At 56.7% G+C, this 50,632-nt stretch carries 54 protein-coding genes; 41 read left to right on the top strand and 13 right to left on the bottom strand.

The window, feature by feature from the left end:
- Positions 1 to 82 precede the first annotated feature (82 nt).
- From B059_RS21705 to B059_RS0116655, 20 genes are all read left to right on the top strand, one after another.
- The gene (locus B059_RS21705) at positions 83 to 262 is read left to right on the top strand and encodes a hypothetical protein (RefSeq protein WP_473242997.1); all 180 of its coding nucleotides are present in this window, start codon (positions 83 to 85) and stop codon (positions 260 to 262) included.
- Between the two features lie 85 nt (positions 263 to 347).
- The gene (gene traL / locus B059_RS0116740) at positions 348 to 650 is read left to right on the top strand and encodes a type IV conjugative transfer system protein TraL (protein WP_018079407.1); all 303 of its coding nucleotides are present in this window, start codon (positions 348 to 350) and stop codon (positions 648 to 650) included.
- 6 nt (positions 651 to 656) lie between these two features.
- Positions 657 to 1,244 carry a type IV conjugative transfer system protein TraE gene (gene traE / locus B059_RS0116735; protein WP_018079406.1) on the top strand — a complete coding sequence of 196 codons (588 nt, stop codon included), beginning with the start codon at positions 657 to 659 and terminating at the stop codon, positions 1,242 to 1,244.
- Between the two features lie 8 nt (positions 1,245 to 1,252).
- Complete coding sequence (locus B059_RS0116730; RefSeq protein ID WP_018079405.1) at positions 1,253 to 1,978, top strand: type-F conjugative transfer system secretin TraK; 726 nt, start codon at positions 1,253 to 1,255, stop codon at positions 1,976 to 1,978.
- On the top strand, positions 1,968 to 3,416 hold the full coding sequence (locus B059_RS20075; protein ID WP_018079404.1) for a TraB/VirB10 family protein: 1,449 nt from the start codon (positions 1,968 to 1,970) through the stop codon (positions 3,414 to 3,416). Before B059_RS0116730 ends, B059_RS20075 begins: the two co-directional genes overlap by 11 nt.
- Positions 3,416 to 4,189, top strand: coding sequence for a DsbC family protein (locus B059_RS19560; protein ID WP_018079403.1), 774 nt, complete (start codon positions 3,416 to 3,418; stop codon positions 4,187 to 4,189). The genes B059_RS20075 and B059_RS19560 overlap by 1 nt, the downstream gene beginning before the upstream one ends.
- A 10-nt stretch (positions 4,190 to 4,199) precedes the next feature.
- Positions 4,200 to 4,796 (top strand): type IV conjugative transfer system lipoprotein TraV, encoded by a 597-nt coding sequence (gene traV / locus B059_RS19555; RefSeq protein WP_018079402.1) that lies wholly within the window; start codon positions 4,200 to 4,202, stop codon positions 4,794 to 4,796.
- Between the two features lies 1 nt (position 4,797).
- Complete coding sequence (gene traC / locus B059_RS0116710; protein WP_018079401.1) at positions 4,798 to 7,377, top strand: type IV secretion system protein TraC; 2,580 nt, start codon at positions 4,798 to 4,800, stop codon at positions 7,375 to 7,377.
- 49 nt (positions 7,378 to 7,426) lie between these two features.
- Positions 7,427 to 7,825 carry a hypothetical protein gene (locus B059_RS0116705; RefSeq protein ID WP_157273797.1) on the top strand — a complete coding sequence of 133 codons (399 nt, stop codon included), beginning with the start codon at positions 7,427 to 7,429 and terminating at the stop codon, positions 7,823 to 7,825.
- Positions 7,822 to 8,346, top strand: a complete 525-nt coding sequence (lepB, locus tag B059_RS0116700) for a signal peptidase I (protein ID WP_018079399.1) — start codon at positions 7,822 to 7,824, stop codon at positions 8,344 to 8,346. The genes B059_RS0116705 and lepB overlap by 4 nt, the downstream gene beginning before the upstream one ends.
- Complete coding sequence (gene traW, locus B059_RS0116695) at positions 8,300 to 8,953, top strand: type-F conjugative transfer system protein TraW (protein WP_157273796.1); 654 nt, start codon at positions 8,300 to 8,302, stop codon at positions 8,951 to 8,953. The genes lepB and traW overlap by 47 nt, the downstream gene beginning before the upstream one ends.
- Positions 8,937 to 9,956, top strand: a complete 1,020-nt coding sequence (traU, locus tag B059_RS0116690; protein WP_018079397.1) for a conjugal transfer pilus assembly protein TraU — start codon at positions 8,937 to 8,939, stop codon at positions 9,954 to 9,956. The genes traW and traU overlap by 17 nt, the downstream gene beginning before the upstream one ends.
- Entirely contained in the window at positions 9,953 to 10,675 is a 723-nt protein-coding gene (gene trbC / locus B059_RS19550) for a type-F conjugative transfer system pilin assembly protein TrbC (RefSeq protein WP_038059168.1), read from the top strand. Before traU ends, trbC begins: the two co-directional genes overlap by 4 nt.
- A 47-nt stretch (positions 10,676 to 10,722) precedes the next feature.
- Entirely contained in the window at positions 10,723 to 11,817 is a 1,095-nt protein-coding gene (locus B059_RS0116680; protein ID WP_157273795.1) for a hypothetical protein, read from the top strand.
- Positions 11,814 to 13,616, top strand: coding sequence for a conjugal transfer protein TraN (traN, locus tag B059_RS0116675; RefSeq protein ID WP_018079394.1), 1,803 nt, complete (start codon positions 11,814 to 11,816; stop codon positions 13,614 to 13,616). The genes B059_RS0116680 and traN overlap by 4 nt, the downstream gene beginning before the upstream one ends.
- Positions 13,613 to 14,095, top strand: a complete 483-nt coding sequence (locus B059_RS20950) for a hypothetical protein (protein ID WP_157273794.1) — start codon at positions 13,613 to 13,615, stop codon at positions 14,093 to 14,095. Before traN ends, B059_RS20950 begins: the two co-directional genes overlap by 4 nt.
- Before the next feature lie 22 nt (positions 14,096 to 14,117).
- On the top strand, positions 14,118 to 14,492 hold the full coding sequence (locus B059_RS0116670) for a hypothetical protein (protein WP_018079393.1): 375 nt from the start codon (positions 14,118 to 14,120) through the stop codon (positions 14,490 to 14,492).
- Between the two features lie 76 nt (positions 14,493 to 14,568).
- A complete protein-coding gene (gene traF, locus B059_RS0116665; RefSeq protein ID WP_018079392.1) occupies positions 14,569 to 15,360 on the top strand; it encodes a type-F conjugative transfer system pilin assembly protein TraF in 792 nt (263 codons plus the stop codon).
- Positions 15,360 to 16,832 (top strand): conjugal transfer protein TraH, encoded by a 1,473-nt coding sequence (locus tag B059_RS20070; RefSeq protein ID WP_018079391.1) that lies wholly within the window; start codon positions 15,360 to 15,362, stop codon positions 16,830 to 16,832. Before traF ends, B059_RS20070 begins: the two co-directional genes overlap by 1 nt.
- Positions 16,833 to 16,849: 17 nt before the next feature.
- The gene (locus tag B059_RS0116655) at positions 16,850 to 20,311 is read left to right on the top strand and encodes a conjugal transfer protein TraG N-terminal domain-containing protein (protein ID WP_018079390.1); all 3,462 of its coding nucleotides are present in this window, start codon (positions 16,850 to 16,852) and stop codon (positions 20,309 to 20,311) included.
- An 85-nt stretch (positions 20,312 to 20,396) separates the two neighbouring features.
- On the opposite strand, the gene B059_RS0116650 is transcribed toward B059_RS0116655, so the two are convergent.
- Positions 20,397 to 20,807 (bottom strand): hypothetical protein, encoded by a 411-nt coding sequence (locus B059_RS0116650; protein ID WP_157273793.1) that lies wholly within the window; start codon positions 20,805 to 20,807, stop codon positions 20,397 to 20,399.
- Between the two features lie 345 nt (positions 20,808 to 21,152).
- Between B059_RS0116650 and B059_RS0116645 the strand changes: the two genes are divergently transcribed.
- The 18 genes from B059_RS0116645 (at position 21,153) to B059_RS0116560 (ending at position 37,460) form a co-directional block, all read left to right on the top strand.
- Positions 21,153 to 21,404 carry a hypothetical protein gene (locus B059_RS0116645; RefSeq protein WP_018079388.1) on the top strand — a complete coding sequence of 84 codons (252 nt, stop codon included), beginning with the start codon at positions 21,153 to 21,155 and terminating at the stop codon, positions 21,402 to 21,404.
- A 110-nt stretch (positions 21,405 to 21,514) separates the two neighbouring features.
- The gene (locus tag B059_RS0116640; RefSeq protein ID WP_018079387.1) at positions 21,515 to 22,933 is read left to right on the top strand and encodes an MBOAT family O-acyltransferase; all 1,419 of its coding nucleotides are present in this window, start codon (positions 21,515 to 21,517) and stop codon (positions 22,931 to 22,933) included.
- Positions 22,934 to 23,037: 104 nt separating this feature from the next.
- Positions 23,038 to 23,766, top strand: coding sequence for a hypothetical protein (locus tag B059_RS0116635; RefSeq protein WP_157273792.1), 729 nt, complete (start codon positions 23,038 to 23,040; stop codon positions 23,764 to 23,766).
- Entirely contained in the window at positions 23,766 to 24,803 is a 1,038-nt protein-coding gene (locus B059_RS0116630; RefSeq protein ID WP_157273791.1) for a hypothetical protein, read from the top strand. Before B059_RS0116635 ends, B059_RS0116630 begins: the two co-directional genes overlap by 1 nt.
- An 8-nt stretch (positions 24,804 to 24,811) precedes the next feature.
- On the top strand, positions 24,812 to 25,852 hold the full coding sequence (locus tag B059_RS0116625) for a hypothetical protein (RefSeq protein WP_018079384.1): 1,041 nt from the start codon (positions 24,812 to 24,814) through the stop codon (positions 25,850 to 25,852).
- Positions 25,853 to 25,977: 125 nt separating this feature from the next.
- Positions 25,978 to 27,072 carry a radical SAM protein gene (locus tag B059_RS19540; RefSeq protein WP_018079383.1) on the top strand — a complete coding sequence of 365 codons (1,095 nt, stop codon included), beginning with the start codon at positions 25,978 to 25,980 and terminating at the stop codon, positions 27,070 to 27,072.
- Positions 27,073 to 27,167: 95 nt separating this feature from the next.
- The gene (locus B059_RS0116615) at positions 27,168 to 28,217 is read left to right on the top strand and encodes an SPASM domain-containing protein (protein ID WP_026177609.1); all 1,050 of its coding nucleotides are present in this window, start codon (positions 27,168 to 27,170) and stop codon (positions 28,215 to 28,217) included.
- Positions 28,214 to 28,735, top strand: a complete 522-nt coding sequence (locus B059_RS0116610; protein WP_018079381.1) for an HAD domain-containing protein — start codon at positions 28,214 to 28,216, stop codon at positions 28,733 to 28,735. Before B059_RS0116615 ends, B059_RS0116610 begins: the two co-directional genes overlap by 4 nt.
- Positions 28,732 to 29,859, top strand: a complete 1,128-nt coding sequence (locus tag B059_RS0116605) for a radical SAM protein (protein ID WP_018079380.1) — start codon at positions 28,732 to 28,734, stop codon at positions 29,857 to 29,859. The genes B059_RS0116610 and B059_RS0116605 overlap by 4 nt, the downstream gene beginning before the upstream one ends.
- 52 nt (positions 29,860 to 29,911) lie before the next feature.
- Positions 29,912 to 31,165 (top strand): hypothetical protein, encoded by a 1,254-nt coding sequence (locus B059_RS0116600; protein ID WP_157273789.1) that lies wholly within the window; start codon positions 29,912 to 29,914, stop codon positions 31,163 to 31,165.
- The gene (locus tag B059_RS0116595) at positions 31,149 to 32,222 is read left to right on the top strand and encodes a hypothetical protein (protein WP_157273788.1); all 1,074 of its coding nucleotides are present in this window, start codon (positions 31,149 to 31,151) and stop codon (positions 32,220 to 32,222) included. Before B059_RS0116600 ends, B059_RS0116595 begins: the two co-directional genes overlap by 17 nt.
- A complete protein-coding gene (locus B059_RS0116590) occupies positions 32,215 to 32,835 on the top strand; it encodes a hypothetical protein (RefSeq protein WP_018079377.1) in 621 nt (206 codons plus the stop codon). Before B059_RS0116595 ends, B059_RS0116590 begins: the two co-directional genes overlap by 8 nt.
- On the top strand, positions 32,822 to 33,646 hold the full coding sequence (locus tag B059_RS0116585; RefSeq protein WP_018079376.1) for a hypothetical protein: 825 nt from the start codon (positions 32,822 to 32,824) through the stop codon (positions 33,644 to 33,646). Before B059_RS0116590 ends, B059_RS0116585 begins: the two co-directional genes overlap by 14 nt.
- Entirely contained in the window at positions 33,636 to 34,709 is a 1,074-nt protein-coding gene (locus B059_RS0116580; protein WP_018079375.1) for a hypothetical protein, read from the top strand. Before B059_RS0116585 ends, B059_RS0116580 begins: the two co-directional genes overlap by 11 nt.
- A 97-nt stretch (positions 34,710 to 34,806) precedes the next feature.
- Entirely contained in the window at positions 34,807 to 35,649 is an 843-nt protein-coding gene (locus B059_RS19535; protein ID WP_018079374.1) for a DUF2167 domain-containing protein, read from the top strand.
- Positions 35,646 to 36,368, top strand: a complete 723-nt coding sequence (locus B059_RS0116570; protein ID WP_018079373.1) for a hypothetical protein — start codon at positions 35,646 to 35,648, stop codon at positions 36,366 to 36,368. The genes B059_RS19535 and B059_RS0116570 overlap by 4 nt, the downstream gene beginning before the upstream one ends.
- Positions 36,365 to 36,742 (top strand): J domain-containing protein, encoded by a 378-nt coding sequence (locus B059_RS19530; protein WP_018079372.1) that lies wholly within the window; start codon positions 36,365 to 36,367, stop codon positions 36,740 to 36,742. The genes B059_RS0116570 and B059_RS19530 overlap by 4 nt, the downstream gene beginning before the upstream one ends.
- 1 nt (position 36,743) lies before the next feature.
- Entirely contained in the window at positions 36,744 to 37,460 is a 717-nt protein-coding gene (locus B059_RS0116560) for a site-2 protease family protein (protein WP_018079371.1), read from the top strand.
- Position 37,461: 1 nt separating this feature from the next.
- Here B059_RS0116560 and B059_RS0116555 read toward each other — a convergent pair whose 3' ends face one another.
- The 9 genes from B059_RS0116555 to B059_RS19520 all read right to left on the bottom strand — a co-directional run bounded on the left by B059_RS0116555 (position 37,462) and on the right by B059_RS19520 (position 45,376).
- Positions 37,462 to 38,793, bottom strand: coding sequence for an NAD(P)/FAD-dependent oxidoreductase (locus B059_RS0116555; protein WP_018079370.1), 1,332 nt, complete (start codon positions 38,791 to 38,793; stop codon positions 37,462 to 37,464).
- 23 nt (positions 38,794 to 38,816) lie between these two features.
- A complete protein-coding gene (locus B059_RS0116550; protein WP_157273787.1) occupies positions 38,817 to 39,968 on the bottom strand; it encodes a hypothetical protein in 1,152 nt (383 codons plus the stop codon).
- Positions 39,969 to 40,700, bottom strand: a complete 732-nt coding sequence (locus B059_RS0116545; RefSeq protein ID WP_157273786.1) for a hypothetical protein — start codon at positions 40,698 to 40,700, stop codon at positions 39,969 to 39,971. It abuts the gene before it with no gap.
- A gap of 107 nt (positions 40,701 to 40,807) precedes the next feature.
- Entirely contained in the window at positions 40,808 to 41,482 is a 675-nt protein-coding gene (locus B059_RS0116540) for a hypothetical protein (protein WP_018079367.1), read from the bottom strand.
- Between the two features lie 2 nt (positions 41,483 to 41,484).
- Positions 41,485 to 41,856 (bottom strand): hypothetical protein, encoded by a 372-nt coding sequence (locus tag B059_RS0116535; RefSeq protein ID WP_018079366.1) that lies wholly within the window; start codon positions 41,854 to 41,856, stop codon positions 41,485 to 41,487.
- Between the two features lie 3 nt (positions 41,857 to 41,859).
- Positions 41,860 to 42,921, bottom strand: coding sequence for a radical SAM protein (locus B059_RS0116530; protein ID WP_018079365.1), 1,062 nt, complete (start codon positions 42,919 to 42,921; stop codon positions 41,860 to 41,862).
- Positions 42,918 to 44,024, bottom strand: a complete 1,107-nt coding sequence (locus B059_RS19525; protein ID WP_018079364.1) for a radical SAM protein — start codon at positions 44,022 to 44,024, stop codon at positions 42,918 to 42,920. The genes B059_RS0116530 and B059_RS19525 overlap by 4 nt, the downstream gene beginning before the upstream one ends.
- Positions 44,021 to 45,139, bottom strand: coding sequence for a radical SAM protein (locus B059_RS0116520; RefSeq protein WP_211206935.1), 1,119 nt, complete (start codon positions 45,137 to 45,139; stop codon positions 44,021 to 44,023). The genes B059_RS19525 and B059_RS0116520 overlap by 4 nt, the downstream gene beginning before the upstream one ends.
- 3 nt (positions 45,140 to 45,142) lie before the next feature.
- Positions 45,143 to 45,376 (bottom strand): hypothetical protein, encoded by a 234-nt coding sequence (locus B059_RS19520; protein WP_018079362.1) that lies wholly within the window; start codon positions 45,374 to 45,376, stop codon positions 45,143 to 45,145.
- A 235-nt stretch (positions 45,377 to 45,611) separates the two neighbouring features.
- Between B059_RS19520 and B059_RS0116510 the strand changes: the two genes are divergently transcribed.
- The 3 genes from B059_RS0116510 (at position 45,612) to B059_RS19515 (ending at position 47,939) form a co-directional block, all read left to right on the top strand.
- Positions 45,612 to 46,121: a hypothetical protein gene (locus B059_RS0116510; RefSeq protein ID WP_018079361.1), complete on the top strand. Its 510-nt coding sequence runs from the start codon at positions 45,612 to 45,614 to the stop codon at positions 46,119 to 46,121.
- A gap of 265 nt (positions 46,122 to 46,386) precedes the next feature.
- Positions 46,387 to 46,815 (top strand): single-stranded DNA-binding protein, encoded by a 429-nt coding sequence (locus B059_RS0116500; protein ID WP_018079359.1) that lies wholly within the window; start codon positions 46,387 to 46,389, stop codon positions 46,813 to 46,815.
- 68 nt (positions 46,816 to 46,883) lie between these two features.
- Positions 46,884 to 47,939 (top strand): DUF7146 domain-containing protein, encoded by a 1,056-nt coding sequence (locus B059_RS19515; protein WP_018079358.1) that lies wholly within the window; start codon positions 46,884 to 46,886, stop codon positions 47,937 to 47,939.
- On the opposite strand, the gene B059_RS0116490 is transcribed toward B059_RS19515, so the two are convergent.
- From B059_RS0116490 to B059_RS0116480, 3 genes are all read right to left on the bottom strand, one after another.
- A complete protein-coding gene (locus B059_RS0116490; protein ID WP_018079357.1) occupies positions 47,903 to 48,931 on the bottom strand; it encodes a radical SAM protein in 1,029 nt (342 codons plus the stop codon). The two genes, B059_RS19515 and B059_RS0116490, sit on opposite strands and share 37 nt — an antisense overlap.
- The gene (locus tag B059_RS0116485) at positions 48,921 to 50,051 is read right to left on the bottom strand and encodes a radical SAM protein (RefSeq protein WP_272867472.1); all 1,131 of its coding nucleotides are present in this window, start codon (positions 50,049 to 50,051) and stop codon (positions 48,921 to 48,923) included. The genes B059_RS0116490 and B059_RS0116485 overlap by 11 nt, the downstream gene beginning before the upstream one ends.
- A 119-nt stretch (positions 50,052 to 50,170) precedes the next feature.
- On the bottom strand, positions 50,171 to 50,443 hold the full coding sequence (locus tag B059_RS0116480; protein WP_018079355.1) for a hypothetical protein: 273 nt from the start codon (positions 50,441 to 50,443) through the stop codon (positions 50,171 to 50,173).
- Positions 50,444 to 50,632 lie beyond the last annotated feature (189 nt).

Raw genomic sequence — 50,632 nt, 5'->3', positions numbered from 1 at the left:
TGTTGTTGCTGTTCCCGCCCTGCTGGTTGCCGGTTCTGCCTTCGCCGGCGCTGACACCACCTTCACCCCGATCGTCACCGTGATGACCGACTGGCTGGCCGGTTCTCTGGGTACGTTGATGGCCGTCNTGTCCCTCGCCATCGGCCTGGGCATGGGCATCGCGCGTGCCACGGCGACTCCCGCTGTGATCGGCATCGTGGTCGCTCTGTTCGCCAACTTCGGCCCCGGCGTTCTGACCGGCATCGCTACCGGCACCATCTAAGCCTTCTTTGTTTACGGAAAGGGGGGCAACCCCCTTTCTAGTGCCAACGCTAAGGCCACTCAACTTAATTTGATCGGAGGAAACGATGAATACGGGGGACAAGGATTTCTACTTCATTCCGTCGCACCTCGATGATCAGGCCAAGATTCTTATTTGGGACATGGACGAGGCCATGGGAATCCTGGGCGGTCTCAGCGTTGGCATTATCACCAAGCAGTTAATCATTTTCATTCTGCTTGGCTTTTTCCTGGCCTATGTGATCGCGAAAACCAAAGCAGCACGCGGCCGGGGATTCCTCCCTGCAATCTGCTACTGGTACCTGCCGCACAACACGCTCTTCCGCTTCAAGCGGTTTCCGCCCTCGTACATCCGCGACATTGTGGGGTAATCAAAAATGCTTTTTGCCAAATACAAAGGCGCTCTGGACCAGAGCCAATCGGACAAGCGTACCTGGCAGCAGGTAGGCGTTCTCGCAAGCCTGACCTCATGCGTTCTCGCCGCAACCCTGATGGTGATCGGCAAGGGCACGGAAAAAACGATCATCGCGCCACCTGTGGTCAGCAAGACCTTCTGGGTGGACGGTGACCAAATTTCTCCCGAATACGTCGAACAGATGGCCGACTACTTCGCCGGCCTCGCGCTGTCAGCCAACCCGAACAACGTGAAGTACCGCCAGCAACTTCTGTTGCAGTACGTCGCGCCGGGTGCCTATGGAGCATTGAAGTCGGAACTGGAATATGCCTCCGACAAGCTGATCCGTGACGGCGCGTCCCAGGCATTTTTCCCGGCCAACATTCACGTCAACAAGACCGAAGCCAATTTGAAAGGCCGGCTGATCACGACCATCGGTGACAAGGTCACGTCGGAAAAAGCTGTGAATTACAGCATCAAGTTCAAGTACGACTCTGGAAAGCTCTACGTGGACAAATTCCAGCTGCTCGACCGCATCGGCGACAACGTGACCGACCAAGCTGCCCAATGAGGTTATCCATGAAAAGTAAACTCTTACCCATCCTTCTCTCGGCCGTTCTTGTCGCGTTCGTGGCGCAAGGCGCGTTCGCCCAGCAGGTGCTTCGGATGAAGGACGGCGACACGCAGGGTGCGAGAATCGCCAAGCACGAGGTTTCGCGCATCGCGGTAGACGGCGCGCGCATCCGCTCCGTGGTTGGCTCGCGTGGCGACTTCGAAATTCAGGTTGACCGTGATATCGGCCAGATTTTTGTGCGGCCCTTGGGTGACATGCCCATTGTAGCGCCCATCAACATCTTCCTCACCGACGACCAGGGCCATACCTACTCGCTGATCCTGACGGCGGAGGATGTGCCCGGTGAATCGATTCTGCTGGTCAGCAAGCAGCCGAGCAAAACGGCGCTGGAAAAAGAAAAGAACGACCCGTATCAGTCCGAGATCAAGGACCTGATGGTGTCGATGGCAACAAACAACCCCGATAGCCAAGGCTATGAGGTCGAGGAAGTTGCCAGCCGTGTGCCAATCTGGCGCGAGGCAGATCTGAGGCTTGAGCGCGTATGGCGCGGCGACTACTTGGTGGGCGAGCGCTACACCCTGGTCAACGTCACAGACAGCGAACTACGCCTGGATGAGCAAGAATTCATGCGCCGGGGTGTGTTGGCCATTGCCATCGACAACCATGCGCTGCTTCCCCACCAGGCCACTGGCGTTTACGTGATTCGTGAGGTAAACAGCGATGGCCAATAACAATATCCCGCGCGCTTCCATTCCCGATCCATCAGCCCAGAAGCGCAAGCAAAAGCTTCTTTTGATGGTCGGCGGGCTCGGCCTGCTCGGCGTAATCAGCGCGATGATCATGATGAACAGCAACAAGCCCACGGCATACACCGAGCGAGCCAAGCAGGAGGTCAAGAAAGACTTCATGGTGGCTGGTAAGCAGCTGTCGGACAAAGAGGTCTGGACAGCCAAGTCCGAGGCCGAGCTGAAAGAACTGCGGACTGACAAGGACAACATGAAGCGTGAGCTGGAGCTGTTGCGGCGCGACCTTGATTCGGGTCGTCTGGGCCGGAACGCAGACTCGGCCTCCTTGCCACCTCCGCCTCCACTGCCGCCAGTATCTGGCGCACCTGACCGCAATGGCGCAATGGTGCCACCAAGCAACCTTCCGCCTCCGCCTCCGACGCGCGACGCGAAGGCTGCCGTGCGCAACCTGTTTCAGGTGGCGCCACCTAATGCGCGAGGTGGTCCGTCTTCTGCACCTCCTCCCGGTGGTTTCCTCGCCTCCCGCGAGGCATCGAGCCAACTTCCGGACGGAAGCTATGCCCCGGTCGGCGCAAACGGTGCACCAGCTCGCGACATGCAGGCACCCGCCGTGGTTCAAGCCGGAAACATGATGGGCCAAGGACAGGGCCCTGTTCCGGAATCGCGAGTGTTCCGCATCGAGATCGATGCCGGTCCTCAAGCTACCGCGCCTGGTGGTGCGCCGGGTCATCCTGACAGCGCCAGCGCCAGCGCCAAAGATGACAAGAAAAAGGTTGCTGATGCAGAGACCTACATTCCCGCAGGTTCATTCGTTCATGGCGTTCTGCTGGGAGGTGTCGATGCACCAGCCGCCACCACTTCCCAGAACAACCCACATCCAGTGCTGATTCGTTTGAAGGAACTGGCGATTCTGCCAAACAAGTTCCGGAGCAATGTGAAGGAGTGCCTTGTTGTCGGCGCGGCCTACGGGGATATGTCCTCCGAGCGTGCCTACATCAGAACGGAGACCCTTAGCTGTGTCCAGAATGATGGACAGGTGGTCGAGGCAAAGGTGAAGGGCTACATCGTTGGTGAGGACGGAAAAACCGGAATGCGCGGCCGGCTTGTGGAGAAGCAAGGCCAGATGATCGCCCGCGCAATGCTGGCAGGCACCTTGTCCGGCTTGGGTAAGGGGTTGTCAGCGTCCTACCAAACAACCGTGACGAGCGGCATCGGCATCTCCAACGTACCCGATCCAAGCAAGACACTTCAGACCGGACTGGCACAAGGTCTTTCAACGGGCATGGAAAAAATTGCGGACTACTACCTGAAATTGGCTGATCAGACCGCGCCGGTCATCGAAATCGACGCCATGAGGCAAGTGGACTTGGTGTTCACGTCTGGAGTCACCCTGGAAGGCGTACTTGGAAAGAGGAAATCCTGATGAAAAAAGGCATCGTAGCAACCGCTTTGATGGTTGCATTCTCCTGCTCGGCCGTGGCCGCTGACATGGTTCCGGCGGAAACCGCAGCCAAAATTCGTGCGGCCTTCCCGAAGACGAAGATCGAAGAGGTTCGCCTTTCTGAGTTTCCCGGCCTCTATGAACTCGCCATGGGCCGGAATGTGGCCTACGTGATGGAAGGCCTGCCGTATCTCCTGGTTGGTCATGTGTTTGACACGCGCACCGGTACCGACTTGACAGCTGGGCGTGCCGAGAAAGCCGCGCCGAAGGTTAGTTTCAACGACTTGCCACTACAGGACGCGATCAAACGCGGGAACGGTTCGAAAAAGTTGGCAGTGTTCTCCGACCCGGATTGCCCGTTCTGCAAGCGCCTAGAAGGCGAACTGGCCAAGCTGAACGACGTCACGATCTACCTGTTCATGAACCCCATTGCGGGTTTGCATCCGAAGGCGTTGGAGAAATCCAAGGCAGTGTGGTGTGCCGAAGATCGTGAAAAGGCGTGGGATTCCGCGATCGCCAACAAAGGCTTCAAGACACGGGATTGCGACAGCAGCGTGGTGGAACGCAACATTGCATTAGCCCAAAAGCTTGGCCTTCAAGGTACTCCTGCCCTCATTCGCGAGGATGGCGAACTGGTGCCAGGTATGCGACCGGCCAAGCAACTTGCTCAGTGGCTCGGCACGACCTACGTGGAAGTCGCACCGGTGGCGAGCGCACCAGACGTGAAGCCCGCTGTGATCGCCAAGACGAAGTAAGGGGAAGTCCATGCTCAAAAAAACTCTCATCCTTCTGTCGCTTGGAAGCGTTGGCGCGCTGTCGGGCTGCGGCACCATCCACGGCAACTATGCCTGCGGACTCCCGAATGGAGTGACCTGCCAGAGCCTCAAGGAAACGTATAACGACACCAACGGGAAACTTCCTCCTCCAGCGAAAGTGCCTTCCAAGGATGACAAGAAGACTGACAGCAAGGACGCCAATCAGCCCCCTGACTATAGGTCCACGCTCCTGACCGGCCAGCCCGTCGACTTGCCGAAGATAGAGCCAGGTGCCCCTTTGCGCGTCGAGCCTCGACTGCTGCGCATCTGGTACGCGCCTTGGGAGGATCAAGACCGTGTATTCCACGACCAGTCCTTTGCCTATGTGGTCGTGGACGATGGCCGCTGGCTTCTGAGCCAGAACCGGAACCAACTGGAAATGACCTCGCGGATCCGCATGGTCATCCCGCCGGTGAACAAAGCACCCGTGAGCGAGGAAAACGAAGGGAAAGATAGGAAACCGGTGATGGCACCTTCTGCGTCTGCCGCGCCCAACAGGGCGATAAAGGGCACGTTTGACGGCGCAACCCAGTCGATGGAGAAATGAAATGGGCGCCGCGGAAATCCTGAATAAGATCCGTGAGTTCGTAAGCCCTTCTTCGGCTGCCGACACGCCCGATCCGTCCGTGATGGCGGGCTACATGCCGCCTTCCTTGAGCCAGCAGGCTGCATTCCTTCAGCACTATACGCTCGCCGACCTGCTTCCCTACGAAAGCTACGACCCTGATTCGAACGCGTTTGTGAATGTGTCCTCGATTCAAGACAAAAAGACTGGCGAGCGTCCCAAGGACAGCTTTGGCTTCATCATCGAGTGCGTGCCTCTGTCCGGCGCGAACGAGGAAGTGAGCCGCATCCTCTCCTCAATTATGGAGCTTGGCCTCCCCGACAACGCATGCATACAGGTTCTGATGTATGGGTCGCCACATGTCAGGCCGTGGATGCAGAAGTGGGCCAATGCGCGTGTCAGTGGCCACGAAGATGAACACAGTATCTTCACGGAACGCCGTGAGGACAATGTTTATCGGACCCTGTCGCGCCGCCGGGTCGAATATCTCATGCAGGGAACAGGGAAGAGCCTCTTTCCGGAGATCCCCTACGTGATCCGCGACTTGCAATTGTTCATTTCGGTGATGTTCCCGGGCGAGATGACGGAACACGGCGTCAACCTGATGAACTCCGCGCGCGACTCCATTTCGTCGACGCTTTCGACGGCCGGCATCCCGAACCGCAACATGGGAGTCAACGATTTTCTGAACCTCATGGACGAGATCCTTTCCGGCGGCAAAGCGGACGGGAGGGTTGAGTGGGACCCGCTGCGGTTGCTTCGTACCCAGGTCCCCTCTGCCGAGGACCATGTCCTTATCGACCGTGACGGGATGGTGATTGGCGAGAAGGCCGTTCGTTCTCTGCGTATACGAAGCTACCCGCGCGAATTCTGGCTGGGCGGGATGTCAGACATGATCGGGGACATGTTTCAGGGTGTACTGCAGATTCCTTGCCCATTCCTGTTCACGCTGAACATACAGGTGCCTGACCAGGAAATATTCAAGAGAACCCTTGATTTCAAGGCGGCGCGCGCCGTTCAGAACGCCGAGGGGCAGTTGTCCAAGTATGTGCCAATCTTCAAGGACCAGGCAGAGGAATGGCGTCACGTTCAAAAGGCGATTGCCAGCGGGCAGAGCGTCATCCGCATGACCCATGCGCTGACGGTCTTCACCGAACTCGGCCAAGGTGACCGGATCGAGCAGATGGCCAAGTCACTGTTCCGTTCCAAGGGATGGCTGCTCGAACGCGCTAGCATGATGCAGTTTCCGACCATGATGTCTTGCCTGCCCCTATCGTTTACGCCGTCCATGGCGGACGACCTCAAGACGGACATGAGCTTGCGTACGCAGTTGCAGTCGAATGCCGTCAACACCATGCCGGTGATCGGTGAGTGGAAAGGAACACCGAGCCCGTCGCTGATGATGTTCGGGCGTCGCGGTCAGATCAATTTCGTCGATTTCTTCGACAACGACCAAGGCAATTACAACGTAGCAGTGTCCGCGAAGTCTGGCGCCGGCAAGAGTTTCTTCTTGAACGAAGTTGTCACCTCGACAGTGGGCACCGGAGGCCGTGCGTGGATTATTGACGTCGGCCGCAGCTATATGAACACGACAAAGGTCCTGGGAGGACAGTTCATCGAGTTCAGCGCGGACAAGGACATCTGTATCAATCCCTTTCCGCTTGTTAATGACATTGATGAGGAACTACCCCTACTCAAAAGCGTGATCTGCCAGATGGCCTCGCCATCGCGTCCCACGGATGACCTGGAAAACTCCTACGTCGAGCAGGCTATCCGCAAAGTGTGGCAGGAGTACGAAAAGGATGGCGAAGTCACGGCCGTTGCGGAATTGCTGCTTGGGCACAAGGATGAGCGTGCCAACGACCTTGGCCACATGCTTTTCCCCTACACGCGCAAGGGTGTGTACAGCCGATTCTTCGAGGGGCGCACCTGCATCCAGTTCGAAAAGCCGCTGATTACGCTTGAACTCGAAGAACTGAAATCGAAGCGCGATTTGCAGAGCGTCGTCTTGCTGATCGTGATGATGCAGATTCAGCAGACGATGTATCTCGGTGACCGCAGCCAGAGGAAGGTGTGCGTACTCGACGAAGCCTGGGACCTGTTTTCGAACGCGGGTAATGCCGCTTCCTTCATCGAAACTGGATATAGAAGGGTCAGGAAGTACGGCGGATCCTTCATCACGGCGACGCAGAACATCGAGGATTATTACCGTTCTCCGGCCGCCAAGGCCGCGCTGGATAACTCAGACTGGATTTGTCTGCTCGCTCAGTCTGCAGAGTCCATCGAAAAACTCGCCAGCGACGGCAAGCTGTATTTGGACGAGCACAAGAAGCGTCTGCTTCGGTCGGTCCACACCGTCCACGGCAAGTATTCAGAAGTGGCCATCAAGGGCCCGCACGGTATCGCGATCAATCGTCTGATCGTGGACCCCTTCTCCGCCACGCTCTATTCCACGAAGGCCGAGGACTTCGCGCGCATCCAGCAACTCACCCGTGCCGGCATGACGACGACCAAGGCCATCGAAAAACTCACAGAGGAAAAACTCTATGCAAGAAACCACTAGCCTGCCCCCGGACGAACTCCAGCAGGCGGAAACGCAGAAAGGCGAGGAGGTGGCACCCAGCACGCCGGCGCGGTTTCGGTTCGCGGTCTCTGACGTTTTTTCGGGACTCGCTGTCAACATCGTTTTCTCGATGCTGGCAGCCTTGATCACAGTGGTTGGTTACCAGTATTTCCTCGCGCCCAAAACTCCCCAGCTCGCCACCGTTGACATCATGAAGATCATGGAATCGGCGGATGCGCCTGCGCTCAGGGCAATCCGGGACGGCGATCTGGAAGCAGCCAAGAAGGCGGCCGCTGACCGTGCGCAGATTGCGGTAAAGCTGGAGACCGTGTTGGACGGCCTTAGCAAGAAGCAAAACATGGTGTTTATCCAGAAGCAGGCCTTGATCGGCAGCGGCGTGCCGGATTTCACCGAAGAAGTCATGAAAATCATGGGGGCGGTGCAATGAATTACGTCGCTCAAGGCGTCGTCGAATCGCCAATATTCCGCCGCGCGGTGCGCTGGGTCACCATCACGATGGTGATATTCCTCGGCATGTGGGTGCTGACGTGGTTGGCCTCACCGTACTACACCATCGCCATAAACGAAACCAACAGCCTGCCTCAAAAGGTTTTCCTCATCAAGCGTGGGGTACTGCCGAAGAAAGGTGAAATGGTTACTTTCCACGTACCCATGACCGGCGTGAAGTATTACCCGCCCGGCTACCAGTTCACCAAGATCGTCAAGGGTGTGGCCGGTGACCGCGTCGAATATCGTGGCCGCGAGGTATACCTCAATGGCCAGAAGATCGGTATCGCGAAGGAACACTCGCAGATGGGCGAACGCCTGGACCTTGGGTTTAGCGGCGTGATCCCACCTGGCCACTATTTTGCCTGGACGCCGAGCAAGGATTCCTATGACTCGCGCTACAAGGATATCGGGCTTGTCTCTCAAGAACAGGTGGTCGGAAGTGCGGTACCCCTGTTCTAAACTCCTCGTTCTCCTTCTGCTCGCGCCTGCGTGCGCGTTTGCGACCTACCTGGGGCAGATCTCCACCATCTATCCGATTCAGGAAGAGGATGCCATCGAGGTCATGCAGGCGCACTTGCGTAAGATGGAAAAAACGGGCGAACTCGCGCGCATTCAAAAGGAACAGCAGAAGCGCGCGGTCGAAACATTCAACAATCCGCATCCAGTTGAAGGAATTACGCGAACCAGCGAGCCCGCTAGCCACTGGTACGACCCAACTGTCACTGTGGTTGAGGACATCATTGATCCCACTTCAGGACGCGTTGTCGTACCGAAGGGTACGGTGAGCAACCCGTTCGATTACATCACACTGACCAGCCACTACTTTTTCTTCGATGGGCGCGACAAGGACCAGGTGAACTTCGCGGCGAAGGTCATCAAGAAGTATGGGGATGGCGTGAAGTTAATTCTGGTTGGCGGCTCTCCTACCAAGCTTGGCGCGAAATGGAAGCGGCCAGTCTACGCGTCGCAAGATCGTCACATGATCGACAAGTTCCAGATTGAGCACGTGCCTGCCATCGCCTACCAGGAAGGCAAGAGGATTCGCATCGATGAACTGGTTCCATAAAACAGCCGCCGTCATCTTGGCGGCATTGTCGGTGGCGGGGGCGGCAAACGCCAACGAGTGCAAGGGGAAGTTCCCAAACCCCATCACTGACTATTGCTGGTCGTGCATGTTCCCCATGTCGATATCCGGACAAAAGGTATATGTCGGCAGCCAGGAGGACACGGACAACCCAAGCCATGCTGTTTGCGCTTGCGGCAATCCCCCGAAAGTTGGTCTGCCTGTTGCTTTTTGGGAGCCCGCACGAATGATGGACGTCACCCGCACGCCTGGATGCCTGGTGTCGCTTGGCGGTATCAAGATCGACCTTGGATTCAACGCGCCCGTGCCGGCACAGGGCATGAAGGAACAGGGTGACCAATACTATGGCAAGCGCTCGTTCTACCACGCGAATTGGTACATCAACCCGCTCATGACTTGGTTGGGTGCGGTACTGGATTCCGATTGTCTTGAGCGTAAGGGCTTCGACCTCGCCTACACCACTTCGCTCGATCCCTTGTGGTCTGATGATGAAATGACCGCTGTGCTGGAGTGGGATGCAGCACTCTTTGCCAACCCCTTCGCGCAGAGCTTGTGCGCTGCTGACTGTGCTGCTGCGATGGTTGGGTTCCCGTTGACGTCGATGATGTGGTGCGCCGGGTGCCAAGGCGGACTTTATCCGTTGAACGGCGTCGTTGAACACCACACAGGTGGTGTAGATGCATCCGCACTACTGGTACAGCGGATGATCGCGAAGCTGCACCGGGAAGGCGTGATGTTTGGAACCTGGGGTTCTGACGGCGAATGTCACAACTATCCGCAGCTAATCATGAACAAGCAGGCTTACAAGATGACCATGGTTTACCCGGTTCCGCAGACGAAGAAGATCGACGGTCGTTGCTGCCAGCCGCTCGGTCGTTCAACCGTACTGTGGGGATCTGGTAAGGAGTTTCCCATTGAAGGGGAAGATTTTTCTTATCAAATCTATCGCAAGCGCAATTGCTGTCAGGGAGTGTTCGGCCAATGAGTTCGCGATTCAAATATGCCTTGTCATGCCTGGCTGCTCTGCTGATCGGAGTAGCGACAACGTCATGGTCTGCTGAGAGCGACAAGACCCCGTCCAAATCTGACGTACCAACCAAGTCAGAGGTAAGGGACTTCCTTGACCGCGCAACTGTGGAAGCTAAAAGGCAACAACGGCCAGATTTCGGCGGGCACATGGACAATGCGCGTCAACTCGCCACGCAGAATGGCGGAGTTGATCTGAACATGCTCGTCAACCAATACAACGCTGCAGCGGCTGCGAACGAGATGGTCGGCAGCCGCGATGTTCTGTATGTGTTTGTTTCACTTTCGATGCCAAAAGCATCGCTGATCCAGCTAGCAAAAGACGTGAACAAGGCCGGCGGAATGATCGCATTCCGCGGATTTCACAACAACAAGATGAGCGAGATGCAAAAGGCGTTGAAGTTCCTCGCGGACGAGGGCATCACCGACATGACCATCGACCCGGACGGGTTCAAGCGCTACAACGTGACGGCAGTGCCGACCTATGTGGTTGCACGAGTGAAGGAAAACGCTGAGCGTACCCCTAGCTGCGGAGCAACAGGTCAATGCAATGGCGCAGATTACATCGCGGTAGCCGGCGATGTGACCCTCGATTATGCCCTCGAGTACATGGCCGGCCACGGCGACCGCGCATACATGGATAGCATTCAGTTTTACTTGAAACGGTTGTCAAATTGAAGGCAAGAGCACTTTTACTTCTCGCCTCTCTTGCGGTTGGACATGCGTTGGCCGACCCGACATCTGATGCCTTGAGCTGGGGCGCATCGAAAAACCAAGGCGTTTTTGATGCCGGGACGCAGGACCCCAGCACGATCTTGCCGACTTTCCCAGCCACAGCTGATCAGAGCGGGCTGTTCGGAGACGGCACACAAATCTCACCCGTAGTAAGTGGTTCAGTCGCCAAGGTCACGGACTGCGCCAACAATACTCCTGACCCCGACACGTACAAGCGGCAGGAATGCGAGGCCATCAACTGGTGGCAGAAAAACCCCAGCATCCGTCCCCAAGCAAACGTCTCGCGCGCGACGGACCCGATGGTTGTGAGAGCTGTCACGATTGGCAACGACCCGCAGTCTGTGACAGGGACTATGCCCGGGATCACGGGAACATACACGGACTGCACGACCCAGGTGATCCCGGGCGCGAAGACCTACACGACTAGTTCCTGTAGCGAAAGCCTGACGCTGGATCCCTTCAACTGTCAGACCTACTGGGACGTGCAAGTCGATCAGGATTTTGCGTACAAGTGCGACCAAAGCGACTACACGCTAAATGAGAGCACATGCACCTGGAACGCGATCCCGAATATCACCTATACGCCAACGCCCTATGCCGTCGCCACCACTACCGAAGCTGCCGGAGCACTCAGGGTTACCAACTACTCGTGGGCAGTGAACTTTAACGGTAATCCTTTGAGCATGCTGCTCAATTGGATCCAGGGCGGCGACTATATCCAGTTGTACATCAATGGATTCTCGGTTTATTCCAATGCCCCATACAGCGATGTGCGCAACACTTGGTGGGGTAATACCCCTGGTTCAAATTGTGGCAACACTCTCTACACACGCACTGGTGTACCTCTCGGCGGCATCGGGACCAACAATTGCGCGTTGGTTGAATGCAGCACTGGGATAAACCCCAATAAGGACATCACGGCCTACTTCCATACCGGGTTCAACATTATTGAACTCACCTGCATCAATGTTGGCGGAACAGCGCGCCCGTGCCAATTTGGGATAACTGGCAACATCAATGTACCCAGCCTCGGCTCAGTCGGCAGTGACAGCGGTTGCGCAGTTTTTGAGCAGAGGGCCAAATGATGTTTGAGCGAATCCGTCGGTTTGCCGCTTACGTCTGTTTGGCCGCCTCACTCTTCCATGTCAATTTGGTGATGGCTGCCGAGTGCCAGAAGGTTGGCACGGTTTGCCTTGATACGACCTCTTCAAAAATCGTTGATGGTGTGACGGTTACGCTCGCGGACGTTGGTGGCTGCTGGCAGAGCACGGACACTTACGATTGTGTTGACCATACTCCCGGCGCCATCAACACCTGTTCGCAACTCCAGCAATACGGCTGCTACGACAACGCCCAGTCAACCTGCGCCACCATGGCTTTCAATGGGACTTGCCTTGATTGGAAGGTGGACTATCGGTGCCCTGACCAGCTGACCACGGTTCCCACCGATGTTACTTACGACCGGATCGTCTACACGATGACGAAGAATGACCAGGTCGATGGGTGTGCGGAACATCTTGCCGCCAATAATTGCGTTCTGGATACTCAAACCTGTCTCGAGCCCGCCGAAACCCGCAACATCAACGGCCTGGATGTCTACAAGGACTGCTGGCGTTGGGACAAGACATATCGTTGTGTGGTGCCGGATCCTTCTTCACCATGCCAGACGCTTGAGTCTGATCCTAACTGCACACTCAAGGACACAACTTGCGATCAGGTTAGCTCCCTTCTGCCAGGGGGGTGCGCGTTGACAACGAAGACTTTCGATTGTCTCGTCAGCTCTGATCCGGATCAGACGATCACGAACTGCGGTGGAACAAGTTTCTGCCTTGATGGGACCAGCACGTGCTTTGACACGAACTATGAGCCAGACAAGGACTTTGCGACGGCTGTCACCATGACTGAAATCGCTCGTGAGGCTGGTAACTACCTTGACCGTGGCACGATGACAGTTTTCAACGGAACACAATCATGGTGCCGGGACAAGGTTCTGTACGGTCTTGGGGATTGCTGTGACGTCGATGCGCAAGGAGGTCAGCAGAATAACCAGAACGTGCTCGGGCAGATGGCCTATTCGGCCGTGGGTTCCCTGGCATGGGAAGGCGTTGAATACGTTGGGTACTCGGTAGGCAGTCTGTTTGGCTCTTACTACGTCTACGATGCCTTGTTCATGAACGACATGGTCCCGAACTGGATAGTTGACGGTTATGCCTCGGCGACCAACCTTATCGGCGCTGGGGGATCGACATATTCCTTCAACCCAAGCTTCGGGGCCTATGGCTTGTCGGCAACGTATGGCTCAGTATCAGCCACAACTCTTGGCACGACCAACTATGTTTTAACCACCCAGGGCGGGTTTGTAGCGGCCGGTGATACAGCGGCTGTAACTGCAGCAGGTGGGCCAGCCTCAGTCGGTGGTTTTGAGTTTGCCTTCAACCCATACATGTTCGCGATTGCGATCGTGATCATGGTCGTCATGTCCTACTTGGATTGCGATGAGCCGGAAATGGAACTGGCGATGAAGCGTGGTGCGAACCTTTGCCACCGTGTCGGTAGTTGGTGTTCGAACGATACGTGGTTGGGATGCGAAGAGGATAAAACTGGCTGGTGCTGTTATAACTCCAAGCTTTCCAGGATCATCAACGAACAAGGAAGAGCGCAATTCGGCAAGGGCTGGAATACGCCACAGAATCCAGACTGCAGCGGATTTACCTTGGAACAACTGACACAAATGGATTTCAGCACGTTCGATTTCAGCGAGTTTTACGCGGATATTCAGCAGCAAGCCATCAATCAGGCAGGTCTCGAATCGATTGTGAATTCGCACGCACAGTCCATTTCGGATACCTTTAAGACCAAGTACAACAACTATTTCTCGAAATGATGAAAAACCTGCTGAAATTGTTCCCTTTTATCGCCAGTATTACCGGATGCGCCATGGGTACGGTTGACCACGGATATGCGCCCTATAAAAACAAATATGGGGAGGATGTTGTGTATGTTAAAGATATCCAGTTCACGAACAGGGAAAACCCGAACACGGCACCTGTCGGCAATGTTGGACAACTACTGGGTAGTGCAATCGGTATAACTCCAATCGTAGGAGATTTAATTGGTCGTGCTGTTGCTTCCGCGGGGAGTGGCGGCGGCCGTGTCCCCTGGGTCTGGATTAAGGTTGTACGCGGTAGCGATGGCGAGGATAGACGACGATATTTTGCGGCAGTCGGAACTCAGCCCTACCAGGGGGTCCATGAAATCAAGGAGGGATCCTGGGTTAGGTATATCCCTTGGACTAAAGAACAGGGAACGGCCTACGTCTATGCCTGCGCGGTCGAGTCGGATTGCTTGCCAGTAAACCAATGACATCCATTCGGAGTATCAGCTGATGAAAATGCGCCCCGCACCACTACTGGCTGCCGTTATTATCGGAACAGGTGCCCTGCTTGGTGTCGCCTATGCAGGCTTTGGAATATCCATCAAGGCGCTGACCGCCGCGGCCATACGGTCCGAGGCAGGTTTTGCGAAGTCTCCCATTGATGACCGGCCGGCAACCATGATGAGAATGGTGGCCCAGACCAATGCGCAGACTATGGGTGAAGTGAAGGTGCTGGAACGCTACACGGATGACTGCGCCAAGGTCGTCCTCTCCTTGATCCAGCCAGATGCCCTAAAACGAGACGGTAGCCGAGGCGTGCTGCAGGTGAATACCCAGCTCAACGTCTGCACAAACGGTCAGCCCTACAAAGTCAGCAGGAAATAACGGTTTTGCCCATCGTGAATGGGCATTGCTATTCTTTATACTTACAGGACCGTGCGACTGTATAAAGTAGAAGGCTATGCTCAAGTCACTCATTCCTGCCCTTGCACTCCTGGTTACCCTCCCCTGCAATGCTGCCGGCGGGCTCGAATACCTTAAGGAACACGACCGTGGCTGGTTTTGGTATGAGCCTGTGGAGATTCCCCAGGAAAAGGCGCCCGAGCCGGAAAAGAAGCCGGAACCCCAGACTTCCGTAGCGCCAAACCCCTATGTCGACCCCACGGGGGCGATGAAGGCCTATCAGAAGAGCATCGAGGACGCGCGCAACCTGGCGATCCTGGACCCCTCACCGGCCAATGTTAAGCACTACATGGCTGTACAGAAGGAGGCCATGAATCGTTCCGGAATCTTTGCTGACACTTGGCGTCGGGTGCTTTGGGAAACCCCGGAACTGGACGAATCGCTCAAATCGCCCATGGGCAAGGCCGGGATGGATGTTCACAAGAACCAGGTTCGCCTTGGCAAGGAAGAAGCTATCAACCAATTGGCACAGACCGACGGAATCTTTTTCTTCTTCAAGAAGAGTTGCCCCTATTGCCACGCGCAGGCGCCGATTCTCAAAAGCTTTGCGGCCAAGTATGGGGTTAGTGTCATACCGATTTCGCTGGATGGGGGAGGCCTGCCCGAGTACCCGGTTCCCACGCCCGATGTTGGCTGGGCAGAGCGGCTTGGCGTTAACGTCACGCCCGCAATGTTCATGGTCAACCCGAGAACCAGGGAAATCGTTCCGATGGCATACGGCGTGATCTCTGAAGAGGAAATCAAGGACAGGATTTATACGATCGCGATGAAGCGCGTGGGAGATATCTGATGAAGAAATTCGGCCTGAAGAAAACTGTCATAGCAGTCGTCTTGGCAACGGGCGCACTCCTGTCTATCCCCGCAAACAGCTCCGTCAATACGGAGTTGAATGACTTCTACAGCAGCATGGGCGGCCTGGCCGTGGCCACCCCGCCATCCGTGGCCGAAGGCCAATCCGCTTATTACCTTTCGCTGGGTACGGTGAAGGCTCGTACTCCGGTCAGAAACTTCACGTTGGGCTCGATTGCGTTGCCCAAGGCGTCCGGCGGCTGCGGGGGTATTGATGTTTTTGGTGGTGCCTTCAGCATGATCAATGTCGATCAGTTCATTGCGCTACTGAAGAACATTGGCTCCAATGCAATCGGTTTCGCGTTTCAGCTCGCGATTGATGTGATTTCTCCGCAGATCGCAGGTGAGTTGAAAGACCTCCGCTCTTACATCGACAAATTCAACCAGTTCAACATGAATTCTTGTTCAGCCGCCAAGGCGTTGGTTGGCGGAGCACTAGAAGTAAGCGGTTTGCAACAGTCGTATTGCGAGAGCGCTTCGCTGGATTACACGATGGTTCCGGATGGCGCTGCGGCAAAAGACGTGTGTAAGAGCGATGTTTACTTGAAAGACCTTTACGCGACCGCAGAATCAAAGCCTGACAAGGCAAGCAAAGACTGGGTAAGAACCTTTTCCGGCAACCTGATATGGGAAGGCCTGAAAAAGAGGGGCTTTGACCCGGTGAACGTTCCAGCTGACCGGGACATCATGCAGTTGATCATGTCCATCACTGGCACGCTCATTATTCCGTCGCCCAATGATACGGACCCTGTCTCAGGGGATCGGCTACCCTATCAATTCAAGATCGGTTCATTGAAATACAGCGACCTGGTGTATGCCGATCAGGCATCAGCAGTTGGCATGTCCGCCGATCTCCTTCAGTGCGACAACGGCGACTGGGACCGGTGCCTCACTGTAAGTACCTATCCTGGCGGTGTCGACCTCAAAACCTTCCGGACGAAGATAAAAGGTCTGGTGGATGACATTGCGATCAAGGTAGGTCCGGGTGGCGGAGCGTTGACGCAAGAAGAACTCAACCTCATCGGAATGATGGATGTTCCGATTTTCGGCCTGATGCAGGCGGCAGCGGATGTTGGCGTAGGCGAACTGGATGCCGTTACGAAAGCCTTTACCAATTACGCGACGGCAGAAGTGGCGTATTCGTTTCTCAACGACGCGGCATCGACTGCGCGTGCCGCAATCATGGCGGCGCCAACAGCCGGGACAGATGCTGAAAGACAAGCCTTCCTGAAAAACCTTGAGAACTTCATGAAGTACGCGGCTGACGATGTCGGAAAAGAACGGAAGGCGATGGGCGGCACGTTTGACGTCATGAACAGGATCGATGAATACCGCGTTCGGGCGATGAATAGGTACGCCCCTGATATGCAACGCCGCATCGCACTCGCGAGAGCACTGCGGACGCCGCGGTAACGGGCGAGGTTTAGATCATGTGGGACGTCTATACTTACGGTGGCGGCGACTATCTCGTTCAGGTGTTCGGGGCGGTCTCGCTGTTCTTTGGCGGCCCTTTCCAGTCACTTGCACAGGTGGCCGGCCTGATGGGCCTGATTGCAATCCTGATGTCGTACCTTGGGCCAAAGCACAACATCGATCTCGCTTATATCCTGCGTTTCGCTGTCTTCTATGGGGCGCTGTTTGTTCCCAAAGCAGATATTGCAGTTGTTGACAGAATCACGCCTGTTGTCGGCGGTGGGGTCGTGGCTCAGGTCCCGTTCGGGCTGGCGATGTTTGCGCACTTCACGTCCTTTATCGGGGATCGGCTGACTACCCTCTACGAAACGGCCATGGCCTTCCCGGCGGATCAACGCTACCAGCAAAACGGAATGGTTTTCGGCTCGACGTTGATGAAAAAGACGCCGCAGCTCAATTTCTCCGATGCAACGTTCTCTGGCGACATGTCGTCGTTTCTGGACATCTGCGCCGCGTCGTTGTTCGCCAATGACCCCACCCTGGTAGAACAGGTCGAAAAATCCCAGGACATCTGGGGTCTGTTAAGTGGGCTCGCGCAGACCAATCGCTGGGTACAGATCTCTTCAAGTCCCGCTCCCATGACCTGTCAGGATGCTGCGAATGACCTGACGGCGCGGATACCTGCAGAAGAAAACACCGCATTGATGAACCTCGGCAAGATCATGTGGCCATACAAGACTTCAGCCGTGGCTCAGGCAGACGCCAGTAACCTGCTCTCGCCTACCGCGCTCGATCTGGCAGCGATAAACATGAACTCGTCGCAAATGGTTCGGCAGGCAATGATGGTAAACGCCATTGAGGCGGGACTTGACCGTTTGCCACCAACATCGACTGCTGGCGCACTCGCGGCGATACAGGCTAAGACAGCAGCGGAAAAGCAGCGAGAGAACGTGTACATGACCATGGGCGCGGTGGCCTCGCGATCCATTCCGTTGATGCGTTCGATTCTCGAGGCCATCGCCTACGGGCTTTTCCCTGTAGTCGGGGTGATGATTCTTCTGCCCATGGGGTTGAGCGCGTTCCTGAACTACTTTGTCGTTCTGATGTGGCTGCAAATGTGGCCCGTCTTGTATGCCATTCTGAATTCCTTAATTTATTGGTACGCACAACAAGCGAACACGACCGGGGCAATGATGCCAACGGGCCTGACCGACTGGACGATGTGGAGCTTGCCAGGAATCATGGAAACCAACAGTGAGATTGTCGCGTTGGCGGGTTACATGGCGATCTCCATACCCATGATCTCGTACATGCTGGTTCGGGGTGGCGCTCAGATTGGTTCCCAGGTGGCCGCGCATCTTACCCAGCCTGCGCAACAAGCTGCTCAAACCGCTGGCTCTCAAGCCGCGATGGGCAATATGCAGATGGGCGTCGTCGCGATGGATACCTTGTCTGCCAACAATTCCACGCAATGGCAGTACAAGACAGGCTTTAGCTACGACGGAAATACTGCATGGCGTGGTGGCATGCATACCCAACAAGATGGACTGGATCAAGTGCGTACTGATACACGCACAGGACAAGTTGCTTATGACTCCCGTCTACAAGTGTCTGATGTCGGCGCAGCTGTCAATTGGAGAGCGGCCAATGACAGTGCTTATACAAGGGCCTACGATCAAGCAGTTACAGCAGGTTCCTCTGAGGTCCTTGCGGGTGCTCGTGGCAGGATAGCAGCGTACGAAAAGGCGCTTGGCTACAGTGCGGAGCACGCCAATGACACAACCCACCGTACCGGTAGCGACTATGCGAGAAGCGTGGAAGTGGGGAAGGCAGCATCGGACCTGAAAGATTTTACAGATCGGTTCTCCGTTGGTGGGAATTTCACGCGCCAGGACGCCGCCACCCTTGCAGGGCTCGCAACCCTGGACGGGAAGGATGTAGTAGCGATCGCAGCTCAAGTATTGCCAGTAGGAAGATTCACTAAACTCATGAAGGGATCGTTGGCAAAACACGGCAGGGGCTCGTTTTCTGAGACTGACATCGAGAATTACTATCACGAGCTCAATCATGGTCATGGTAAGAAAGGCATACTTGGCGAGGCGGAAACACGGAACCAGCATGGTTTCCCGGTGCATGGCAAAGGCAAGGATACTGCGGACGCTGACCCAAATGCGGCCGAACATGCGCCCGAGACGGGTGGCCGCGCGCGGACAGGCGTGACTGCTAGCCTGCGCGGTGCCATCGATACTTCCTTTAGGGCGACCCTTGATGAAGTCTCACAATATGTTAAGTCGCACAAACTGGATGACAAGGCTTCTGAAGTCGAGCGTGCACAACTCGACAAAGCCGACGATTCGCGTGGCGACACCGTCAGAAGAACGGGTAGTGACCAGGACCGGTCTTCGCTTCGAGTCTCCACGGAGCTTATCGAGCGTGGGGAAGCCACGTTGCAAAAAGCGGACACCCTGCGTAAATCTCAAACACAGTCGCAAGGCGTCGGCGTCAATGTTACGGTTGCTGACAACGAAGCATTCGTGGCATTCCTGCGTCGCGAAGGGAAGGATCCAAACGACTTCTATGCAAGGACTTCGGAGGAAGAGAAGGCTCGTTTGACCGGCAAATTCCAGCAAGAATATGCAGAGCGAAAGGGCGATCAATTGCTGGCAGCAGCTGGCCTGAGTGCTTTGCCATCTGACCGTGATCTGGAAGACCGCATTACAGGTAAAAACGAAGCGGACCGCAGTCGTGTACAGGGGCCGCATAATCCTGAAGAAGCGCACGCTGGTTACAACGGGTTGGTTCAAGGCAGGATTGATAAATCCAATGTCCGACCTGACAGTAACGCACCTGCCGGTTACGGTAGTGCCGCCAAGCGTGGTCATGACGTCCAAGACCGTTCTAAGACAAATCTGGAATCAACTGAAAAGGGTCTCGGTGAGATAGGGACGGATACTCAGAACCGCGTCGAAAAGAAAATGAATGAATATTCTGGAAGCGGCGCAAGTAACACTGCAACGGCGACCCATCAGGGCTTCGATGAGGTATCAGGTGGTTCAACACCTGAAAAGCCGCGTCATTGGGGCGAGCCTGATTCGGAAGAGTTTCATGCCCAGCCAGGGAGACTGAAAGAAACCGAAGCCGCAGTCGGTGAGGCGGTCGATGGCGCCAAGGCGCTCGGTGGCAAGGCGGTCGATACGGTAAAGGGGTGGTTCGGTGACAGTGACGCGCAAGCGAGCCAGCAGCAGCAAGGCCACACTGCGCCTGCTCATAGAGAAATACCGGCGACGCCGCCGCAGCCCGCGACTTTCCGTGGTGGTAGCGCAGCATCTCCTACGCAACCGCCAGCGAAAACGGATGACAAGAAGGACGAAGAGCCTTCACTGGGCGCCAAGGTGGGTGGTGTAATTCTTGGATCGGTCTTCCGGACATGGGATGGCCTAAATCGAGAGGCAGATAAGCCTCGAGATGACGACTACTGATATGAAAAAGCCCGGCTAGGCCGGGCTTTTTGTTGGTGGTGAGAGCAGATTACTGGTGACCATACAGAGCCATTGAAACTCGCGATCAATAGCGCATGTAGTACACCGGCACAAACACTCTTGGTTTGGTTTTGCGGATGTGGGCAATCAGTTGCTTGCTGTCCGGTATTTTCCCCAACGCGCCAAGGAAATCGGCGACTTCGATCGCGATTGGACGCTGGATAAACCAGGTGGTGATCCCCGTTATGGCAGCGATAACAAAAAAGCCCCAGAGCTCGCTGAACTGGCCAAGCAAAATGATGGCAAAGAATAGAAGGATGTTGGCCGAGCCCACAACCAGGGTGTAGAAATCCACCCACTTCTGGTAAGTGGCTACAGAACTTTCCTGTTTGTTTCTCCGGCTGATTGCCCAGAGCAACCCTGTAAAGTTGACAAGGTGACGGCCAAAAAAATAGGCCGCTAATGATGCACCCGTTAATAGATCTGTATCGCTCATCATGCACTCCTTTCCTTCTTCCCGCTCTCCTTTGCTAAATGAAACTCATCGAAACATCGGAGCATCAAACCGTTTCGATGTCACATGACAACAACATGGCTCGATGTCTATTGGCAACATCATAGATCATCAGATTGTCGTAGAAGGAAAAGAAAACCCTTCGTTAACGCCTGACGATACAACAAAGCTGAGTAACCGAATACAGGTGGGCTGGGAAGCGGCAATCCAAGATTTTGTTTGAACCGATTACGGGCTGTTTTTATAGGGACGTGTCAGTTAAATCTCTTGTACAACGTGAACGACTGGATGGTCCAGTACGACGTTATTTGAAGGAGTTATGTAATCATGGATATTCTCGGTTCCATTCTGTCCCACCCTGCAACTGCCCCGCATAACGTTGGTCTTCTGGTGCAAGCCGGCCAGGCTATCGTGGGCACCCTGCTGATTCCGTTCTTCGTGGCCACTTCACCCGGTCGGGAGATGGCAGCTGAAACGCATGCACTTCCGCAGCAACACGAGCAGCAGATTGAGCTCGTGGTCAAAGATCCACAAAAACCCTGGGCTGACGACACCCAGGATTTTGCGGATGACCAGTAACACCTAAACCCTCCTTGCCTTGTGCAGAGAGGGTTTTTTCGTTTTCAGGCTTAGTTCAGGGGGGCCGATTTTTTATACTCGTCTGACACCCCGTGGACAGAGGCAAAACTTTGCTTTTCAGCACGCCACTCTTTCTATTCGCATTTTTGCCCCTGGCACTCATATTTGTCGGCCGGAGACAAGCCACGCGCGAACGCCAGTGGGCGCTGTTCATCGCGTCGGCCACGTTCTATGCGTTTTGGAGCTTGCGCGACGCCGCACTGATCACCGTCAGCATTGCGGCCAACTATTGGTTCGGGCGGAGGATCGCCGAGAGCGGAGCCAAATTCTGGCTGACCGCCGGTATCGCCTTCAACCTCACACTCCTTGGCTTCTTTAAATATGCCGACTTCTTCACGTCTACAATAAATTCGGCCGGAGGTTGGTCGATTCCCCTGCTCGGCCTCGCCCTGCCTCTGGCAATCTCCTTCTATACCTTCGAGCAGATCGGCTACCTGGTGGAGTGTCGCCAGACTAGGGAACACGACAAAGACCCTCTCCTTTACGCACTCTTCGTCCTGTTTTTCCCACACCTGATCGCAGGGCCAATCATCCGTCACCGGGACATCGTGCCCCAGCTCAAGCGTCTGGGTGACGTGATCGACAAGCGGGCTTTCGCCCAGGGCGTGTTTTTACTCGTTGTGGGGTTATTTAAGAAGGTGGTCATCGCTGACAACATCGCGCCGTGGGCGGACGTGGTATTCAACAATCCGGGCGAACTGCAGTTCATTGACGCGTGGGTTGGCGCACTTGCCTACACCATGCAGCTCTATTTCGATTTCTCGGCATACTCGGAGTTGGCGCTGGGCATCGGCCTCATGTTCGGGATACAACTCCCTCTAAACTTCAATGCCCCCTACAAGTCGCCTTCCATCACCGAATTCTGGAGGCGATGGCACATGACCCTTGGGTCGTTCCTGCGCGAATATCTCTACCAGCCCCTCGGCGGCAACCGGAACGGCTGGGTAAGAATGTTCGGAGCGCTGCTGGCCACGATGTTCCTCGGCGGACTCTGGCACGGCGCCGGCTGGACGTTCGTCATCTGGGGCCTACTCCACGGAACGATGCTCGTCATGCACCGGGCCTGGACGCTTAGAGGTTGGCGTATGCCCACGCGGCTGGGGGTGAGTGTTACCTTCCTCGCCGTAGTGGCCAGCTGGGTCTTGTTCCGGGCGCACTCGATCGGAGATGCCGTGACGATCTGGCGCGCGATGGCAGGCCTGTCCGGTTTCCAGATGCCGCACGGCCTTTCATTCGTCTTGCAGTCCGCGCCGGTCGCATGGTTCCGCTTCTCCAGTTACGGGGAGGGCTGGGAGCTGCTGCCGTTGGCCGGGCTTGTCTATTTCGTGATGTCGGCACCAACCGTGCACGAGGTCTGGGAACGCTGGTTCCAGCCGAGCAAGCGCTGGGCCGCGCTGATCACGACCGTTGCGCTGATGTCGTTTTTCAGCCTGGCGAAGCCATCCACATTTCTCTATTTCCAGTTCTGACCATGCGATATCTAGCCCTGTTACTCATTGGTTTCCTGCCATCTCTGGGGCAAGCTTCTGACGTTTCCGACGCCTATGCCAAGTCGTACCTGGTACAGGAATACATGGAACTGTCCGGCGTCAAAAGCACGCACACTGACTTGTCGCGGATCGTTTTGGACGGCTTCGACTCTGCGCAGGCGATGTCAGGTGTGCCAGTGAATAAACTTCCCGCCGCGAAGCGAGCCGAGATAAAGAGAATTCGGAACCTCATCCACATCATCTTTTCGGCAGACGTTTTCAACAAAGGCGTTGAAAACTACCTGCTAAACAACGTCGACGAAGAGCAGCTTGTCAAGGCGAACAAGGTGCTGAAACAGACTCTGGTCAAGAAGGTCATCCTGATTGAAAAAACCATGGGCCGCAAACTGACGGCCAACGCCGTGAAGGCCTACTACATCACCTTGGGCATCAACCCGCCGAGCAAAGAGAGGATGGCCTATGTGAACTACCTCGACAAGATTTCAGGGGCAAGCCAGTACAGTTCCTACCTGAAGCAATACATTATTTCGTTGTTCCTCGGCCAGTCCCTCGGTCCCCAGGACGTCGCCAAAATCGACAAGTCGAGCAAGGACGAGCTGACCCTGAACATGCTCTATATCTACAAAGGCCTGAAAGATGAAGAGATCAAGGGATATCTCGAGGCCTTAACCGACGAAAACATCGCTTGGATCGTGCGACAGACAACCAAAGCTCACGCCGTTGTGGCGGCCCGGGCATTTGACCGGTTAATCCAGGAAATCGAGCAAGGGCCCAACAGCCCTCAAGGAATACAGATTCCGGCGCAGATGTAATGTCCTTGTGCAAATGGAACCTTCTCGTTGTCTTTATGCTTGCGGTTTGCGCGATCGGCGTGCCCGCCTTCAACGTGGTCACCGACCCCTATGGCGTGTTTCACATGGGCTGGAAGCATGACAGCCCTGCCTTCGACGAACGCTACCTGAAGGTCGAGCACCTCATCGAACATCCCGGCAAGCACAACGCTTTCATTCTCGGAAGCTCAATGATGGGCGCCTTCGACCCGGTGGTGATGAATATCGCGACGCCGGGACTCAGTTGGTACAACCTGTCGTTCCTGGGCGGCACTCCCAAGGAGTCTCTCGATGCCCTGACAGCGCTTTCCCGGCGCGGCATCATCCCCAAGCAAGTCCTGGTCGGGATCGATTTCTTCCCGTTCCGGCAGGATTCTGCCGGGGAGGACTCCCCGTCCCGTTACCCCCATCCTCTCGTCACAGGTGAACATCCATTGCTGTGGTACCGGCATTTTCTGTTCGCATCCAGCTTCTGGACCGGCGCACTGAGGGTAATCAGCGAACACTCTGCCTTGCCCGACATCCACTTCGACATCGATGGCGGTGGTCGCTACCGGCTGGTCAAGCAGGAAAACGAAATGGCCGCAGACCCCGCGGGCTACGCGAAGCGCCATCTCCCACACGCAGAGGACGCAAAGGCCGGAGGTTCCGAAGTGGCCTGGGTAGAAGGCCGGTTTGAGGACCTTGCGATTCTCGTTGCGTGGCTGAAAGCACACAACGTCGAGGCGCGGTATTTCATCCACCCGTTCAACCATCGTCTGCTGGACTCTGTGTCCAAGAGGTCTATGGGCGAGTTCAGGGCGCGCATTCAGTCTATTACCGGGCCGTTGGCCGATTTCTCGAAGGATGACGGCATCACGCGCGACGACCTGAATTATTTCGATACCAAGCACTACACGCAGAAGGTGGCCAACACGATCGTTGCCCAAATGCTTGGTGATGAGGTCAACCCAAAAGCCGGCGGAGTGGTCGCGCTCAATGCCGCGCATCTTGCGAAACAGGCATTCACTCTACATTGAGGCAAATCATGAAAAAAATGCTTTACCTGACTTTGTTCCTTGCGCAGGTCGCTTACGCAGATCCCGCCTACCAGGTGGTGGACTTGGGCGAGATGGACGCCGTGCCAGTCGCACTGAACGACAATGGCGGCGCAATCGCCTATGAGGTGTCGACTGACGCGCTAGGGCGAACCGTCAAGAAGCCTATCGCCTGGGACGGGGTGTCGTGGCGAGAGATCGGGGCGAAGACAGACGAGAGCCTCCATCCGCAGGCAATGAACAGTAGCGGCCAGGTAGTCGGCGAATATTACGGTAGCGATGGCAACCGGTACGGCTGGGCGTGGGACAAACGCGTCGGACTCCGGGAGGCGGACAGGCAACACCGGTCTTCCTATGCAGATATCAACGACCGTGGCGATATCGCTGAGACAGCGGAAGACGACCAGGGGGTACGCAACCCGTATGTGCTCTCGAATGGACAGATGACCAGGGTTTTTAGTGGCCAGCCTGAAGCTTCACTTGATGGTTTCGCAGCACGCATCAACACTTCCGGAGAAGTGGCTGGCATGATTGACGAAAAATCCCACGCGAGTTTCTACGTCGCAGCGCCCGGCGCCGGTGGCTACCAGGTCAAGAAACTGTCCGCCGTATTTGGCGAAGGCGGTTTTGCGACGGTCGCTGGCCTCAATTCACAAGGCGTTGCACTGCTGAATGAGACGCTTTGCGCAGAAGAAGACCCATGCTGCGAACAGGGCCACGGTTACCGGGTCTGGGATTCAAGAACAGGCAAGGTGTTGTTGTCCCGCTTCAACAAGGAATTCGGCAACGTCGGAATGGCGACGGCCATCAATGACCATGGGACCGTGGTTGGCATCGGGCTCGACTCGTCGAGTTGGATCTGGGACAAGGCCTATGGCGACACGCCCGTGCTCATCAGCTCACTCATTGACGCCACCCGCTGGAACGTCCTTGAGCCACGCTCGATAAACGGCAAAGGGGAGATTCTGGCCATCGCGCTGTACGCCGATGACAACAAAAGGCACGTCGTCATCCTGCAGCCCATGAAATAGCCTTCCTGACCGGTTTTGACCGTTCTTTTTGACCCCCCTGATTTGCTAGGCTAGTCCCGTGTCACCCCTTGCTGGAGCACCCTGGCGTCTGGGCGCGGTTGAAGGGGTAATGGCGGAGCATGTCTATGCATTCCTTACTGTGCAACATCAACGTTACGCGCGACTGCAACCTGCGTTGCACGCACTGCTACATCTCGTCAGAGAAGAAAAAGGCTTCTGGCATGATGTCCGAGGAGCTTTTTCTGTCCAGCATTCGCTCCATCGCTGACTACCTCCGCAACTCCGACAAACATGACGCCGCTGAGATCCACGTGATCGGCGGCGAACCCTCGATGCTGGGCATGGAGTTCTACCAACGTGTCCTGCCCAAGGCGAAAGACATTCTCGGTCGCATTGAAGGCAAGACCGCATCGCTGGGCATCGTCACCAACCTTGTTACCGACGAGGCGCTGGCTATCGCGAAACTTTTCGACGTGGCTCAGACCTCCTACGAGATCGACACGCGCTTTCCCAAGCAGACGCTGCGCACCCGGTGGGAGCAGAACGTCATGGCCATGATCGATGATTCCAGGCGCGTCGGACGCAGGTTTGGCATTACTTCGGCGATCACCCTCGGCATGGTCAGGATGGGCGTGCCCAAGCTCATGGGTCACATCGTCCATGAACTGGGCGTGAAGAACGTGCACATGGGCTTCTTTATCCCGACCGGGGACGGCAAGCACCATGCGCGTGACGTGTTTCCGAGCTTCGAGCAGACAACATCATTCCTCGTGAACCTGACGGACTGGTTTCTTGAGCATCGCGCGGGCGACCGCGAGCTGCATGTAAACCCGGTCGAATCGATGATGCACGCGATTGTCGAGGAGCGTCCGATGGACGACATCGTTTGCCCAATCATCACGGGATCGATCGACATCGACTGGAACGGAGACGCACGCACTTGCCTGTGCGCCGGCGGTGAAAAGGAAGCGCCGATGATCGGCAGTGTCCAGTCCTACAGCGTCGAACAGATCTTCCAGGGCATGGACTACCGGCGTGAGCACTTCCATGCTGTACGGCCCCGCTCCATCTGCATGCGGTGCGAGGAGTATGCCGTGTGCCAGTCCGCGTGCGGTGTCCTGCACGACAGCTGGAACGGGGAAGGCGAATGTCCCGGGTTCAAGGGTTTCATCAAGCACGTCCGACAGGTGGTGGAAGAATCCGCCGGTGAAGCGGCCTGATGGTGCGTCCCTCGTTCACCCTCCATGTGCGTCTGACCCGGCGGTGCAACGCGGATTGCGCGTATTGCTCGTCGCGGTCTGACCACAAGGGATACATGACGGCGAGCGAATACAGGCGGTCCGCAAAATACATTCTTGAACTGCTGGAAAACCCAAGCTTCGGCGGCATTCACCGCAATGGCCAAATCCACATCCAGTACATCGGCGGGGAAATCCTGACGATCCCGAAACGCCAACTGCGCGAGATCGTCACCGTTGGACGAGAGGTCTTTTCCGGTTATTTCAGCCACGTTGTGGACGGAACCCAGTCCAACCTTGTCGGGCCGCCTGATCGCATTTCAAACCTGCAGGCTCTGTTCGGCAAGCGAATCAGCACCTCCATTGATTCGTTCGGCAATAAGCGAACCCTGAACGGCAGCGCAGAGCTCTACCGCAAAACGATTCGCATCTCGCTCGACAGCCTGAAGCGCCGGAGCTTCAATCCGGCAGCGATCGTGGTGGTGGACCGGGACTCCCTCCCCTACCTCAGCAGCGAGATCGCAATAAGCGAAGAAGCTGGCCGTCCGATGCGCCTGCGTCCTGTTTTCCATGGGGGAAGCCCAATTTCCCCCGCCGAACCTGGCGCGATGGCCGAAAGCTTCGGGAAGGCCTGTTCGTCCTGGCTGATGAACAGCCGGATATCGGTGGATCCATTCATGCAGCTCTTGCTGCTGCGGTTGGCCGAGGTTGACGGTGGAACCGGGACCCAGAGCTCGGGATGCCCGTTCAGCGACAACTGCGCGCACGAATCCCTCAATCTTGATCCCGACGGCTCCCTGTACGTTTGTCTCGACATGGCGGATGCCGGCCTCCTGCCGCTCGGGAATGCGCTCGCCCGGGAGTTCGACTGGGGCATGCATCAAGGAATTGCAAAGCGATATGGCAACCTTCATCCCGATTGCCAAGCCTGCCAATGGCGGGTTTCCTGTCGTGGTGGCTGCACGATGGAGGCCATTCAACATTCCGGTCAAATCGACGGCAAGACCCCGCTCTGCGGTACGTGGCAGTCATGTTTCTCGGCCATCGATGACGCGATCGCTCGGCACGGCCCTGCCAATGTCCGCGCCTGGTCGGAGGGACTCGTCGGCATGGAGGGCGGAATATGACGCTGCTGACTGACCTGTTTTCCGCTTTCTTCGCGGGCAAGGACACACCCGAAAACACACAGGACAAATCGCCCGTTACGATCCATGGCGAACTCCAGCGTGCACCACAAGGCCCCGTCCTGATGCTGGACATCGACGGGGTGTTGCATCGAGCCCAGACAGGAACGTTCAGCAAGCTGCCACTGCTCGAAGAGTGGCTGAGAAAGCATCGTGATGTCGAAATCGTCATTGTCTCGAGCTGGCGCGAGACATGGAGTATTGATGAGCTGCGGGGCTTCTTTTCGCCCGACCTGCAACCACGGGTACTCGGCACCACACCGCGCGTGCTTGGCGCGCTCAGGGAAGACGAGATTCTTGCCTGTGTGGAAAGCTACCACATCGAGCAATGGGTGGCCGTGGATGACTTGGCATACGAGTTCCCCACCACAGGCGCGAGCCATCTCGTCATGACCGATTACTTTGAGGGGCTCACCGAGCAGACGCTGCTAGAACTGGACATGCTCTTGATGCGCAAATGATGAACCTGGAATCCTTCAGCATCGAGAGCGGGTACTTCGTATTCACGATGATGCCGAGCCTGCGCTGCTCCCTGAATTGCCCACACTGCTACCTTTCCAAGGAACAGAGGCGCTCGAAGGACATTCTTTCGGTCGAGAACCTTGGCAGGGCCTGCGGCAAGGTAGCCGACTATTACCGGATGCGCGGCCTGAAGCAGAAGACCATCGTCTGCTACTGGTATGGCGGTGAGCCAACCGAGATGGGGCAGGAATACTTCGAGAGCGCCGTTGTGACCATCGGAGACGCCTTCCCAGCGCGTGACGGATATACCGTCAAGCATACGGTCCTGTCCTCGCTAATCAATGTCGATCCATCATGGCATGCGCTTTTCCACAAGCACTGCGGCGGCGAGATCCAGACTTCATTCGATTGGACGATGCGGGGCGCTGGCTACGTCCGCCACTGGGAACGGTCGGTGCGGGGGGCGCGTCTGGACGGTCTCAGGGTGTCCACCATCAGCGTTGTGAACCGTGAAATTCTGGAGTTTGGGCCGGAACAAGTCCTCGATTACCTGACCGACCATGGCGTCGCCGAAACCAGCTGGCTTCCGTTTATGTGGAACGAGCAGAACGACAGTGGCGCCTATACGCGCTTTGCCCCGACGATGCGGGCGTATTCCGAATTCATGTCCAGGCTGACCCGGCATTGGCTGAAGCTGAGAGCGACCGGTGCCAACCCGCCGGAGATCGGTCAGATGCGGTTCATCCTGGCACAGCAGGCCAAGGGCGGCCTCGCCAATATTGCCGGGCAGACCCTGTTCCTGCTGCCCAATGGCGACTTCGTGCTCCCAGACTACCGGAACGGGTGCCAGGAATTCATGCAGCCGTTTGGGAACATCCTGAGCCAGGACTTTGCCGATGTGCTTTCCTCGCCTGCGCGCCGCGCCTACCTGAGAAAACAGGTGCTTCGGAACGGCAATGCCGACTGCGGCGGCTGCGAACACGGCGGCCACTGCCTGATGGAGTTCTGGAAGGAGAACCGCAATGGTGATGACTGTTTCGGGGCCAAAGGCTACGTCGAATGGCTCCAAGCCGAACGCGATCGGCTTCCCGGCGACGTCCTCAACCAATCCAGGCTCTATTGAGTAAATGAAGCACTCAAGCATCATTGACCGTACCGGCAGTACCCTCGGCGTCATGGACGACCTGCAGATCGCCGTGCACAGCTACGACGGGTGCGCGCGCGGCTGCCCCGGCTGCATCGTGGACAAGCACTTCAAGAACCACGCGCGGTTCGAGCCGATCTTGAAAGGGGATGACCTTCAGCTCATCAACCGTCGGGTGCTCGAATACAGCGACTGGGTTCAAAAGACGCTCAACTACAAGGAAGGCGGCTATTTCGGCCGGAACGGCTATCAGGTGCAGCACCACAGCTATACCTTCCGCTTCGGTAACCACGCCGAGCTGCCAGTCGACGAGCTTATTGCCCTCGGCGGCATGCTGCATACCGACTACCGGGTGTTTTCGGTGGCGCCCCCCACCAATGAGGAGATCGAGAAGTTCGCCACCATGAAGTCCATTCTCGGCGGCAGCGTCTTCCTCGAAATCATCTACGACCCCTTCGCGGATTCGCCAGAGGCCATCCGTGATGCGGTGTTGGCAATGCGAGAAAATGGACTGAACGGCTATCCCGAACTGCTCCTGACCAAGCGCCTGATCCGTGACTATCCGGCCGAGCGTTTTCTCGACGAGTGCGTGTCGATCTTTGGCGACATCGGCGCACAAATCCAGTTCGGCCGCTATTCGCCCTCGCGCACCCGCAACTTCAACAAGACCCAGATGGCCACCGTGGACGAGGAAGCTGAATGGCTCGCCGTTCTCGCCAAAGGCATCGTTGCCCGTGGCCACGACATCCACCCCATTCCGCTCGGCGAGTATGCCGTGACCCTGCTGGATGAATACCGGGAGATTGAGGCCGTTGGAGAAGATGGCTACGTTGATCCAGCAAGGTTGCGCGAACCAGACCCGTTCCTTGTCAAGTCGGTACGAGAGAAAACCCGCGACATCTTCCTGACCAGCCTCTACATCGACCACAACCTCGACGTCTTCGTCTGGTCGGAAAGCATGGGCCAGCATGTCCTCGATTCAAACTTTGGCTACCCCCCCTTGGGCAACCTCAGACAGAACAGCATCATCGACATGGCCACGGAAAATGGCGGCGCGCTCGATCGGATGCTCAACGAAGTCATCCGTGAGCTCCTGACGAACCGGAAGTGCGCGCCATGTCGCTACAAGTCCTTCTGCGCCTCCCATGCCGTGCCGTTATTCAGGCGCTTTCACAAGGACGACGGCGAACATTGCTACGGCTATCTGCCGGTCATCCGCGAGTACCAGCGCGACCTCTCGTTCCTGAACAACATGGTGGAGGGATTCCGTGAACTCGGGTTCTAAAGCCTGGGACGTCACAGTCGAAGTGATGAACCAGTGCGCGGGGTCGTGCACCGGCTGCACTCTGTCGCTGGAGGAACGTCGCCATGGCGAGGCTGTGGTCGGTCTGGGTGAGTTTGAGACGGCAATGAAACACCTGGCACGCCACGGAAACCAACATGGCATGGTGTTCCGTCCGGTGCTGGTGTACGGCGACATGCCGTTGATGCCCCATGCGATGCTGAAGGGCTACCTCGATGCTTGCGCCAGAAATGAACTGCCCATCGGAGTCACGCTCACCCTGGCAAGCGAAGGGCTGGACGAACATTATGCCGAGAGCGTTCAGATGATTCTTGGCCACGGCGACGTGGTGCTGGACATGACGATTGACCCGTTCCGGCTGACGGCCAAGGAACCCTATGCACTGCGGGTTCAATCAGCCTTGGCGAGCAATGGCCACAACCATGTGCAAGTGCTTTTGTCGGAGGTCATGATCAACCGCATGGTGCCCGAAGAACTGGCTGCACAGCTGGAGTCAGTCATCGGCGACCACCCGGTCTCGATCGTCTTCACGCCAACACAGGTCAACCTGCTCCGGCGCCAGTACCAGTTCGACGTGAACGAGGCCATCCGGTACGCCCGTGAATTCTATGCCACCCGTCCATGGCATGAAGCCCACTATAGGCGGGAGATGAAGCGCCTGACCTGTGCCCATGGGGACTACGCCTCATTCGTTGGCCAGGCTTTCCATATCGGTCGGGGACTCGACCTTTACGCCACGATCTTCACGCCATTCGGAGACCTCATTCTTGACGGGCGCAACGGCATGGCTCCCGTGGGCAACCTCTGCGACGATGCGCTGGAAGGCCTGCCGCGCGCACCGCGCCTGCTGTCACTACAGGCTCGCAACGCCGGCTGGCTTCGGCACGACACCTACGGCTGTGGCACCTGCGAGCACTACGAAGTTTGCTCCTTCCATGGCGTCGGCATCGCCAACAAGCTCTACTCCGGCCATGACTCCAAGCACGGCACCTGCTACGGGCCGCGCGCTTTCACGAACGAGGAGGCCGCAGTTGTTTGAGTGCGACCTGAAGGCTCACCGGAGCATCGCCTTCTTCCATGATGTAGGCGAGCGCGTGACTCATGACATCGGTCTGCTGACAGTTTTTGGAAAAGCGCATGACCTTCGTAGGATTAAATCGGTGCGATGCGGCAATTCAACGGCGACCATTGACCACACTGCCCGCCTGGTCGAGATCGTTGGCAGCCACCGCGACCCGCTCTACATCGTTCGAGACAATGACCGTCACTTCGTTGAAATCGGCCTATATGACCTTTCCGGCAAAGACCGGGAGGTCATGATCGAGATGCACGACGGGAGCCGCCACGCGATGGCCATTGAAGCACCATGCGACTTCTCGGTCTTTCAGGATACCCCGCTTACGAGTTCAGCCATGCCAAGATCGGATGGCAGTCAGCTGCTGTGGACTCTGTCGCACCAGGATATCGAGGTGGTGGAGCAACGAATGGTCGGCTTCCGCTTTGTGGAGAAGCGGACAGTGTACCCGGCTGGCCGGCACCTGATTGCCTATGAGCTCGATCCTGCACTTGCCTACTTTGGGGTCTCCATCAACGCCCGGATGCCGACCGGCCACGACTATGAGCACAAGCATGTCTTCCATGGACGCCTCTGATTCGATCTGCGGATTCATCGAGTCCGTGCAGGCGGGCGACGCCGCGAGTGCCGCCCACTTCCTCTCGGAGGAATTCGGGGTCCATGACGGTCTCGACCGCTATGCCTACGCCGATCATGAAATCCGTGAGTTCGGCAGGAGGCGGCCATGGCTCCGTCTTCCCTTGAAGGTGAACATACTCGACCGCGCCGATACGTGTTACCACATTGCCATCGAGGACGCCTTGGGGCACTTCGTCTATGAAGACTTGCTTCATGTCGACGGCCAAGGGCGACTGGTCGGGAACGGGGATCTCGTCGAGATGGTTCCAAAGCTCCATTTCCATGCAGACGGCACGGCCTCGCGTGGCATGTCGTTGCGGGTGCGCGATGGCAAACTGAGCCGGGTACATGTGGTGGCACCGACTGCCAGTCACTATCGCTTCGACACGCGGTCTTCAAGCCAGGAAGCCGATGAGGCGAGCCATCTCTCGTTTGTCATTGACGACGACGACCTCCTTGGCAAGGACGGGGAGTTCCGGTTCTACATCGAGACGGGCAAGGGCCTCACTGCCTGCGGGCAATCATGCCGCTTGCGCGGGACAGACCATCCCTACTTTATCTGTGACCTTCATCCGGTAATCCGGGGAACGCGCGTCTCCTTCAGTAGGCACATGACCAATGCCTGGGCCGTGACAGTTGAGCTTGACTCCGGACGTTTCGTGACCATCGAGGCTCCTTCCCGCGACGACCTCGAGTTCGAGGAGCCGGTGCGCAATGTCATCCTTACGGATGCCTTGGACAACGACTGGGACGGCATCCATGCAGGCTGAAAGCCGGATCCTCAACTTCGACTACTGCGGCAACTGCCACGGCAAGTGCCGGGCATGTCTTCTGAGCGAGGAGGAGCGAAAGCGGGATGTCCCGTTTCTCAACCAGAAACAGCTTGGTGCGGCCGTAACGGCCGCGGCGAGGCTTCTGCCCCGAAGCGAGTTTCTGGCCATCGGGGTCGGACGGGGCAACACACTGACGCTTCGGGAGAACTCAGTCGATGACATCGCCTTCCTCGCCTCCCGTGTGCGCGATGAGCTGACTTTTGATCGAGGCATCCTAGAAGTGTCCACCTCGCTGGTCGGACGGCTGGAAGACCAGATCGAACGCGCCAACGAGATCGAGGCGCGCGTCGAAGAGACAAGCGGCCTAGAGACTCGCTTCGTGGTGGTCATCAACCCGGCCCTCAGTTCCGAAGGCTATTGGCGGCTCCTGTGCGATTTCTTCGAAGCAATGGAACAGCGCCGGTCACCGCATAGCGAAGCTCCCGGCGACATCGCGGTCGTGAACCTGTCGGCAGATACCCTGCCCGAACCGAGTGCGTTTGCCCACCGCATGGCCGGCTGGCACTTCCCCGTGAACGTGGCTTGGGTCGGCGGCGTGGATGAAGGCGTGGCTGGATGGAACGCGATCGACCAGGTCGGCCGCTGGTTTGCCGACTTTTATGAAGAAAGCGTTCGTCTTGGGCTCGATTGCAGCCTTGTTTCCAGGGCGCAGAACGCCTTGGTGGCGTCGGAATCAGGTGGAGGCCTGTCTACCCTCCAGGACATGGCTGACGCCGTCAGTGAAAGCCTCGTCTTCGTCGACCATGTTGGGAGGGTACATCGAGGCGCGTTCACCTTGCTTGGCGACATGGACCCGATGCGATTCCCGCTTGGCGGAAAGGAAGTATCCGTCGCACCCATGCTGAGAAACCGGAGCTGCCGTGCCTGCCCCTACCTTGCCGCGTGCGTGCACGCCGGCGGCGCGCATCTCTTCACGGCGAATGCATTGGCCATGGAAGGATCTTCGCCTGTTTGTATGACGGGCCTGAAGCCCGTCTTCGAGAAAGCGGATTTGTATTGAGCTTGTTCAGACGCACAATTGATTCGGCCATACGCCCTCAGTACACTACGTGCCAGCCATACCAATTAACGGCAACAATCATAAAGGGAGAGGACAGATGTGGTATTTACGCCTTGCATTAGGGTTGGTGGCATTTCTTTTCTTTGGCCTGTCGCACGCGCAAGAGGCAAATCCTCTGGCTGAACTCGCGTGGCAGCGGGGGCCCTCAGAAGCAATCATTGGAGACAAGGCGACTATCAAAGTACCAGCCGGTTATGTCTTCCTTGGCGCCGCCGACACCAAGAAGTTCATGGAAGCGAACCAAAATGTCTCGAGTGGCCATGAGTATCTTCTGGCACCCGACAACCTGCAGTGGTTTTCCCTATTTTCATTTGACCCCATCGGCTATGTAAAGGACAACGATACCATCGATGCTGATGCTGTCCTCGACACGGTGAGGGAAGGCACCAAGCAGGGCAACGAAGAACGGAAGCGTCGCGGCTGGCCGACGATGTCGATCGTTGGCTGGCGGTTCAAGCCCCATTACGACCGTGATTCGAAACTGCTCGAGTGGGCGTTCATTGGACGAGACGATAGTACTGGCTCGGACGTGATCAATTACAACACCCGGCTCTTGGGCAGATCAGGCGTGATGCAGGTAGTGCTGGTTTCTGACCCGGGGATTCTCGATACGGCCTCAGCGACCCTTAAGACGATGCTGACGGACGGATATCAGTTCGCTCCCGGTGAGAAATACTCAGAGTTCAAGCAAGGTGACCACGTGGCGGAATATGGCTTGGCCGCCCTTGTCGCAGGCGGCGCCGCCGCCGTAGCGGCGAAGAAAGGCGTTTTCGCAGTTATTGGTGCATTTCTGGCGGCCGCATGGAAGTTTGTTTTTGCCATCGTCATCGGCGCCATCGCCTGGCTTAAGGCGCTGTTCGGTAAAAAGAAGAGCCAGTGAGCCTTTCTTTCGAGGCACTGCTTGTGCTGGGCATCATCGGGTTCTATTTGTATGACTCGATGATGCTCCTGCGCTACGACGAGGTTGTCTTTTCTGAGTCGTTCGGCAAATGGACGTTCGCGCACCCCGACAACAACCTCAGAGTGCGTCACAAGGCGCTCTTCCTGCTCAATCCTTTGACGCCCTTCAAGCCGACGTTCAGGGTTGCCTGGTCGCCCAATGATTCCCCGCTCGCCGAGGAAAGTACGAACGAGCTGCTGAAGGTTGTCAGTTTGACCAGGCCTCTAAGCATCATAGTTATGCTGCTTCTGGCCGAAATGGTCCTCGTTGTGCCCGCCGTAATCTTTACGCGTGGAACGGGCCCGTTATTCCTGGGCACTTTGCTGGCTGTTTACCTCACCATTCTTCTGGCCCTTGGTCTTGTATACGCGAACCGGGCTGGATTGGCGCTTTCCAACAAGAGATTCGCCGGCTTGGCGTTCGATTCGCTGGCCTGCCCACCGTTTGCCATCAACATGCTGCGCAAGATTACGCTACCCAAGGCGGCGGGCCTGAATCCGGTCGCGTATGCCCACCATCATTTCACTAAGGAGTGCTTTGCGGATCTCGCGTCCAAGATAAAGGAACGACTCAATGAAGAAATGGATTACGAGGAAGACACCGAGCAAAGCAACGCGCTCAAGGCGTATCACGACCACCTGACAGAGCTCGCAAAATGACAACAACGGATGTTGCTGTAATCGTTGGCGGCCTGTTCCTTGGCTTTTGGATCGTCAACAGCGTGATGGGCTCGAAGCCCGCCAAGAAGCCTGGCCCCGAACAAACCGAAGAAACCCGTTCGGCAGAAGGCGAAGCGCAGGAAAACACTCGCCAGTCGCAGAGCCAGGCGCCGCAAGATGAACCCTGGTTCCGGATACTTGGGGTGTCCGAATCCGCGGGCAAAGAAGAAATAGCATCGGCCTACAAGGCCAAGATTCGCCAATATCACCCTGACAAGGTGGCCTCATTGGGGCCTGAACTGCGCGAACTGGCGGAGCTCAAGTCGAAGCAGATCAACGCTGCGTACGACTATGCGTTCAAGCTGAGGGGGTAATTTGAAAGCGCTCCTGGCAATACTGTTCGGGTTTGCAAAGATGGCGAAATTCGGAAAATTCCTGTTTTCCGGAGGGAGCATGTTGCTGTCGGTCGTCGTCTATGGGGCGATGTTCGGGTGGCGGTATGCAGCTGGCTTCGTCGGACTGATCTTCTTTCATGAGATGGGCCATTACCTTACGGCAAAGCAGCGCGGCCTCAATGTTGGTTTGCCCACCTTCATTCCCTTCGTCGGCGCGTGGATACAACTCAAGGAGCAGCCGCATGATGCCGAGACGGAAGCCTACATAGGGATTGCCGGCCCCGTGCTTGGAACAGTCGCGGCCTTTGCCTGTTATCTCTTGGCTGATGGACAAAGCGGATTGCTGCTTGCCCTTGCCTACGCTGGTTTCATCCTCAACCTATTCAACTTGATTCCGGTTTCCCCGCTCGATGGTGGGCGCGTGCTTGGGATCGTCTCGCCAAAGGTCTGGGGCGTCGGCCTCATTGCGCTGATTGGCACGTTCTTCATCCAGCCGAACCCGCTGATCGCCCTGATCGCCATCATGGCACTTCCGCAGGTGTGGTCAGCATGGACAGGGAAGACCCAGGTGCCCGCCGGGTATTACTCGGTTGCTCCGGTCGTCCGCTACAAGTATCTTGCGCAATATCTGCTGCTCGTCGGCTTTCTTGGAGTGATGAGCGCAACCGTTCACCAGCAGATGGCAACCGGCCTATAGGTCATGAAACAAGGGTGGATGTGCCAAGCCGCGCGTCGATTTCTCGCTGTTCGCTCATGGGGTAGGGCCAGTATTCCTTGCGAATGTTCTCAAGGTTGGTGATGTAACGGAACGCGTCATCACTATCCTTCTTTTCGGAATAGACTGTCTCCGCCAGCATCGCTGCATGAAGCTTCCAGTCGCCGGCGTTCCGGTTAGATCCGTACCACTGACGAATTACTTCCTGCAGCACGATCCCTTCGCACTTGTAGTGATGGGAGACATCATACTGGCGTCGCACATCACCCTCTAGCGCAGCTGCTACCGCACGGCCTCGTAGCAAACCGTAATGCGTGGCCAATGTGACGCCTTGGGAGAGAATGGGGTCGATGAACATCGAGGCATCACCAGCCAAGGCCCAGTTCTTGCCGTGCAGGGCTTCACTCTTATAGGAATAGTCCGGCTGGGCATACCATTTCGATAGCGGCTTGCCGTACACATCCTTGGGGCTCAGGTCTTTGATTCCGAATTTTCCCAGCTCGGGAAAGTATTGCGTGATGTTGCCGAATTCGAGCTTGCTCACCAGGTCTGGCGTGCTGATGAAACCGACGCTGGTGAGATTGTCTCCGGCCTCGCCAAGGTGAATGACCCACATCCAGCCATGTTCGTTGGACAAGATATTCGTCCGATGTATGTCGAATCCGTTGTCCCGCGCATTTTCCCAATCGATGTCCGCAAGGTAGCAATATTTCCCGACGCGGCTGCTGCCGATCCTGGTGCGCATACCCACGGACTTGGCCATCACAGCCGCCTGACCGGTGGCGTCAATGTAATAACCTGCGCGTATCTTCCGGATCGGTGTTTGCACGGAAATAACAGTGATGTCATGCTTGGGCGGTTTCACCATTGGATTCCGCGCGGTGATAAATTCACCCTGTTCGTAAATTATGGTGACACCGCGCTTGATAGCCTCGTCTTTCAATACGGCATCGAATTTGTGGCGTGGCACATGGATGGAATAACGACGCTCATGGTCCCGGAATTGCTCCGGATAGGGCATATCGGAGTCGAGCGGGTAATTCACGTACCATGGCTCGGCGGACTCACCCCAGACATAGGCGGCGCCGATCTTCCGATGAAAGCCTACCGAGGCTATGCGCTCGGTGAGGCCCGCCTGGTCAAGCGCGATGATGGTTCCTGTAAGAAGTGCTTCCCCGATCTTGTGCTTGGGCTGTTCGTGGCGCTCCAGAAGAACAACATTCAGGTTTGGGTTGGACTGTTTGGCACCAATGGCCGCCATATATCCTGCCGGTCCGCCGCCGACAATCAAGGCATCGCAGAAAAAATCGTTCATTGTTTCAGCTTTCCTGTGGAGTGTCAGGCAGCAGCCACTTCTGCAGCATAATGATTGAACAAAGCCTTCGCAACGTGCGGACAACCATCGCCCTTTGGCCATCCGCCCATTTCGCCAAGCATCCTGTTGTAGGTGTGGAATCCCGTCATCATGCACGGATTCAGGTATTGGCAGTCACGGCAGGCGGGAACCTTTAGGTGGTCCTGGACGATGGCTCTGGAAATCTTGTGTTTTGCCACATCCACCATCGGCCGGATCGGGCCGTCTTCAACGTTGCCCATAGGCTTGTACCCGAATCGTTCGCCGTGAAAAACGTCGCCGATGGCTTCTGCCTTGAACATGATGTTGCCGTGGTGATCGACCTGGAGGGATTTAGCCGTGGTCTCGAACACCACCTCGTTGATTACGAAGTCACCTGGATTAATGGTTGTGGCCGCCAGAGAACGGCGCATGACCGGGCCGTAACTGTAGGCGATGCTGCGGGCGTCCGCTTCCTTTGCAAACTCAAGGAGCCAGTCTTGTATCTCCGCCCTTGCACCCAGGGTGGCCTCGTAGTTTTGGCGGGTCGGGGCGAGGTTTACCGTCAGCCAGGAAAATCCATGCTCAGAAGCGAAGTCGCACAGCTCTTTCGCGGTCATCGAGCGTATTGCCGAGCGGGAAAGATTCAGTGTGAGATCGACCTTGCCAAAGAGTGTGCGCGACAGGGCAAACGATTTGGCGTAGGTCTTGCCGTACTCGGTGAGCTGCAGCTTGCATGGGTCAAGCACCACGACCGGGTAAAGCGGCACGCCTTCGACAATGGTCTCGGCGATGCGCTCCAGCTTCGGCGCAACCTTCTCATAGCGACCAATGACGGAGGTCGTGAAAAAGACCGCACACTCGCCGCCGGAGATGCCAGAACCCAGAACGAGATCAGCGCCACGCCGGTACAACCGTTCCACATAACCATCCGGCATCATCAGGTGGTCGGCAATGCCGTAAGTGATGTTGATGGTTTTCAGGCCTTCAAGCGTGCCAACGTATTCAGCCACGCGTCCATGTACACGCTCGAGCATGTCTTCAGACATCATAGGGCCGTGGCTCAATCGCTCGTCTTTGGTCAGGATGCAACCGGCGCAGCTGCCGGGGCATGAGGCAACATCGTCTATTTCTATCTGAATTTCATGTGCGCGCATTCAGAGTCCCTTCATGGACATTCGAGACACCATGTCTCCGGCCACCAGAAAATCTTCGAATGGCTGCTTGATGGCATCGTCCACGCTATTCAGGCGACGCCTCGCGGAACCAAGACGGATGACCCGCCCTTCGTTCGTCTCGTCATCAGCGTCCGCGGTTTGTGGTTCTGCAATGCCAAAGACCTGCGAGGTCTGGATTAGCGTGTCCGCAAAAATGACCGTGTGCAGCTTGCCATTGCACTTGTTGACCTTGAGCCTTGTCGCCGAAGCGTAGGCACGTTCTACCGAACGCCGCGAGTGGAGCGAGCCTGGGTCATTCGACGATTGAACCATTGGCTTGCCATCCCTTACAAAGAAGTGAAGCGCGCCGTTCGGGTTCAGTATGGATGCGGTGATTGTCTTGCCAGGCTGCAACACCATCGCCTGGTCCTCTGCGGCGCTTATGCGGCATGCCATGACACCGAAGTAGTGATCCGCCCATTCCACGTGGTCAGTCGGGGACAACGCCATGCCCGCCACGCGGTCAACCGTGGCCCGGAATACCGGGTGACGGATGAGCTTGTAGTTCCATTGGTCTTCCGAGTCGGATTCCGTGGGCACCAGCAAGGTGCGAATGCCTTTGCGTGCCAGCGACGCGAGCAGGAAAGTGTTCAGCCAGGGATTGCCGCCTGCAACCAAGACATCCGTCCGATGGTAACGGTGAAATCCGGCAAGCACCTCTGCCTTGGCCATGAAGTTCCCGATCCTTCCGGTTACTTCCGCATTGCGACTTTCAAGGAGGCGTTTGCGGAGTGACCAGGGCGCCAGCATCATGCGTCCGGCATGGACGCTTGGCTGATTCATGAAGCAGGGGAAACCTGTTCCTGGGGACCGCTAAGATCGTGAGCGATATTGACGACCTCTCTGGAAATCGACGACAGCATGCCCTTCGAGAAAGTCTTGAACCCGACCTCGCCACCGTAGTAGCGGTAGATGCGCTCACGCATCGCGGCCTTGAGCCGGTCCTCACGCTCCTTGGGAAGCTGGTTCAGGAAAGCCTTTGCGACATATTCATCGTTCGGCTTTACCTGGGCGTTGCCCGTCCAGGCTTCGATAAACAGGTATTCGAGGTAGTTGGAGACAGGATATACATACCTGGACACGTTGGGCTGCGAAATATAGGCGTCCGTGCAGGTTTCAACGCTCACGAGGTAGGCTTGGAATGCCTCCTCGCTGTCGTCGACCGGCGGAAGCAACGAGAGGGTGAAGCCAACATTTGTCGCCACCGAAATCAGGTATGGGATGTCGACCGATGTTTCCTCCGCCGGGACTTCTAGAACGACTTCAACGCCGGCAATCGCGTAGGCGATCATAACGTCGAGAAGCAGCTCACCCAGATCACCGTTGCCGCCACGATAAAGGAAGCCGATCGACTTCAATCCCTCGGGGGGGACAAAGCTCTCGACGTCGGCAACCACCTCGCGAAAAAAACCATCGCCAGCGGATGGATTGTCTATGATTTCACTGAGCAGCATGCTTATCTCCATCCCCTTGAGCCATGGCAATTACAGTGGCAATTTTTGTAACAATTGGTGTAACAAGCACCCGCCGCCTGAGCACCGGGGATGTCGCTTGGCTGATTAAGCGCGAGCTTGATGTGGTCAGGCACATACTTGGCCTTGATCGTCTCACCCTGCTCAGTCAGGTTCTCGGAAATGATGCCGAAAGCGTCCGCAACGGCTTCCCGAACATTGCGTTTTGAAACGGCAGCATCGATGCGTTGCATCACTTCCTGAGGTACTTCGGAAGCGTCCGCAATTTCTATCTTGGTGTCGCGGATTGACGCCAGGGCATTGGTGGCCACCATGGCGACCGATATGGATACAACGATGTTTGTCGGTGTGGTCATCAATCAGACTCCCATTTCTTTGGCTTGCAGATTTGCGATGTTTTGGGCGGTACCCAGAAGGCGGGAAGCGCCGGAGCACTCGCCTGAACCGTCCTCCACTTCCAGAGCAAGACAGCCGCTGGAGCAAACTGCCTTGAAGTTGCAGGCCGCACAATTGACGCGATGCGCGTCCCTTGCCCGCCCTATGTTCTCGATGCGGATCACGTTTGCCTTGGAGCGGGTGTTGTCATACTCCGAGGTCAATGCGGTACAGCCCGACTTGTAGCCGTTGGCATCGATGGTGTGGAACCGGCTGTCGCACGCACCTGACCAGCACCCAAGTCCGGCATCCGAGCTGATGAATGCTTCCACCATGCTATCGAATGGAGAGATCCGAACGCGTCCTCCGGCTCTGAGGTAGGCCTGGTAGGCCCTCAGAATCCTGCTCATGCCGTGGCTGTATTCTGCGTGGCGCACGCCGATCGCGTCCCACGTTTCGCGCGCACGACCGACCTTTGTCAGGCGTTCAATATGGGCTTCCATCACGCCCATATCCTCCAGCAGCGCAAACAACTGCAACGGATTCCTGAAGCGCTCGAAGAATGGCTTGGTCGCAGTGATCGTCATGCTGACGGCAAGGCCGTCTGCCACTGCCTGCGCAAGGTTGACCCGAAAACCGGATTCATAGCGAGCGTTACCATCCTCTGACTTCCTGGACATGCGTATCACCGGGTCCCAAGAAACCCCAATATGGCTGTCGAAATGCTCATGAAAAAGCGCGGCCCATTCCGGGGAGTATTTCATGAGGTTGGTCTGGATGTCGTGCGACCAGCGATAGTCAGTGTTGGCCTCGATGATCTCGATGGCTTCGCGCATCCATGCCGCGCCAACAAGGGTCGGTTCACCGCCATGCCATTGCAAACGAACATGGTCGCCAGTCTTGGCGAAGGCAGCGATGGTTTTCGGTACGGTCGCGATGTTATCCAGTCCCATCCGCTTGGGATTGGCCGGGATATAGCAGTGCTCGCACCAAAGGTTGCACCCCTCGTGGATACGCAGATAGACCAGGTGATCGAAGTGCTTCATGCCCGGCTCCATCCCATGTAGCGTATCGCCGTGGCCATGCCATCTTGCGTGGAAACGTAGCCCTTCACATGGTTGAGGAAAGACTTGTACCCAGAACAATCCCCCTCGCCGTCCGGATCGTTGTGAGTGATGGGGCAACCAGACCGGCACCATGAAGCGTATTCGCAGGAGGCACAATGATTATTTCGATGCCCGGATTCCTGAAGCCTAATCCACTTGCGGCGCATGGAAGAACCAGAGAAGGCCTGATGCCCTGCCTGCACCTGCCCAAATGAACCTTCCCATGCGCTCCGGTCCGGGCAGGTATTGAGCGAGCCATCCGGCTCGATAACCACGAAATTCGACTGGCAGTGTCCTCCCCAGCGATCGCCGGGCTCGCCATTCAACACACCTCCCAGCGCGGCTTCGATGACATTGATCTGGGGCGCGTGGCCGCCCACCCTCGCCATGACCATGTCAAAAAGCTCGGTGAGGAAACTGGCATGTTCCACGTTGGACGGGCAGTCAGCCTGCTTTTCTCCGAACTGGTTGTAACGGTCGATGTTGAAGGCAGGAAAATCATGCGCCTCCATCCAGTCCAGAATTTCGAACACCCTTCCGAGATCGTTGCGGGTAGGAACCATACCCGGCGTGATCTGAATGCCGGCCGTACGCGCCTCGTCTGCCTTTTTCAGCCAAAATGACATGTACCGCTCGCCTGAGCCCTTGATGGTGCGAAGGCCGGAAAAATCGACCGAAGATCCGAGATGGCCGTCGAAGCGCTCGTGTACCAGGTCAATCCAGTCCGAATTGAAGGGAATGAGCGAGGTCTGCATGCTCTCTACGTGAGCGCCGAGCGTGTGGTCAAGAACACTTCCGGCCTCGCGGTACCAATCCGGGTTCAGGTTCATGGGCTCACCGCCATGCCAGAGGACATGGACACGGCCCTTGTTCTCCCGACTAGCCATGTCGGACAGAAAATGACCAACGTTGGCCAGCGTATCGCTGGACATTTTGTCCTTGGTTGCCCGGACCTCCTCGGACAAGTAGCAATGGGAGCAGCCCACGTTGCAGCGGTTGGTCGGCTTCACATAAGCCAGCAGATCAGCCTTGGCGGCCCTCATGCCACATTCCTCCGAATGTGCCGGCCAAGGCCAATGCTCTCCATCAGCGGGAATGCTTCGCCTGTTCTGACGCTTTCCTTGATGCGATCGAAAACCCGCTTCCAGGAAGCGCAGTAGTAATACTTGCCGAGGACGCCGCTCCCGTAGAGCGCGGAGTCGCGCGAGCAGCCGCCCTCGCATTCGTGATAGTGGCGGCACGATTGGCAATCGGTGGGGAGCGAATAGGCGCGGCGGCGGATGATGCGGGCCGGAACGGACGCGAGAAGCTCCTGAACCGGCTGGGTGAAGGCGTTCCCGAAACGATACCCCTCGCCCATGTCCGAAAATTCACCGCAGTTGTAGGCATCACCATTCGGCTCGACGGATAGGAAGCGCCCCCCGCAACTCTTCGTCCACGGGCAACGAGAGATTTCCTCACCCAATACCTTGCGGAGCATCTGGTCGAGTGGGGTGATCAGAATGCCCGGCGCGTCAGCCATCCAGCGCTCATACAGGCCAAGCAGGGTATCGGCATAGGCTTCCGGGGTGATCGCGGCACCTGTCCCAGCCGAGCGGCCAGCCGGATAGGCGTAATTGACCCTGAGATCGAAAGCCCTATCCCCATATGAGAGGGACGTTTCATACATTTGCATGGCCAACGGCGCCGAAGCTTCGTCATATGTGCCAATAACAAGGGGTTCAAAACCATCGCCCAGAACCTCGTCAAGCTTGCGCCAGAAACGCGCGTTGTAGGCCTCGGCACTTCCCTTGAGCGTCCGGCGCTTGCCGTCCGGGTCGAAACTTGTCGAGATCGCACCAGCCATGATGTCCGCGAAGACCGACCTCCACCTGGCGCTGTCGTACAGCAGGATGTTGGTCTGCATGGCGAAATGGATCTCCGGCTTGAGGCTGGAGGCGTATTCGTATGCCTTCCAGTAGAAGTCCGGTCCCATCAGCATCGGTTCTCCACCGTGCCAGAGCAGCATGGCGCGTTCTGTCAGGTGGGGGGCCAAGTTATCCATCAGGCGCTTGAACGTATCGAACGACCAGCGGCCATGGCCATCCGGCGGTGCGGAGCAATAGGCGCAGTCCGCGTTGCAGAATTTGGTTGGCTTAAGAATGACTGTACTGAGCACTGGTTAAGCCCCTGAGTTGGGCGCCGCGTCCATACGCTGCTCGATGGCCTGCCACGTCGGTTCGTATTCAGGCCAATCGTGCTCCACGAATACACCGTGCATCGGCGGCTTCCCGTCAGCTGCTCGAAATTCGTTGACCTGTTCCCCCATTTCTTGCAGCCCGCTAATTTGAGTCTGCGTCAGGTATTTGGCAGCGTCGGTCAGCTTTATCACAAAGTACCGGTTTTCTCGTTTCATCGTCTTTTCTCTCCGAACAAATCACTGCATCGGACGTCGTCGGCGCCGCTGAATTCAAGCGCTAATGCGCCGGGGAATAATCCAAGCGCATGGTCCTCTAAGAATATCAATTTGGGGGTGGCCGCCGAACAGCCAATTCTGTTTTGTTCGCCGTCTCATGAACATTTCGATTTTTGGTGTCGTTTTCGCAGGGTGTGACTTGCTAGGATGGCTTCACCCAACTTCTGAAATGGTTATGGACATGCGTTATCTGGCTCTGATTCTTGCGCTTTTCTCCCCGCTGGCCTTCGCCGCCGACCCGGCTTCCGGAGCGCAATCGGCTGGCAACGTAAAGAAAGCGGAGGCTCCGGCGAAAAAGGACCCCGCGCTCGCGAGGGCCGACAAGGCCGAAGCCTCGGCAAAAGACGAGTTCGCCGCCGCAAAAGCGGCCCTGCTCGACGCACTTGATTTCCGGAGGAAGATGGAGGCCAAGGTTTATCTGTCGCGCAAAAATACCCTCGATACGACTACTGAATGCGTGAGAAAGGCCGCGACAGTCGACGCTGTGACGCAATGCAACGAGCTTGAGCGGAGGCAGGCCTTCGACAGTGTTCACGATACCCAGAAGCTGCTCACCGAGTTCGGCAAGAAGATGGACAAAGCCCGCCACGCACTGGGCTTGCCGGAACCCATGTCTCCGCAAGAAGCCGCAATGAAGGCCGAAATGGCGAAAACCAACCGCATCAACCAGGCGCCGAAAAACTAGGCCTGATAGCTGGACTGAAGAAGTCGCTTTTATGTGACTGTGTACCTCAACTTCCTTTGCAACGTGGAAATCCTGGATGTCCCAGGCTGCTCTTTTGAGCCGTGATTGCATTCTGAAAGGAGTACGACATGGTTGTCGAAACCCTGGAAGTTGTGGAAGTCACTGTTATCGATGGTATCGAAGTGGCTGTGTTTGAGACCGTCAATACCGAGGTCTTTTCTTGTGCTGATCAGGAAATCTGACAGCTAACTATAGGAGCCCAAAAATGGCTAACTTGAATGAAGTGAAACTTATCGGCCGCCTCGGCCGTGATCCCGAAGTCCGTTATATGCCCTCTGGTGACGCGTTGGCCAACATTACTGTTGCCACGTCCGAAACCTACAAGGACAAAAGCGGCGAGAAGAAAGAGAGCACTGAATGGCATCGCTGCGTTGCATTTCGCCAGCCGGCGACATTCATCGAACAGTATGCCAAGAAAGGCGATCTCGTCTTCGTTGAAGGCAAACTCCAGACTCGTGAATACGACAAGAATGGCGAGAAGCACTACACGACCGAAATCGTGGTCGGCAACTTCCAGCTTTTGAATTCCTTGAATGGAAAGAAGGCTTCGACCTCGGAGCCTGCTGCCGCTGCTGGAGCCGCTTCCGCGTCTCCTCCCAACGGTCTCGATCCGGATGATGATCCTCCGTATTGATTGAAGTAACTAAACCCCTTTGTGCCTTGTGCCTTAGGGGTTTTTCCATTTTCCACTCCTGATTTGCAATGGATACAAAAATTCAGCGCCTGGATGCAGACGAAGTAAGACGGCGCGCTGCCGGTCGCTGGGACCAGATCCTCCGCTCCCTGGCGCCAGAATTGCATGACGCGCTGGACAAGCCAAAAAAGCATTTTCCCTGCCCGGTCCACGGTGGCAAGGACGGGCTTCGTGTCTTCAAGAACGTTGCGGAAACGGGCGGTGTCGTGTGCAACACATGCGGCCCCAAGGCGGATGGGTTCGCCACCCTCCGTTGGCTCAAGGGCTGGACGTTCCCCGAAGCACTACGCGAGGTGGACGCGGTGCTCGGCGGCGGCCCGGCGGTCTTGGTGCCCGTCGTCACGTTGCCAGCCAAACAGGTTGACCGCGCCGCGCGGGACCAGCGCAACGCCGACCTGAGAGAATACACGAAGAAGCTCTGGGCAGAATCTGCCCCGATCATGGATGAGAAGGCCGAGGTGCTTCGCCGTTACCTCAACGGCCGCGGATTGGCAGTCACCGAAGACATCTATGCCCTGCGGCTCCACCCTTCCCTTCCCTACGTGGATGAGGACGGTAAATTCGTGGCACGTTACCCGGCCATGATTGCCCGTGTCGCGGCCCCCGACAACGCGCGCATCACCCTTCACCGAACGTATCTAACCGAAGACGGCCACAAAGCCCCTGTCGAAAGCGCCAAGAAAGTCCTGCCCTACCCCGACGACCTGACTATGCATGGCGCAGCGATTCGCGTTTCCAGGTCAGCCGTGGTGCTCGGCATCAGCGAAGGAATCGAAACCGCGCTGGCCGTCACAGAGTTGTTCGACATTCCCTGCTGGGCGGCAATCAACGCGACACTTCTAGGCGGGTTCGAACCGCCAGCCGAAACACAATGGTTGATGGTCTTCGCGGACAAGGACGTTTCGCAAGCTGGCGAACGCGCGGCAGACACCCTGTGGGAGAAGATGTTAGACCGCGGCATACGATTCACCGTCCACTATCCCCCAATCGACGTCCCCGAGGGCGAAAAGGGGGTTGACTGGCTTGATTACAAGCTAGCCTGCAGCGCTCCCGGAAAACCGTGACAGGCGAGCGGTTCAAAGGTTGACACCAACTTCTCGAAACCAAACGTACAGTCTTGGGCAGCCGGACAGGTTCGACAACGACCATACGTCACTCGCCGACGAATGCGATCACGCATTTGTGAGGTCAGTTGCCAGCGAAGCCATGATTCCAGGTCTGGTTTTCTAAGCGGTACTCGGTTGCCGTTGCAATGTATCTCCTCGCTGAAAGCTGTCGAGAGGGTCCCGTCATCGTCGACGCCGAGATAGAAACCTGGTTTCAGTACAGTGAGCGGAAGGTTAATAGTCTCGATTCTCGCCTGTTTTAGCCGGATTACCGCAAGCGCGTCTGCAAGCTCGGAATAGTCGGGCACGATGTCGGAGTCCGGCGTGGAGCCCGGCAGTGATACGAGCGGTTGAAAGTCGATGCTGTCGAACTGCTGCGCCAGCTCCTCAATAATGTTCTCCACCTCCAGACACACGCCGCGAGTCAGGGTCACCTGCACGCTCAGCCTACCTCGCGGTCTCAGGTAGGCCACATTCTTTTCCCAACGCAGTGCGCTTCCGTTCCCATCGAACCGGCCAGTATCGGTCTCATAGCTGGTGGCGTATTGCAGCGGCACGCCGAGGGCGTGGGAGCGCCTGCCAAGTTCAGCCAGCCATTCCACCGGGCCCGGTCCTACCAGCAGGTTGCTGATGGCCGTAATCTCAGTACAAAGGCCTGCGTCACGCGAAGCCCGTGCCACGGCAGGCAACACTACCTGTATCAGCTTTACCTTGCTCTCCGGGGTCAGCAGGCAGGGCTCTCCACCCACGATCGACATCATGACTCGCCGTGTGCCGAGCGCCGCCAGCGCGCGCATCACGCCAGGGAGGATGCCTACAAACGCCATAAGATCCAGCTCGCGACGTGACTTTGAATACTGGAAACAGTGGGCGCACTCTGCATTGCACAGGCTGTTCACCTTGACTGTGAAATCGGCAAACTGCTCGTCGATGAATGAGTCAGTAGGCATGGAGCGGATGCCTCTGGAAATGTTCGAAGACACCTTTGTAGCCGGCGCAGGCTTCAGGCGTGTCGAACATCTTTCTCGATAGCCGGTGACCGCCTCCGCACGCTTCGAAGTGGCGGCAGCCATAGCACCCTACCTTGGACAGGTACCGCTGCTCGTCTCGGCTAAAGCGGACATAGGTGCGGCTCAACTGGTCTGCAACAGCTTGCGGATCGCCGTTCGCCATCATGAAATACTCATTCTCGAAGATGCTGGGCGGTCTGCCGTGCTTTTCAATCTCCAGAATTTCGTCCTGACCAAACACGTCGAAGAAGATATAGCCCTTATGTTCGAAGATCACGTTGATGATCTTGTCGAAGGCGTAGTACGTCTTGCGCGGTAACAGGTGTTGAAGGCCGCGTGAATAGGCATATTCGTAGAAGTTGATCAGAAAGCGCTGCACATCCTCGTAGGCCGGCATGATGGTGTCATAGTTGGTCCTGGCTTCGCCGAATGGCAAAGTGATGAGGTAAGTCACGGGAAGGTCGAAAGAGAACAGGTAGTCGGCGATCCGCTTGAAGTTCTGGCCATCTCCCTTGCAAAGGGTCCAGAAGATGGTCGGGCGGATGCCACGCTTTTTGAACCACTCGAGGTTCTGCTCCCATTTCTTGCGGACCATCGGCTTCCTGAACCGGTCTGTGGTCAGGTCGTAGCTTGTCGCGATCTCCAGACGGACGTCGTCATCCTGGCCAAGCTCAAGCATCAGTTCCCTCTTTTCCTCCGAGAGAGCGGCAAGATTCGTAGCTAGGGCGACCCGCGATGTGTTGGGAAAGTTCGCACGCAGCTCGGAAAAGTATTCCGAGAGCCTGGTGACGATTCTCCTGAACTCGGCTTTTGGAAGCATGGTGACTTCCCCGCCGGTGATCAGCATGTTGATGTCGGAGAAATGTCCCTCGTTCTGTGCCAGAAAGCGGCGCCCGACCTCCATGAAATGTTCCAGCCGCGCCTCGTCCAGGAAAGTCATGTCTTTCTTGAACTCATTGCTCAAATTGCAGTGCTTGCAGCGGAGGTTGCACGCCCGATTCAGCGAAAAGGCGAGATTGACGACGTGTTTACCTGGCGTGGACTGTGGTCGGATGAGCATCTTGGGGACTGGCGATTGGCTGTGAACCAGTATATCGACCGCCACCCCCGCCACGAATGCTGAAAAGCTTTTCCGCCAACGAAAAAGCCCCATAGCACATGGCTAACGGGGCTTGGGGGTTATTGAAGCTCGCGAACGCGCATACCGACTACGCGGATGGTGTCCTTGATGTCGTGGATCAGAGATCGTTCCCAGCTTCCCATCATTCGGATAGGAACACTCTCCGCGTCCATGAGGTCATGCTTGAGACCATCGAGATGGCTGATCAGGGCATCAGCATCGTCCCAACAGCCGAGGCAATCCTGCAACCGTTCCGGGTCCGTTTCCGGCCCAAGAAGACTCACTGGATCGATCATTGGCGGCATCACGCCAAACAGCATTAACTGTTCCATTGGATGCCTCCGTCACGGCAGAGCATGGTCACGAATGGACCAGCCTTTAATGAGTACATCTCCTGAGGGTTTCATGTGCAACTCCCAGCAATAGGCCGACGGTCAAAGTGACCACGTTCACCCTTGCAGTAAGGAATTTAGGGGGCGGATTCAAGTCTGAAGTGCAACGACGTTATGACGCGATTGTAG

Origin of the sequence: Thiobacillus denitrificans DSM 12475 (genome assembly GCF_000376425.1) — a bacterium.
Classification (GTDB): Bacteria; Pseudomonadota; Gammaproteobacteria; order Burkholderiales; family Thiobacillaceae; genus Thiobacillus; species Thiobacillus denitrificans.
The sequence above is the reverse complement of the archived record's forward strand: the minus strand, read 5'-3'. Positions and strand labels throughout refer to the sequence as shown.

Bases quoted from the DNA above. Each gene is read 5' to 3' on its own strand.
- B059_RS0116490 (WP_018079357.1), bottom strand. From the start codon at position 48,931: ATGCCTACTGACTCATTCATCGACGAGCAGTTTGCCGATTTCACAGTC.
- B059_RS0116630 (WP_157273791.1), top strand. From the start codon at position 23,766: ATGTCCTTGTGCAAATGGAACCTTCTCGTTGTCTTTATGCTTGCGGTT.
- B059_RS0116635 (WP_157273792.1), top strand. From the start codon at position 23,038: ATGGAACTGTCCGGCGTCAAAAGCACGCACACTGACTTGTCGCGGATC.
- traU (WP_018079397.1), top strand. From the start codon at position 8,937: ATGAACTGGTTCCATAAAACAGCCGCCGTCATCTTGGCGGCATTGTCG.
- traE (WP_018079406.1), top strand. From the start codon at position 657: ATGCTTTTTGCCAAATACAAAGGCGCTCTGGACCAGAGCCAATCGGAC.
- B059_RS20075 (WP_018079404.1), top strand. From the start codon at position 1,968: ATGGCCAATAACAATATCCCGCGCGCTTCCATTCCCGATCCATCAGCC.
- B059_RS0116585 (WP_018079376.1), top strand. From the start codon at position 32,822: ATGGACGCCTCTGATTCGATCTGCGGATTCATCGAGTCCGTGCAGGCG.
- B059_RS19515 (WP_018079358.1), top strand. From the start codon at position 46,884: ATGGATACAAAAATTCAGCGCCTGGATGCAGACGAAGTAAGACGGCGC.
- B059_RS19560 (WP_018079403.1), top strand. From the start codon at position 3,416: ATGAAAAAAGGCATCGTAGCAACCGCTTTGATGGTTGCATTCTCCTGC.
- traF (WP_018079392.1), top strand. From the start codon at position 14,569: ATGCTCAAGTCACTCATTCCTGCCCTTGCACTCCTGGTTACCCTCCCC.
- B059_RS0116605 (WP_018079380.1), top strand. From the start codon at position 28,732: ATGATGAACCTGGAATCCTTCAGCATCGAGAGCGGGTACTTCGTATTC.
- B059_RS0116530 (WP_018079365.1), bottom strand. From the start codon at position 42,921: ATGAAGCACTTCGATCACCTGGTCTATCTGCGTATCCACGAGGGGTGC.
- B059_RS0116480 (WP_018079355.1), bottom strand. From the start codon at position 50,443: ATGGAACAGTTAATGCTGTTTGGCGTGATGCCGCCAATGATCGATCCA.
- B059_RS0116500 (WP_018079359.1), top strand. From the start codon at position 46,387: ATGGCTAACTTGAATGAAGTGAAACTTATCGGCCGCCTCGGCCGTGAT.
- B059_RS0116625 (WP_018079384.1), top strand. From the start codon at position 24,812: ATGAAAAAAATGCTTTACCTGACTTTGTTCCTTGCGCAGGTCGCTTAC.
- B059_RS19525 (WP_018079364.1), bottom strand. From the start codon at position 44,024: ATGAGGGCCGCCAAGGCTGATCTGCTGGCTTATGTGAAGCCGACCAAC.
- B059_RS20950 (WP_157273794.1), top strand. From the start codon at position 13,613: ATGATGAAAAACCTGCTGAAATTGTTCCCTTTTATCGCCAGTATTACC.
- B059_RS0116615 (WP_026177609.1), top strand. From the start codon at position 27,168: ATGACGGCGAGCGAATACAGGCGGTCCGCAAAATACATTCTTGAACTG.
- traV (WP_018079402.1), top strand. From the start codon at position 4,200: ATGCTCAAAAAAACTCTCATCCTTCTGTCGCTTGGAAGCGTTGGCGCG.
- traL (WP_018079407.1), top strand. From the start codon at position 348: ATGAATACGGGGGACAAGGATTTCTACTTCATTCCGTCGCACCTCGAT.
- lepB (WP_018079399.1), top strand. From the start codon at position 7,822: ATGAATTACGTCGCTCAAGGCGTCGTCGAATCGCCAATATTCCGCCGC.
- B059_RS0116600 (WP_157273789.1), top strand. From the start codon at position 29,912: ATGGACGACCTGCAGATCGCCGTGCACAGCTACGACGGGTGCGCGCGC.
- B059_RS0116540 (WP_018079367.1), bottom strand. From the start codon at position 41,482: ATGCTGCTCAGTGAAATCATAGACAATCCATCCGCTGGCGATGGTTTT.
- B059_RS0116655 (WP_018079390.1), top strand. From the start codon at position 16,850: ATGTGGGACGTCTATACTTACGGTGGCGGCGACTATCTCGTTCAGGTG.
- B059_RS0116510 (WP_018079361.1), top strand. From the start codon at position 45,612: ATGGACATGCGTTATCTGGCTCTGATTCTTGCGCTTTTCTCCCCGCTG.
- B059_RS19535 (WP_018079374.1), top strand. From the start codon at position 34,807: ATGTGGTATTTACGCCTTGCATTAGGGTTGGTGGCATTTCTTTTCTTT.
- B059_RS0116610 (WP_018079381.1), top strand. From the start codon at position 28,214: ATGACGCTGCTGACTGACCTGTTTTCCGCTTTCTTCGCGGGCAAGGAC.
- trbC (WP_038059168.1), top strand. From the start codon at position 9,953: ATGAGTTCGCGATTCAAATATGCCTTGTCATGCCTGGCTGCTCTGCTG.
- B059_RS19520 (WP_018079362.1), bottom strand. From the start codon at position 45,376: ATGAAACGAGAAAACCGGTACTTTGTGATAAAGCTGACCGACGCTGCC.
- B059_RS20070 (WP_018079391.1), top strand. From the start codon at position 15,360: ATGAAGAAATTCGGCCTGAAGAAAACTGTCATAGCAGTCGTCTTGGCA.
- B059_RS19540 (WP_018079383.1), top strand. From the start codon at position 25,978: ATGCATTCCTTACTGTGCAACATCAACGTTACGCGCGACTGCAACCTG.
- B059_RS0116645 (WP_018079388.1), top strand. From the start codon at position 21,153: ATGGATATTCTCGGTTCCATTCTGTCCCACCCTGCAACTGCCCCGCAT.
- traC (WP_018079401.1), top strand. From the start codon at position 4,798: ATGGGCGCCGCGGAAATCCTGAATAAGATCCGTGAGTTCGTAAGCCCT.
- B059_RS0116535 (WP_018079366.1), bottom strand. From the start codon at position 41,856: ATGACCACACCGACAAACATCGTTGTATCCATATCGGTCGCCATGGTG.
- B059_RS0116550 (WP_157273787.1), bottom strand. From the start codon at position 39,968: ATGCGCGCACATGAAATTCAGATAGAAATAGACGATGTTGCCTCATGC.
- B059_RS19530 (WP_018079372.1), top strand. From the start codon at position 36,365: ATGACAACAACGGATGTTGCTGTAATCGTTGGCGGCCTGTTCCTTGGC.
- B059_RS0116580 (WP_018079375.1), top strand. From the start codon at position 33,636: ATGCAGGCTGAAAGCCGGATCCTCAACTTCGACTACTGCGGCAACTGC.
- B059_RS0116485 (WP_272867472.1), bottom strand. From the start codon at position 50,051: ATGCTCATCCGACCACAGTCCACGCCAGGTAAACACGTCGTCAATCTC.
- B059_RS0116650 (WP_157273793.1), bottom strand. From the start codon at position 20,807: ATGAGCGATACAGATCTATTAACGGGTGCATCATTAGCGGCCTATTTT.
- B059_RS0116545 (WP_157273786.1), bottom strand. From the start codon at position 40,700: ATGGCCAAGGCAGAGGTGCTTGCCGGATTTCACCGTTACCATCGGACG.
- B059_RS0116670 (WP_018079393.1), top strand. From the start codon at position 14,118: ATGAAAATGCGCCCCGCACCACTACTGGCTGCCGTTATTATCGGAACA.
- B059_RS0116730 (WP_018079405.1), top strand. From the start codon at position 1,253: ATGAAAAGTAAACTCTTACCCATCCTTCTCTCGGCCGTTCTTGTCGCG.
- B059_RS0116555 (WP_018079370.1), bottom strand. From the start codon at position 38,793: ATGAACGATTTTTTCTGCGATGCCTTGATTGTCGGCGGCGGACCGGCA.
- traN (WP_018079394.1), top strand. From the start codon at position 11,814: ATGATGTTTGAGCGAATCCGTCGGTTTGCCGCTTACGTCTGTTTGGCC.